Below are 57,671 nucleotides of genomic sequence, written 5' to 3'. Positions count from 1 at the left end.
CAGGGTGATCCACCAGAGGGCAATTCCGAGCATTGCCCCCAGATAGACGCCGAGAAACTGCAGGCCGGAACTGGCGGCAAACCCGACACTGCCGTAAAAGGTCCAGGAGGTATGATACACCGCCAGTGAGAGAGCGTAGACCCAGGGACTGCTAAAACCCTTGCCGCGGGTCTCAATCCGCCGTTCAACTAATTGAGCGATACCGAACAGTAGCGCCATATACAACGTAATCGTGAGAATAACGGTGAGCGTGCTAAACATCCTGATCCTTACTCTAACAGCTTAGTTTATAAATCAGATAGTTAAGCTATAGCTGGCTTAGCCTCGCAGGTCAATTAAAGGTTACCCAAAAGCTCATTCCGGTGGCGCAGTGTGGCTATCCGGGGCAGGCTTATGGTCACTGCAACAGGCCGGAGGCACCGGGTCATAGCCTCCGGGATGGCCGGGATGACATTTGCCGAGGCGTTTAATACCCAGCCAGCAGCCTTTGATCACACCATGGGTTTCGATCGCTTCAACCGTATACGCTGAGCAGGTTGGATAGAACCGGCAGTTCGGCCCCAGAAACGGGCTTATCAGGTATTGATAGGTGCGAATGAGAAAAATAAAACAGCGTCTTAGCATCATGGGGTAAGTGTAGCGCTGTAAGGATGGCTGGGACAAGAAAAAGCCGCGTACTGGCGCGGCTTTGATGGATAATCTTCAGTGCATCAGAGATGCTCTTCTGCGTATTCCGCCAGCCTTGAGCGGAAGATCCCCTCTAAGTGCACGGTTGCTGAGCCTTCAAATCCTTTAAAGCGCTCGACCACATAGGTCAGACCCGAGGTGAGTGCGGTGAGATAATTGGAGTCGATCTGGGCAAGGTTACCCAGGCAGATCATCTTGCTGTCCTTACCGCAACGGGTGAGGATGGTTTTTAATTGCTGAGGCGTCAGGTTTTGCGCTTCATCAATCAGCACCACCGCATTCTGAATACTGCGTCCACGGATAAAGTTAAGTGATTTAAACTGGATATTGGCTTTTTCAATCGCATATTTAACACTGCTCTGCGGACGCTCATCACCTTCATGCATCGCTTCCAGATTATCGAGGATAGAACTAAGCCAGGGGGTCATCTTCTCCTCTTCAGTGCCCGGCAGGAAGCCGATATCTTCAGCCACTGGCGGGGTAGAGCGGGTGACAATAATCTTGTTGAAGCGTCCCTCTTCAATCACCATCTCCAGGGCACAGGCCAGTGCGATCAGGGTTTTACCTGAGCCCGCTGCGCCATTCAGCAGGCAGAGGTCGATATCAGGGTCCTGAATCGACTGCATGGCAAACGCCTGGTAGATGTTGATAGGGTGAATACCCCAGCACTCCTGCTGCATCAGCTTTTCGTAACCAAGATCTTTCAAAATGATCTCTTCATGGTTAACCGATACCACCCGTGCGGCAAAGTCTTTTGAGTCATCATAGATATACTGACAGGGGTAGGTGTCCGGCAGCAGATCAGGGCTGACTTTATGATAGGTGTTAGCACCTTCCTGATAACTTTTGACCTTTTCAACTTTCTCCCAGAAGTTACCCTCAATATGAAAATGTCCGGAGGGTAGCAGTTCCAGGTCGGAGACTAACTGATCCTTACGATAATCCTCTACTTTTTGCAGCCCTGCGCCCATTGCTTTAAGGCGCATGTTGATATCTTTAGTAACGAGAATGATTTCGCGATGGGGATCGCTGCCCTGCAGGTGCAGAGCGCAGTTGATAATATGGTTGTCGTTATTCTTATTGTCAGGGAGAAACCCCTGACGGGTGGTAAGTTCGTGGTCGGGGAATATACTCAGTTTACCCAGTCGGGTGGTATCTTCGGTTCCGGGAACCTTGATCTGTACCCCTTTAAGTATCTGGGAGGGGGTGGCCGCGCTGAGGATATTATCAATCGCGCGAATGACATGCCTGGCTTCCTGAGCGACGCTCTGTTTGCGGTCCTTGATGCTGTCCAGTTCTTCCAGGACGGTCATCGGTATAGCAACATCCTGCTCCTTAAATTCGTAAAGGCAGTTTGGGTCGTGCAGTAAAACGTTGGTGTCGAGGATATAGAGCTTATCAGCACTCATACGGGTTTCCTTCTCGAGCCGACTCATATATTTACACAGTAACCGGTAAAAAAAACTCCAGCCTGTATAGTTAGTTAAGCAGAAGTTGGCGTAGGATTAAACCCATGTGTCAGCATTTTTAAGGAGCAGGGTTGTGCAGTATCAGAATATTGTGATTCTGACCGGTGCGGGAATATCGGCTGAATCTGGAATTAAGACATTTCGTGCTGCGGATGGTTTGTGGGAAAACCATCGGATCGAAGATGTCGCTACCCCGGAAGCATTTGACCGGAACCCAGAGTTGGTGCACCAATTCTATAATCAGCGCCGCGAGCAGTTATTGCTACCGGATATCCGCCCGAATCCTGCGCATCTGGCGCTGGCAAAGCTGGAACAGGCGTGTACCAGTGAACAGCTACTGTTGGTAACCCAGAATATCGATAACCTGCATGAACGGGCTGGCAGTAAAAATCTGATTCATATGCATGGTGAACTGTTGAATTTGCGCTGTACCACGTCCGGTCAGGTGTTTACCAACTACCAGCCGGTAGGGCCCGATGTTCGCTGTGGCTGCTGCGATGACATGGGCACCCTGCGCCCGGATATCGTCTGGTTTGGTGAGATGCCAATGCAGATGGAACTGATCTACGATGCCTTGGAACACTGTGATCTGTTTATTTCAATCGGCACTTCCGGTCATGTCTACCCGGCTGCCGGTTTCGTTGAAGTGGCTAACAGTGTCGGGGCGGAAACGGTTGAAATTAATCTTGAACCTTCCAAAAAACAGTCGGCATTTAATCGCCATATTTATGGCCCGGCCAGCGAGGAAGTGCCCCTGTTTGTTGAAAGTTTAATCAATAGTTAATTCTTTTTTATCAACAGGTTAATGGTTTAGTGTCAGGATTTTAACTATATTGTAACCTGAACTTTATATTTTTTAGACGGGTCAGATCATTAAAAGAATGACTCGCTAAGCCCTGTGTACAGCGGGAAACTGTTTCTGCGCTGGGGTGTCGATCAGAGGGGCAAGACCATGATGACAGAACAATTTGTAAGCGCGAATATTACGCCACTGGATAGTCTGGACACACTTTCACCTTACGAGGTTGCAAAACTTCAGGACCGCAATGAAGCAGGTTTATATCCGCTCTTTCGCCAGTGCGCCCTGGCGGTGCTTAACTGTGGCAGTGAGCTGGACAGTACTAAGCAGGTGCTGGAGAAACATAAGAGTTTCGATATCAGGGTCAGTCAGAAACACCGGGGTGTGCAACTGGAGCTGATCAATGCGCCCTCCAGCGCGTTTGTCGATGGTGAGATTATCCAGGGTATCCGTGAGCATCTGTTTTCTGTGCTACGGGATCTTCTCTATGTCGGTGATGAACTGGACAAGTGTTGTGATGGCCTGCTGGAAGGGGAACAGATTACCAATATGGTGTTTCATATTCTGCGTCACGCCAAAGCGATTGAGCCCCATGTAAAACCGAATCTGGTGGTCTGCTGGGGTGGTCACTCGATCGGTCGGGAGGAGTATATCTACACCAAACAGGTGGGTTATGAACTTGGTTTACGCGGCATGAGTGTCTGTACCGGTTGTGGCCCGGGGGCGATGAAGGGGCCGATGAAAGGCGCCACCATCGCCCATGCGAAACAGCGCATCAGCGACGCCCGTTATGTCGGTATCTCTGAGCCGGGCATTATTGCCGCTGAATCCCCCAACCCGATCGTCAACGAACTGATCATCATGCCGGATATTGAGAAACGGCTGGAAGCGTTTGTCCGGCTGGGTCATGGCATCATTGTCTTTCCCGGAGGCGCGGGCACAGCCGAAGAGATTCTCTACATGCTGGGTATCCTGCTGCATGAGCGCAATATCGCCTGTCCATTCCCCCTTATTTTTACCGGCCCTGCTGGCAGTGAAGCCTATTTTGAGACGGTGGACCGGTTTATCCGTTCCACTTTAGGTGATCGCGCGGCATCTCTCTATGAGATCGTGGTGGGTGACCCCTATGAAGTTGCGGTGAAAATGAAAGCGGGACTTGAGCGGGTGACGGTTTACCGCAAAGCGACCGGCGAATCGTTCCACTTTAACTGGCAGTTGTATGTTCCCGCTGAGTTTCAGCAACCCTTTGAACCCACCCATGAAAACATGGCCAGCCTTGATTTGACCCGTGATCAGCCTGATTACCTGTTGGCTGCCACGCTGCGAAAAGCACTCTCCGGGATTGTTGCCGGTAATGTTAAAGCACCGGGCATTCGTGCGATTGAAGAGTTTGGTCCGTTTGAACTCAGTGGTGAGCCGGAGCTGGTGAATGAGCTGGATGTGCTGCTGTCATCCTTTGTTTTGCAGCGCCGTATGAAGATCGATTATGAGGAGTATTCACCCTGTTATCGACTGGTGCAGGCTGCAATTGCCTGATTCCGCTGTGATTGCTCCGGTTATCTGTCGTTGAAACAGCTGTGGATCGTTTGCTGGCTAAAACTGAGCAGATAGTTGGGGCTGCCGGTCTGTGGACCGCTGGCCGACAAGCCCACAGAGGCACAGTGCTGCCCGCTGTAACAGTTGTCGCTCAGGTTACGTTGAATAGTGATATTGCCAGGCCGCAGTGACTGGCAGATAGCCTTGATGGCTTCATTATCAGATGAGTGAATGCTCAGTGACAGTCCACATTCAGTGCGATTGATTTCATCCACGACCCTTTCTGAATTGTCCTTGTGGTAGTGGATGATATGGAGTATCGGGCCGAAATGCTCCTCACTCAGCTCATCAATGGAGTGCAGGCGAATCAGGGTTGGCGCGACAAAATAGCCTGTATCATGCTGACGGCTCAGAGTGCCTTCAAATATCAATCTGCCATGTGCTCTGCAGTGTTCTATGTGTCCATGGAGAGCTTGTAGGGCATGATTATCGATCACAGGCCCCAGATCGGTGTCTGGCTCGCGGGGGTCATCTATCTTCAGGGTATGGAGCGCTTCAACCAGCATGGTTTCAATCTGCTCTGCGATATCGTCCTGCAGATAGAGCACCCTTAGTGCAGAACAACGTTGCCCGGCGCTATTGAAGGCTGACTCGATAACGTCTCTGACGACCTGTTCCGGCGGTACGCTGTTATCAACAATCATCGCACTCAATCCAGCGGTTGCTGTAATAAAGGGGATCATCGTTGCGTTTTCCCGGTGTGCCAGTTGTCGGGCGATGATGTTGGCCGTGAACAGTGACCCGGTAAAGGCGATGCCGCAGAGGCGAAAATCATTTATCAGTGGCTCATCGATCTCATCACTGCGGCCGGGTAGCAGGGCGAAGGCATCTCTGGCAACGCCAGCCTCTAATAACAACTCGGTTGCACGATAGGCTATTAGCGGTGTGCTGTTAGCGGGTTTGGCGATCACCACATTCCCAGCCAAAAGCGCGGCAACGACCTGACCGGTCCAGATCGTCAGGGGGAAACACCAGGGGCTGATGCAGACAAAGATCCCCCGGCCCTGGGCAACCAGGCTATCTCTTTCACCTGCCAGCGAGACTATCGGTTGAGGTGATAACTGACTGATTGCCTGCTTGGCGTAGAGCTGGCACAGATCAACCGCTTCACGGATCTCATTCAGCGCATCCCGCAGGGTTTTACCCGCTTCGCGAATAGCAAGCGCGACCAGTTCTTCACGATACTGTTCCAGCAGCTCGGCAAAACGGTTGATAATTCGCGCCCGTTCAGCCACCGGTTGCTTGTTCCAACGGATAAATCCGGCCCGGGTAACGGTGTAAGCTTCCCGTACATCTTCAATGGTGCTGCGATACAGCTCCCCGGTTTGCAGACTGAGGTTAAAGGGTGAAACCGTTATCTCAGCCGGGCGGGAGCGGACTGGCTCACCATTGATCAGCGGAGCTGCCAGCCACTGCTTATCGCTGAATGCTGCGATTCTATTCAGAAGTTGCTGGCGCTGCAGCTGCGAATCAAGTATCACGCCTGTGGCGTTTCTGTTTTTGCTGCAGTGTTGCAGGACGGAATGGTTATTCCCGCCCCTGTCAGCAGCGTGCGGTAACCTGAGCGCCAGATATGGAGGCAGTTGCTGTTGTCCGCCTAAAGGGGCATACAGCTGTTGCTGAACCGGGCTGGTGTGAGTCATTAATTCGCTGAAAAGGGAGTCATTTGTGCCATGCAAGCGCTGTAGTTCGACGGTTTTCAGGCTCTTTGCCGCGCAGTGCAGCACCTGAGCTATGGTTGCTCTATTATGGCTGGCAAACCGGGGGGATAATAACGGGCAATGGTTACTCAGCAGATAGCGGGCGCACAGTTGGTATGACTGTTCAGTTGTCTGTGGCTGCAGATAGATGGGGTAGCTCTGTAGCCCCTGCTTTAACGCCTGAGCTATCTCCCATTCCCGGTAATTACCTTTTACCAGTCTGACCGGAATAACGGTTTGTAGATTATCAGCGATATAACTTAACCAGCCCAGAATCGGTAAAGCCCGTTTCGAATAGGCCTGTACCGTGATTCCTAGCCCACCCCAGTCGCGACAAAGATCGCTCTGCAGCAGTTTTTCAAACACCTGTAATGTCAGTTCCTGTCGGCTAGACTCTTCCGCTTCAATCATCACCGGGATGTTTTCTGACCGGGCAATAATCAGCAGATGCAGTATCCGCTGGGTGAGCTCCTCAATGATGCCGGATGACTTGAGCGGTTCCAGACGGGGGTGCAGGGCAGACAGTTTTATCGATAATGAAGGGGGTGGGTGGCCTTTGAGCTGCTGAGATGCGATTGCTTTCAGCGCATCGAGACAGTGATTGAAGTGCTGTCGGGCGGCCTCGGCGGAGACCGCATTTTCGCCCAGAATATTGAAGGCGTAGACAAGGTTGTCAGCCGGGTGGCTGATCATCTGTTGCAAACCCTGACGGATATCGGGGCTGAAGATAAGTTGTTGTCGCAGCGCTGTGACCGCCTGAGTCAGAGCGTCACCGATGACAACAAAGTCGATGCGGTTTACCAGCTCACCGAATATCTCTGCGGGCTTGGTTTTCGGAGATATAGTGCTGCTATAAACTCCCTGTTGCCAGATGGTTGTATGCTGAATATCGAAATGGTGGTGGTCAACATAGGTGCGCCAGCGTTCTGCGGTGATTCGGTTCTTTATCAGGTCGCAGATGCTTTGTTGATCAGGCAGGTGCAGAAGATGTTCTGCCAGTGACAGCAACGCCAGTGCCTCTTCAGCCTTCATTCCTGCGGCAGTTTTCCACTGTTGTACAAGAGTTCCGGTGTTAAAAAGAGGAGGCATTTGCTCTTCTGATGGTTGCTTCTCAGGCGGGTTCAGTTCAGCTATTTGTGCTGACAGAGTTGCCTCGTCTGCGGAATAATACGCGGGAATATTATTCCACAGTTGTGCGGCGCTCCATTTAACCTGTTGATCTGAGAAATATAGCGAAAGAGGAAACATAGAGTGCCTGATGCCCGCAAATAAGTTAACGATAAGACAGAGCATAGCCTAAATCGTAAGGGATCAGGGGTAAGTCATCTCTATATGCTGAATGTATCGTTGATCTGGGCCATAAAAAAGCCCGCATCTATTTCACTGCGGGCTGGGTTAAACGTTTAAACGTTGCTACGGGCTAATTTCAGATACTTTCAAGCAGAGCGGCAATACCCTGTCCGCCACCGATACACATGGTGACTACGGCGTAGCGACCGCCACTGCGTTTTAGTTCATATAGTGCTTTTACGGTAATGATGGCACCTGTTGCGCCGATCGGGTGGCCCAGAGAGATACCACTACCGTTGATATTTACCTTTTCCAGTGGCAATTCAAGATCACGACAAACCGCCAGCGCCTGAGCTGCAAACGCTTCGTTGACCTCCCATACGTCGATATCAGTTGTGGACAGCTCATTATCGGCCAGCAGTTTACGGACGGCCGGAACTGGACCGATGCCCATATATTTAGGTTCAACCCCGGCAAAGCTGTACCCGACCAGCCGGGCCATCGGTTGTAAACCTTTTGCCTGAGCCGTTTCCGCGGCCATCAGGGTGACAGCGGCAGCGGCATCGTTAAGGCCGGAAGCGTTACCGGCGGTGACGCTACCGTCTTTCTTAAACGCCGGTCGCAATTTTGCCATATCATCGATGGTACAGCCATAACGGAGGTGCTCATCGGTCTCGAACAGGGTAACGCCCTTGCGTGACTTCAGCTCAATAGGAACGATCTGCTCTTTAAACCGGCCCTCGGTGATGGCGCGTTCAGCGTTGTTATGGCTCATCACCGCCAGAGCATCCTGATCTTCACGGCTGATTTGCCACTTTTCGGCGATATTTTCCGCGGTAATACCCATATGGGTGTTATCAAACGGACAGGTCAGAGCACCCACCATCGCATCGACGATTGCCGCATCCCCCATCCGCTGGCCAAAGCGTGCAGTTGGCATCCAGTATTGCGACTGGCTCATCACTTCTGCACCACCAGCTACCGCTGCATCGCAGACGCCCAGTTCAATCTGTTGTGTCGCTGAGATGATTGCCTGCAGACCGCTACCGCACAGACGGTTCATCGTTACCGCTGGGGTTTCAACTGGCAGACCGCCGTTGATGGCGGCAACCCGGCCAAGATACATATCGCGGCGCTCAGTGTGGATCACGTTACCAAAGACACTGTGGCCGAAATCTTCAGGTGCAGCACCGGAGCGGGTGACCGCTTCGCTGACACAGGCGCTGGCGAGGTCACAGGGTGTCTGAGACTTGAGGCTGCCACCAAAACCACCAATGGCGGTACGTACGCCGCTTAGTATGACTACTTCTCTTTTGCTCATCGTTGAGTCCTATATATTAACTGTTTGTTCTTGTTATTATTATTTTAAATGTGGTGCAGTCAGGTGAGATAACTTATCACCGGTAGGCGAGAAAGGCTCTAGCCAATTAGTGAAACATTGATAACAAATTCGCTTATTTATTCATTTTCTGAGAAAGAACGATGCAGTTGCTTTTTGATATTGTAATACCTGTATTTATCCTCATGGTGCTGGGCGGTTTATGCCGCCTTAGCGGCTTGATGGAAGAGTCCGGCGCCGCCGCTCTGAACCGGTTTGTCTACTACATTGCAGTGCCTGCGCTGATGTTTACCTCAACTGCTACCGTCGATATTGAGTCAGTGCTGCAATGGAACTTCATCGCCGTTTATTTGGGCGGTTCTGTTGTGGCGATTATCATCGCGTTGTTCGGCTGGCGAAAGATGCAGCTGTCGTCTCCCCTCGACTGGACGGTGATTGCCCTTAACTCCGCCTGGGCCAACACCGTCTATATGGGGATACCGATCTTCTACTTTATTTTTGGTGAGCGAGGGGCGTTGCCGGTGATCATCGCGACGCTGTCTAGTAATCTTCTCTTTATCCTGATGATGGCGCTGATGTCAGAGTTACAGAATAGCGAGGGTCGGGTACTGGCGAAACTGAAAATGTTGCTGTTGCAGGGGGTGCTTAAAAATCCGGTAATGATGGCACCGCTGCTGGGGATGCTGGTATCGGTCAGTGGCGTAACACTTCCGCCAATGATTTTAACGCCGATGCAGATGCTGGCACCGTCTGCTGCTCCGGTTGCGCTGTTTGCACTGGGGATCTCACTGAGTGGGCTGGAGGTTCGGAGCGGGAATTTTGAGTTAATCTGGCTGACCTTAGTCAAGCTGGTGCTGCACCCGCTGGCAACCTTTGGTTTCGCTGTGCTGTTTAACTTGGAACCGTTTTGGGGTGCAAGCGCTGTGGTTTTGGCAGCTTTGCCAACCGGGGCAATGGTGTTTGTTCTGGCGCAACAATATAACACCCGGGTAGCACTGACTTCGGCAACGATTTTGGTGACCACCCTAGTGTCTTTGATTACGCTGGCGCTGTTGCTACCGCTGATGAAACAGTGGGGTGGGTAGCTGTTATGAATGGCTATTATGAAGAACTGTTATGGAGAGTACTATGAAGTGTCACACAGTAGATTATGAAATTATCGGAAACTCGATGCCGATGCTGGAGGTGGAGCTCGATCCGGGTGAGACGGTGATCGCTGAAGCGGGATCCATGAACTACATGGAGCAGGATATCGGTTTTGAAACCAAGATGGGGGATGGTGCCGACCCTGAGCAGGGGATGTTATCAAAACTATTTTCTGCGGGTAAACGGATGATTACCGGTGAATCACTGTTTATGACCCATTTTTCCAATAATGGCGGACAGAAGCGTAAAGTGGCTTTTGCCGCACCCTATCCCGGTATGGTCGTGCCGATCGACATGTCCCAGATCGGAGAACGATTGTATTGCCAGAAAGATGCCTTTCTCTGTGCTGCCCTGGGTACCCGTTTATCGGTTGCGTTTTCCCGTAAGCTTGGCGCGGGATTTTTCGGTGGCGAAGGTTTTATTCTGCAGAAGCTGGAAGGCGACGGAATGGCTTTTATTCAGGCCGGTGGTACCGTCGTGAGAAAAGAGCTGAATAACGAAACATTACGCATCGATACCGGTTGCCTGGTGGGTTTCGGTCAAGGCATTGAGTATGACATTGAGATGGTCAAAGGGCTTAAATCGATGTTCCTTGGTGGCGAAGGTCTGTGGCTGACGACACTCTCGGGAACAGGGACTGTCTGGGTTCAGAGTCTGCCGTTCTCCCGCCTTGCGGACCGCATTATCGCTGCAGCCCCTGCTGTTGGGGGAGATAAAAAGGGAGAGAGCTGAAATCCAGTATCGCAATGACTGTGCAAGGTCATAAAATGGTGTGTTTTTGATGTCGTTTTTATGACTTTTTGCCTCAATGAAGGTATATTCCCCCGATGTTTATTCTCGTGATTTTTTGGTTTACCGGTCATGCTGCGTAAAAAACTGGTTATTACATTAACAACTGCTCAGGGATCACGGCAGTATACGCTAGGCCAGCTGGCCAGATATCTGCTCGCCCTGTTTTTGCTGATGTCGGTTTGTAGTTTCTTTATCTCTAACCTGTTGTTGGTAAAAACATCTGACGAGCTTGATAACCTGGAACAGGGGATCGACTCTCTTGCCAGCCAGTATGAGATGACCCTGGGTACAACTGAGTTGCAGAAGGGGCAGCTTGATCAGCTCTCTACTACACTGCAAGACCTGAAAGTCGAACGCGATCAGTTACAGGAAGAAAACCTCCGCATTGGCGAGTTGAATGAAACCCTGGATGCCAGTCTGTATGGCCTTGAAGATCTGCTGGGCCTGCCTCCGTCTGATGAGATGACGTCTGACCGTGCGGGTGCACTGACGGTGATGACCAATCAGCGGCTGTTTTTTCTCAGTGTTCTGCCCAATGGAGAGCCCACACAGGGCATCCGGATTACTGATGGTTTTGGTATGCGGATGCATCCGATCCATAAGAAACGGGTTATGCACAACGGTATCGACTTTAAAGCAGACATTGGAACACCGGTCTACGCGACCGCTGATGGTGCTGTGGAATATGCCGGCAACCATAAAGCCAGTGGTTTTGGTAAACTGGTCATATTGCAACACGCGCTGGGGTTTAAAACTTACTATGCGCATCTGAGTGATGTAAAAGTGAGCAGCGGAACGTTTGTCAGCAAAGGGCAACTGATCGGTCTGAGCGGGAACTCCGGTATCTCTACCGGTCCGCATCTGCATTATGAAGTTCGCTACCTGTTCAGACCCGTTGATCCGGCGCCCTTTGTGGCGTGGAATATAAGCAATTTCGATTCACTGTTTTCAGAAGTAAAAGATGTAAAATGGGCTTCTTTACAAAAAATGTACCCGCTAAATCAGGCGCTGCAAACGGCTCAGCAATAACCATTATTGCTGAAGGCAATAAGTTCAGTGGTGATATGAGTATCATCGGCCGGATGCATATTGACGGTACATTTGAGGGTAATATCTCTTCGCTGGATAATATCTCGATTGGTAAAAGTGGTCATGTACATGGTGTGGTGAAAGCGAATCAGATTACCGTATGTGGTTTGCTTGAAGGCGAAGTTGTCTGCGACCAGCTTGAGATTGATCGTGGTGGCAAAGTTGTGGCAACTGTTATCAGTAAAATTATGGCAATTCACCCGGAAGGTAATTTCATCGGTGAACGGCGTATGAAAGAGGTGGGGGTGTTGGAGCATGCACCACAGATTGAATCGGGTATTGATGCGATCGACTCTTTGCCAGACAAAGTAACGATTAAAGCGGCAAAGGAATCTGCATAAGCCATGTGTGAGCTGCTTGGCATGAGCGCCAATGTTCCGACCGATATCTGTTTCAGCTTTAGCGGACTGATGCAGCGTGGCGGTGAGACCGGGCCTCATAAAGATGGTTGGGGAATTGCCTTCTATGTGGGCAAGGGTTTGCAGATTTTTCATGATCCTGCCCCTAGTTGCCAATCGGAAATAGCCCGGCTGATAAAAAACCACCCGATTAAAAGTAAAACGGTTATCAGTCATATACGTCAGGCGAACGTTGGTAGTATCTGTCTGGAAAACACCCATCCGTTTACCCGGGAGCTCTGGGGGTATTGCTGGACTTTTGCCCATAATGGCCAGTTGGACCCCCGACTGTTTGATCTGCCGCTAAATTACTATCGCCCAATCGGCACCACTGACAGCGAATATGCCTTCTGTTGGATGCTTGGGCAGGTGAGGGAACGGTTCCCCCAGCGGCCTGATAACTTCTCCGAGGTGATTGAACTGATCCACTGTTGCTGTGATCAGCTACGGGAGTTGGGTGTGTTCAATATGTTAATCACCGAATCAGAATATCTGTTAGCATACTGCTCTACCAAGTTATCTTGGATTACCCGGCGGGCACCGTTTGGTCGGGCCAGACTTACCGATGAAGAGCTGACGGTTGATTTTTGCAAGCAGACTACACCCAACGATATAGTAACGGTGATCACCACTGAGCCGCTGACTAAAAATGAACATTGGCGTAAGCTGCAGACCGGTGAGCTGATTGTGTTTCGTGAAGGTGTGCAACAGCCCCTCAGCCGGTGCTTTGGCCACGCCTGATTTAAACTATCTTTTAAAACTGAAAACTCCACTTTGACTGCCACTATTAAGCAACTCTATGGCCGGCTGGATAACTGTCTGATTGCCGACCGGTTTTCCATACGGAAAAAAATCCAGCTATTGCAACGACGCCTGAAAGAGCGCAAACCCTCAGATCGGTTACAGGATGAGGTAGAGTCGCTTCTGCTGCGTTCTGAAGAGCGGGTAGCCAGACGGCTGTATAGTCAGCCTATAAGCTATCCGGATCTGCCGGTCAGTGCCCGTCGGGAGGAGATTGCCAAAGCGATCTGTGAACATCAGGTGGTGGTGATTGCTGGTGAAACCGGCTCGGGTAAAACCACTCAGATACCGAAGATATGTCTGGAGCTGGGACTGGGACGGGTCGGTCTGATTGGTCATACTCAACCCCGCAGGCTCGCTGCCAGAACGGTTGCTAACCGCATAGCCGAAGAGTTGCAAACCTCGCTGGGCAATACCGTCGGCTACCAGGTGCGATTCACCGAGCAGGTTGCGGATAATACCATGGTCAAACTGATGACTGATGGAATTCTGCTGGCTGAAACCCAGAACGATCTGTATCTGAACCGCTACGAAGTGCTGATTATTGATGAGGCCCACGAGCGCAGCCTGAATATAGACTTCCTGCTGGGCTATCTGCACCGGATTCTGCCAAAGCGTCCGGATCTGAAAGTGATTATCACCTCTGCGACCATCGACCTGGAACGCTTTTCACAACACTTCAATAATGCGCCGGTAATCGAAGTATCCGGACGGACTTTTCCGGTTGAACTGCACTATCGTCCGTTAGAGGAGATGGATGACGACAGCGAAAAGAGCATCCCTGAAGGCATTGTCTGTGCCGCCGAAGAGCTTATTCGGCTGGAGCGCAAGAAAGGGATTACCGGAACTGGTGATATTCTGGTGTTTCTCAGTGGTGAGCGCGAGATTAGAGAGGCCGCAGAGTATCTGCGAAAAGCATCACAGCTGGGACGTCTGAAACATATCGAAGTGATGCCGCTGTATGCCCGTCTCAGTGTTGCTGAGCAAAATAAAATTTTCGCCTCTGTGCGTGGCGCGGGGCGTCGAATAGTTCTATCTACCAACGTGGCGGAAACCTCGCTTACGGTTCCGGGGATACGCTACGTTATCGATCCGGGTCTGGCGCGAATTAGCCGTTACAGCTACCGTTCTAAGGTGCAGCGTCTGCCAGTCGAACCGATATCTCAGGCCAGCGCTAATCAGCGTAAAGGGCGCTGCGGACGGGTGGCTGAGGGTATCTGTATCCGTCTCTATTCCGAAGAGGACTTTAACGCTCGCCCTGAGTTTACCGATGCCGAGATTCGTCGCACGAATCTGGCGGCTGTTATCTTGCAGATGCTTAATTTGCGGCTTGGCGCGATTGACCAGTTTCCGTTTATCGATCCGCCAGACTCCCGTTTCATCAGCGATGGTTTTAATCTGTTGCAGGAGTTGGGAGCAGTTGATGATAAGCGCAACCTGACAAAACTGGGGCGGCAGCTGAGCCGCTTACCCGTTGATCCCAAGATTGGCCGGATGCTGCTGGCTGCGGCAGAAAATAACTGCCTTAAAGAGATGATTATTATTGCCAGCGCTCTGAGTGTTCAGGACCCTCGTGAACGGCCGATGGATAAACAGCAAGCGGCGGATCAGAAACATCGCGAATATGCCGATGAAGAGTCAGACTTTGTTACGCTGGTTAATCTTTGGAATCTCTATGAAGAGCAGCGGCAGGAGCTGACCCAGAATCAGTTACGTAAATACTGTCAGAAACAGTTTCTTTCCTATCTACGCATGCGCGAGTGGCGTGATGTGCATCGCCAGCTGCATCTTATCTGCCGCAATCTGGAGTATAAAGAAAACGTCCAACCGGCAAGTTATGACTCACTGCATAAGTCTCTGCTGGCCGGTTTGCTCGGTAATATGGGCATTAAACAGGAAAATAAAGAATATCTGGGTGCCCGTAATCGTCGCTTTAGTATCTTTCCTGGATCTATGCTGTATAAGAAAGCCCCTAAATGGATCATGGCGGCAGAGCTGGTCGAAACCAGTCGGTTGTATGCGCGCATGATCGCTCGCATCGACCCCCTCTGGGCCGAGTCGATGGCCGGGCATCTGGTAAAACGCAGTTATCTCGAACCTCACTGGGAAAAGAAAAAGGCGCAGGTGGTAGCGCAGGAGCAGGTAACCCTCTACGGCTTGATTATTGTGCCGGGGCGAACGGTGCATTACGGCCGGATTGACCCCAAAGTCAGTCAGCAGATTTTTATTCGCAGCGCCCTTGTGGAAGGGCAGTTTTCCACCCCGGGTAAATTTTTCAGTCACAACCGTAACCTGCTGGATTCCATTGAAGATCTGGAAGCGAAGACCCGGCGGCGCGACCTGCTGGTAGATGAAGATACCCTGGCTGAGTTTTATGCTTCCAGGCTGGAGCAGCATAATGGTGGTGCCGTTGTTAACGGCGCAGGCTTTGAACAGTGGCGTAAAGAGGTCGAGCTGCAGAATCCACAGGCACTGTTTATGCAGGAGGAGGACCTGCTGCAGCGTTCGGCCGATCATGTCACCCGGAGCAGTTATCCCGAGCAGCTAGGGCTCAATGGTGCAAAGCTTAAACTTAGTTATCACTTCGAACCGGGCGCGAAAGATGATGGTGTTACGCTCGAAACTCCGTTGGTGCTACTGAACCAGATACCGGAAGAACGTCTGGAATGGCTTGTTCCGGGGATGCTCCGAGAGAAATGTATCGCCCTGCTAAAAGGGTTACCTAAAGCACTACGCAAAAATTTCGTGCCGATTCCTGATTATGTGGATGCCTTTGTTGAAGCAGCGGTGTTTGCTCAGGGGTCATTGAATGAAGCGCTGGCACTGCACCTGAAACGGATGACTGGTGTGCTCATCAGCCGTGAAGATCTGGATGCGGTTGATATTGATGAGCACTATCGGGTGAATATCCGCCTGATGGCTGAAAAGGGTAAAGTTGTTGCCGAGGGGCGTGAGCTTGCTGCCTTGCAGCAGGGGTTTGGAAAACAGGCTCGGCAGGAATTAACCAAAGGACCATCTGCAAGCTGGGGGCGAAAAGGGATAACCCGTTGGGACTTTGGCGACCTGCCTGAGCAGATTAAGCTGAAACAAGCCGGAGGCCTTGAGCTCGAAGTTTATCCGGGATTGCAGGATTGTGGTGACAGCGTAGAGCTGAAAGTATTTGAAGACCGGGCGATGGCAGCCAGACAGAACCGTCTGGGGCTGGCACGCCTGTTTATGTTGCAACTGAATGAGCAGGTACGCTTTGTGAAAAACCGGCTGCCGGGATTTCAGCAAACGGCTATGCTACTGGCTAAAGTCCAAAATCGTAATCAGCTGCATGAGCAATGCTTGTTCAGTGCAGCGGTGACAACCTTCCTGAGTGAAGATGAAACGATTCGATCAGAAAAAGTATTCACTGATCGGTTAAACCGTTATCGCAGTGAGTACTGTCAGCAGGCAGAGCAGCGGGCGCTGTTGCTGGAGGATATTGCTAAGCAGTATCACGGCATACAGAAACAGCTTTCAGGTTCGGTTAATCTTCAGGCCGTTACCATCCTCAACGATATCCGTCAGCAGTTGGAAGCATTGGTCTATAAAGATTTTATGCTTGAGGTGCCTGGTCTGCAGCTACAGGAGTACCCGAGATATCTTAAAGGCATCGAGTTGCGGCTGGAAAAATATCAGCGAGAGCTGCCTCGTCAGCGACTGCTGAGTGAACAGTTGCAACAGTTAGTGCGACAATACAGGGACCAGCTGGAGCTGGATAATAAGCATAATCGTTACAGTGATGCATTGAATGAATATCGCTGGATGCTGGAAGAGTATCGCATATCGTTGTTTGCTCAGCAGTTGGGAACGCGAACGACGGTTTCCGAGAAGCGCCTGAAACAGCTATGGCAGCAGATAGAACGATAGATTTTCTGAGTGGTTTATGGGGTTGTAGCCCGTAATCTGCATATGGTTTTTGATCTGAGTCAGTTATTGCGAACAGAACCAGGAGAGAAAGGCCTTAACTACTTAAAAAACCAGAACAAATGGTTGCGAACACCGGATAGCTATGCTGTAATGCGTCAAATTTATTTAAAAGCGGCTATGAAACTTCGGTTTTAAACAGTTTATAGCCTATAATGAGCAGGTTGAGTCGGTTAAAACAAATGTTAGTAGCCGGATCGCCGAAAAATAGTTAGGGCTGTTTTGTTAGTCAGTCCTGTATAGATATAATCTTTCAGAAATTATTTCTTTCACAGCATTGAAATATTTCTGAATTATAGTATTTTCTTGTTAGCTGAGCGTAGTTGATGACGCAAGGCAGTAAGAAATAATAAAGTTTAACTACTAGTACGTTAAATATTGAAGGGGAAATGTTAATGAAAAAGTCAATTATCGCTCTGGCTGTTGCTGGTGCTCTGACTGCTCCAATGGTTGCTCAAGCAGATGCTACTCTGTACGGCAAGTTCGAAATGCGTCTTGTTAACCCTGAAAATGGCGACATGGAAATTCAGTCTGATGACTTCCGTGTTGGTGTTAAAGGTGATTCTGATATCGCTGGTGGTTCTAAGGCTCTGTTCAATCTGGAACTGGAAGTAGATCCAGATCTGCGTGGTCAAAATACTGCTGCAAATGACACTGGTAACACCAATGCTGTAGTTCGTAAGGCATACGTTGGTGCAACTGGCGACTGGGGTACTACTCTGGTAGGTCGTATCGCTAACCCAGCTGAGCAGATTATCGGTTTTACTGGCAATAACTCTGAAGCAACTACTGTTTCTGACCAAAACCCTGATCACCTGGGTTCTGCACTGGCTTATGTAACTCCTAACATGGGTGGTTTCACAGGTTATGCAGCTGTTGTAATGGATGGTCAAACACCTGCTTCTCTGGGTACTTCCGGTACTGAAGACGGTGACAACATCGATGGTAAACTGATCGGCGGTAGCTTCTCTGCTGCAGGTCTGACAGTTGCTGCTAGCTACTGGACTTTCGAAGATAAGTACATTCAGGATCTTATCGGTGTTCAGGAAAAACTGTCTGAATACTCTCTGGGTGCTCAGTACTCTATCGACATGACTACTGTTGGCGTAATGTACCTGAAGAAAGAGCTGGACAATTCAGGTCTGGAATACAAAGTATACGGTATCCGTGCTGATCAGAAAATTGGTGATCTGACTCTGGGTGCTAACTACCACAATGGCGACCTGGACGGTGCTGGTGAAGTAGATCAGTGGGGTCTGTTTGCTACATATGCACTGGGCGCTCAAGCTGCTCTGGACTTCGAACTGGTTAATGTTGACTACGACAATGACCTGACTAACACTCTGTCTGTTCCAGCAAATGCTGCAGTGGAAAAAGTGTTCACTGGCCTGCCATCTGACGGTCAGACTGTTTCTCTAGGTTACACTGTTAAGTTCTAATCTTTCTTAAGATTAGATTTCAGAAAAGGGTCCTTCGGGGCCCTTTTTGTTTGTCTGTGTTTTATTTCTGCTCAGATAGTATCCTTTATTCCTGGTTGATTTTATTCTCTGCTTTTTCGCATTATTTCTGATTCGCAATCTGTTTTGTTGTGGTGCACAATACGGTTTATAGATATACAGTTTTCAGGGTCCTGAATATGCACGTTTTTAGACACTTATTTGTTTCCACTTTACTTCTGCTCACTCCAATGTTTGCTTTTGCTGAAGAGCCGGTTAATGTTGATCCGTGGGAGGGGTTTAACCGCGCTATGTTCAGCTTTAATGACACCCTTGATCGATATGCGCTAAAGCCTGCTGCACAGGGTTATAAAGCGATCACTCCTGATATTGTTGAAACCGGGGTGAGCAATTTTTTCGGTAATCTCTCAGATATTGGCAGTATGCTAAATAATCTGCTGCAGTTGAAAGGTAATGCAGCGGGTCAGGATCTTGGACGGGTATTATTTAATTCTACTGTGGGCTTAGGTGGCATTATTGATATTGCAACGCCAATGGGGTTGCCACAGCATAATGAAGATTTTGGTCAGACGCTGGGGTATTGGGGCGTTGATACTGGTCCTTATTTAGTCCTGCCGCTGTTAGGTCCGTCCAATATTCGTGACGGTATCGGTCGTATACCTGATTCAATGGTTGATCCGGTAGGTGAGGTTGATTCGATTCGTACCCGTAATCAGCTTTATGGATTGCGTATTATTGACACCCGGGCCAGTTTGTTGGCCGCAGAAGAGCTTTTGACAGGTGATCGTTATACAGCAATGCGTGATGCCTATCTGCAGCGTCGGGAGTTTCTGGTGAATGATGGTAAGGCTGCCGCCTTCGATCAGGATCAGTTCTGATAAATATTTTTCGTTAATAGCGAAAAGTATCGTGGCAAACACCTAGAGGGCATGCTAATGCCGCTCCTACACTTGTCAGGTGCGCGTAGGTAATCAATGTATTAAAGGAGCCATCAGGCTCCTTTTGCTTTTTCTAACAACTAGCAAGTCGCGAAGCGACGTTCTAGCAACAGCTTCTCTCCGCAAAGCGACGTTCTAGCAACTGCCTCTCTCCGCGAAGCGACGTTCTAGCGGCCCATCATCCCGATAGCTTTCCTGGCGATGGGGCTGAGCTCGTCTCCTCCCTGGTTTAAATACTCAGAAATCTGCTCCTTCATAGAACGCGCCCAGAATTTAGTCAGATGATTTGCGACCATCTCTGCTTCTGCTGTTTCATCGCCGATATGGGTGTTGTTGGCGGCGATCTGGTTGGCCATTCTGATCAGGCTGGTGAGCTGGTGGTTTCCCATTGGTTAATCCTCGTTATCCTTGGTTGGGGATAGTCCTGATTGATTGTATATAACATGTCTGCCTGGTCGGGCAAAGCCGATAAGGTTGAGCCCTGCCTGTTTTGCCAGATTCAGCGCAAGGTGGGTGGGGGCTGATACAGCGACCAGTGTGCTGATGCCGCTACTGGCCGCTTTATGCACCATTTCGTAGCTGGCACGGCTGGAGACCAGAACGAATCCTCCGGCCAGGTTAATCTGTAAGCGTTGCAAGGCACCCAGTAGTTTATCCAGTGCGTTATGACGTCCTACATCTTCTTTTAATAGCAGAATATTACCGCTGCGGTCACACCAGGCGGCGCCGTGACAAGCCCCGGTGATTGACTGCAGCGGTTGGTTTTCAGTTAGCTGACGAATCGCATTCTCAATGGCCTCAGGCGGGGCGGAAGGCCTGGGTGCAACGGCCCGAACAGGACGGATAGCCTGTTGCAGGGACTCAGCGCCACAGAGACCACAACCGGTTCGCCCCGTTAGGTTGCGGCGGCGTTGTTTCAATTGCATGGAACGCTGGGTGGTGATCGATATCTGTATTTCGATACCCGCTGCAAGACTCTCCGTATCCGCCATCATCAGGTCTATGCCGTAGATCTCTTGCGGTTTCTGGATAATCCCCTCGCTCAGGCTGAATCCCAGGGCGAAGTCTTCCAGATCACAAGGACTGGCCATCATCACCGCATGGGATATACCGTTATAGACCATGGCGACCGGTATCTCTTCGGCGATGCTGTCCAGCGCATCCAGGGTCTGTCCCTTATGCCAGCGGCTGACCACTGACTGGTGATAGCAGTTATCTGCGCTCATTGCATCCTCAGCACAGGACTCTATCTTTATCGGTTTTTTGCAGGCCATTCTACTCACCGGTGACCTTGGGTTTACCGCTGCCCGCTTCCTGGCGGGCTGTATTCAGATGTATCATCTGTTGCTGATGGAACTCATGATAGCGTTGCTGCCAGTCCGATGGCTCTGTTACTTTAACGGCCTGCACGGCGGTCACCTTATACTCAGGGCAGTTGGTAGCCCAGTCAGAGTTGTCGGTGGTTACCACGTTGGCCCCGCTGTGGGGATGGTGGAAGGTGGTGTAGACCACTCCCGGTTGCATCCGGTCAGAAATCTTCGCCAGCATCACCGTTTCACCGGCACGGCTGGTGATACCTACCCAGTCTCCATCCTTAATGCCCCGGTCTTCGGCATCCTGTGGATGCAGTTCAAGCAGATCATCATCATGCCACACCTGATTGTCTGTACGGCGGGTCTGAGCGCCGACATTGTATTGTGACAGGGTGCGGCCAGTGGTTAACAGCAATGGATATTTGCGGGTAGAGCGTTCTTCCGTAGCAACATACTCGGTGATGGCGAAGTGGCCTTTACCGATAGGGAAACTTTGCAGGTGCATGATTGGTGTACCCTCGGGTGCTGCTTCGTTACAGGGCCACTGGATACTGCCGAGTTGTTCTAGGCGCTGGTAGCTGACGTTAGTAAACGTTGGTGTCAGTTGCGCGATCTCATCCATGATCTCCGATGGATGGTTATAGTTCATCGGATATCCCAGCGCGTTGGACAGTGCCTGGGTTACTTCCCAGTCCTGTTTTCCGGCCAGCGGTGGCATCACCTTGCGTACCCGGTTGATGCGGCGTTCGGCATTGGTGAAGGTGCCATCTTTTTCGAGGAAGGATGAACCCGGCAGGAAAACGTGGGCAAACTTAGCGGTCTCATTGAGGAAGATGTCCTGTACTACCAGACATTCCAGAGAGCGCATAGCTGCGTGGACATGGTTGGTGTTGGGGTCTGACTGGGCGATATCTTCACCCTGGCAATACATCCCTTTATAGGTGCCATCAAGAGCAGCATCGAACATATTGGGAATACGCAGACCTGGTTCATTATCCAGTTTGACGCCCCAGGCAGACTCAAAACGTGCTCGAACAATGTCGTCAGACACATGCTGATAACCGGGCAGCTCATGGGGGAAGGAACCCATATCGCAAGAACCCTGAACGTTATTCTGCCCCCTCAGCGGGTTAACTCCGACACCCTCGCGGCCGATATTGCCGGTGGCGAGTGCCAGGTTGGCGATACCCATGACCATGCTGGAGCCCTGGCTATGTTCGGTCACGCCAAGTCCATAGTAGATCGCTGCATTTTTTGCAGTAGCATAGATACGCGCAGCGCTGCGCAGTTCTGCAGCAGGAATTCCGGTAATTGATTCGGTGTTTTCGGGTGAATGGCGTTCCTCGCTGATAAAACTGCGCCATGCCAGGAATGCTTCGGTTTCACAACGTTCTGCAATGAAGGCTTTATCTTCCAGGCCTTCACTGATAATGACGTGAGCCATTGCATTAACAAAGGCTACGTTGCTGCCCGGTCGCAGGCTCAGGTGATGATGGGTTTCGACATGGGGTGTTTTCACCAGGTCGATACGGCGCGGGTCGGCGACAATCAGTTTGGCGCCCTGGCGCAGACGCTTTTTCAACAGCGAGCCAAATACCGGGTGAGCATCGGTCGGATTAGCGCCGATCACCATAATGGCATCTGCGTGCATCACTGAATCAAAAGTCTGGGTGCCAGCGGACTCGCCGAGTGTGGTTTTCAGGCCATAACCGGTGGGGGAGTGACATACCCGGGCACAGGTATCGGTATTATTGTTACCAAAGGCGGCGCGGATCAGCTTCTGTACCAGATAAGTTTCTTCGTTGGTACAGCGGGATGAGGTGATACCACCGATACTATCGCGGCCATATTTTTCCTGAATGCCGCGAAGTTTAGTGGCGGCGAAGTTTAGCGCTTCATCCCAGCTGACCTCCTGCCAGGGCTGGTCGATCGAGTCACGAATCATCGGTTTGGTAATACGGTCTTCATGGGTCGCGTAACCGAAGGCGAAACGGCCTTTGACGCAGGAGTGTCCATGATTGGCCTGACCGCCTTTATAGGGCATCATCCGAATCACTTCAGAACCTTTCATCTCTGCTTTGAACTGGCAGCCAACGCCGCAATAGGCGCAGGTGGTGACGATGCTGTGTTCCGGCTGGCCAGCTTGAATAACTGATTTTTCCATCAGTGTTGAGGTGGGGCAGGCCTGAACACAGGCGCCACAAGAGACGCACTCGGAATCGAGAAATGTCTCACTCTGCCCGGGGGAGACCTTTGAGTCAAAACCGCGGCCATCGATGGTCAGGGCAAAGGTTCCCTGAACTTCACTGCAGGCGCGCACGCAGCGGGAACAGACGATACATTTACTCGGATCAAAACTGAAATAGGGGTTGGAGTGGTCTTTCTCAGCCTGTAAGTGATTATCGCCCGAGAAACCGTAACGCACTTCACGCAGGCCCACTTCACCGGCAACATCCTGTAGTTCACAGTTGCCGTTGGCTGGGCAGGTAAGGCAGTCCAGCGGGTGGTCGGAGATATACAGCTCCATAATATTGCGGCGCAGTTTACCCAGGCGCTTATTCTGGGTAGTGACCTTCATGCCTGTTTCGGCAGGAGTGGTACAGGAAGCCGGAGTTCCACGACGACCTTCGATCTCCACTGCACAGATGCGGCAAGAACCAAAGGCTTCGAGGTTATCAGAGGCACAGAGTTTCGGAATATTGATATCCGCCAGTGCTGCAGCCCGCATCACTGAGGTACCTTCGGGCACGGTGATGGAGACTCCATCGATCTCCAGCGTAACCAGATTTTCAGAAACGGAGGCCGGAGTGCCAAAATCTTTGTCATATTCTTGCTGTTTAGGATCGAAGTACTGGAGCATGATCAGGCACCTCCTTTGGCGTTTAAAGCGGGTTGATTGAAGTCTTCAGGAAAGTGTTTTACGGCACTTTGAACGGGGAACGGCGTCATGCCGCCCATGGCACAGAGTGAACCATCCATCATGGTTTCACACAGGTCGTTTAACAGTTCCATATTGGCAGCCCGGTTCTCGTTGTTACGGATGCGGTCGATCACCTCAACCCCGCGGGTGGAGCCGATGCGGCAGGGGGTGCATTTGCCGCATGATTCAGCCACACAGAACTCCATGGAGAAGCGTGCCTGCTCTGACATGTCCACACTGTCATCAAATACCACAATACCGCCATGTCCCAGACCGGCACCGATCGCCTGAAAGGATTCATAATCCATTGGCGTATCCCACTGGCTTTCCGGCAGATAAGCACACAGCGGGCCTCCGACCTGAACCGCCCGCATTGGACGTCCACTGAAGGTGCCGCCGCCATACTCTTCCAGCAGCTCCCGCAGGGTGACACCAAAGGCCAGCTCGATCAGCCCGCCACGTTTTATGTTGCCTGCCAACTGGAATGGCAGGGTGCCTAGCGAGCGCCCCATACCGTAATCAGCATAGGCCTGACCGCCGTTGGCGAGAATGTAGGGGATGGCTGCCAGCGATAGCACGTTATTGACAATCGTTGGCTGACCGAACAGGCCGACAATCGCAGGCAAAGGTGGCTTTGCCCGTACCATGCCGCGTTTGCCTTCGAGGCTTTCCAGCAGCGCGGTTTCTTCACCGCAGATATAGGCTTTTGCGCCGAGGCGGACTTCAAGGTTGAAGCACTTACCGCTGCCGAGAATGTTCTTGCCGAGGAAGCCCGACGCTTCAGCTTTTGATATCGCTTCATTAAGAATCTGGTGGGCCACCGGATATTCAGAACGCAGATAGATATAGCCCTGATCAGCGCCCACGGCTAGGCCTGCGATGGTCATGCCCTCGATCAGCATATAGGGGTCGGCTTCCATCACCATCCGGTCGGCAAAGGTACCTGAATCACCCTCGTCGGCGTTACAGACGATATATTTCTGATCCAATTTTCCGTTACGAGCTTGGCCAGGATTCGCATCGAGCACCGTCTGCCATTTGATGCCGGTGGGAAAAGCTGCACCGCCACGACCCCGCAGGCCGGAGGCTTTTACCTCATCGACAATCGACTGGCCGTCCATCAGCAGCGCTTTTTTCAGGCCATTAAAACCATCCAGTTGTTGATAATCCTCCAGTGACACCGGGTCGGTAATACCGGCGCGGGCAAAGGTCAGACGTTGCTGCTTTTTAAGGTAGGGGATCTCTTCGGTTAGCCCCAGGCACAGTGGGTGCGATCTTTCTCCGCGGAGAAACTGCTGATCAAACAGACTATCGACATGTTTCGTTTCAACCGGGCCGAAGGCGATGCGGCCCGCTGTTGTTTCCACCTCAATAAGTGGTTCCAACCAAAACAGCCCACGGGAGCCGTTACGGATAATCTCAATCGCTTCGCCACGATGTGCTGCTTCTGCTGCGATTTCTGATGCCAGCCGGTCAGCGCCCATCGCCAGTGCGGTGGTATCGCGGGGGATAAAGATTTTTGTCACTGCTACAGTCATCAGTGAACCTCCAGTGTTTGCGAACGCAGCTCATCGATCAGTTGATCGAATTTCTCCGGTGTAACCCGACCAACAATCTCATCATTGATCCTGATCGAGGGGGAACAGGCGCAGTTGCCCAGACAGTAAACCTCCTCAAGGGTGATGTTCTGATCGCGGGTGGTACTGTGATAGTCCACTCCCAGCGTCGCTTTAGCGTGGGCTTCCAGCTGACGCGCCCCCATCGCCTGACAGGCCTCGGCGCGGCACACTTCAACTCTGTGCTTGCCTGGTGCAGTGGTGCGGAACTGATGATAAAAACTGATAACACCATGAATATCGGCGCGGGATTGATTCAGCGATTCAGCGATCAGTGGTACTGATTCCGGGGGGATGTAGCCCAGACGGTTCTGAATCTCATGAAGAATTGGTAGCAAAGCGCCGGGTTTATGTTTCAGACCGGCAATGACGTCGGTCACTACCGGTAACAACTGCTGGTTAACTGCGGTCATTTTCTTATTCTCTTAAACATATGCAGCTTAGTACATATGTTGCTGAATTTGTGACGGTATAAGCTGATTTATGTGCTTTATTGTAATGATTAAAGTAGCATTAGTTGATCATCTACAAAATATGAAATCTTGTGCATATGAAGCGTATTCAGGTTGTTCCAAACTGGTCTTTCCGTGATTCAGGCGGTAACCAATTGAATCCGCAGCTGTTTTCACTGTTGGCTGCGATACATGAGACCGGCAAGCTCACCGCTGCCACGTCGCAAATAGGCATATCTTATCGTCATGGTTGGAATTTGCTGAATACCTGGGCGGCATTCTTTGGTTTGCCGTTGGTGGATATGCAGAAGGGTAAAGGGGCAACGTTGTCGGCACTGGGAGAGAAGTTACTCTGGGCTGAACAGCGGGTTCTGGCTCGTCTGGAGCCCCAGCTAGAGAGTCTGGCATCGGAACTGAATCTGGAGATTCATCGTGCTCTCGAAGGGGTTAGCCCACTACTGCGATTGCATGCTAGTTATGGGTATGCGGTGGCTTTGCTACCAGAGTTTTCTGACGCTATTCAACTCGATCTGCAGTATAAGAGTGCTGAAGAGGCACTGGCCTCTCTGAACCGCGGTGTGTGTGATGTGGCAGGTTTTCATGTGCCGGTTAATGGGCGGGAAGGGGGGATGAGTGATGTGCTTTATCAAACTTACAGCCGTCACCTCAAACCCCGGGTGCACAAGATTATTAAATTTATTACCCGACAGCAGGGGCTGATGGTTAAGCCTGGAAATCCGCAACAGATAGCCGGTCTTCAGGATCTGCTGCGCAAAGAGGTGAAATTTATCAATCGTCAGAAAGATTCCGGCACCCGCGCACTTCTGGATGAACTCCTTCGCCGGGAAGGTATCAACAGCAAACGGATAAACGGTTTTGCTGATGAGGAGTTTACTCACTCAGCTGTTGCTGCCTTTGTTGCCGCGGGTATGGCTGATGTTGGCATGGGCGTTAAAGCGGCAGCCAGTCAGTTTGGACTCGATTTTATACCGTTATCTTCAGAGAATTACCTGTTGGTCTGTCATAGCAAAACTCTTAAACAGGAAGCGATGCTGCGGTTGTTGGCTAGTATTCGCGCTGAGGGGTTTCAGCAGGCGGTGATGAAGCTACCCGGGTATTCACCGGATGAGTGTGGGGTGGTGGTGCCGGTGGACTCTATTTTTACTGGATAGATAGTAGCTTGGACTGGATGGGCGGTGGTCTGGTAAACGTTGCCAGATCGCTGCTGCGCCGCTAGCCAGATCGTGGCTCGCCACTTGTTATCATCTGCGTTGCGGTTTTTTGCAGGAGTCCTTTCCGGGGGTAATTTTTCTCTCCTGAACAGATTCACGCGCTGTTCTTAGCGTTGCGATAAGAGACAATCCGGCGACCATTAATTCAGCAATCATAGCGCTGACCAATGTCTGAGCAGGAACACTTCTGAATGGTGCGTTTTGTGGGTGCCATGCCTGTGGCGATTATCCTTGTTTTCCTCGGTGTTCTCTGTGGTAAATACCATTAGCAGCTTTCTTTCCTAATAAAAGATGCGTGATGTTTTAAGTGTAGCGATTAGACAGCGTTCCGATACCCAGAACGATCAGGCTGGTGACGGGTGGCATAGCCACCCATAACCAATACTTCTGGACTGTTAAGAGGCGCTGGCCCCTATCTTCCTTACCTGCTTCAACCAGCGCTCTACTGCAGCGGGTTTCGCATGGCTGGCCCCACTGAACTGCATGATCCGGGTTGGTTTGAACCCGATAAAGCCAAATATCTGTTTACGCAACTGATGGTGCAAGGCGTTTTTATAAATTATCCGCATGAACAGGTTGGGTGTATCTGATGTGATGATTACCCGTGCGGTGCGGCCTGCCAGCATTGGGCTGGGTATGCCGAACTTTGTTACTTGCGTATCAAACACACGTCCCGGCAGAAAAGCACGGTCAAACAAGCCCTTTAGTTTTGCCGGTAAGCCACCCCACCACAGGGGCGTCGACATCACCAGATGTTCACACCACTCCAGATCGTTCAGCACTTTTTCTAACACGGGTTCAAGTGGCTTATAGGTTGTGTAGCCCGCGAAACCATAGTTACTGTCAAATTCCATATCGTGCAGGTGCGCCATGCGAACTTCATGGCCGGCTTCACGGGCTGCATCTGCGTAGGATTCGAGCAGGGCTTTTGAGAGAGATTTTTGAGCCGGATGGCCATTGAGTATGTAGATGCGTTTGTTATTCATGGGTAAGTTCCTTAAATTGACCATGGTCATTATTAATGTAAAAGTGACCACGGTCAATATATTTATTGCCAACAATTGCTTTTACGGGCATCATGCGCTCATGACAAAAACCGTACAGAAACGCACACTTGCCACTCGCGCACGGCTTCTTGAGGCGGCCAGTGCCGTTATTACCGAAAGCGGCTATGAAGCGCTGCGTGTCGAAGAAGTGGTAAAGAGGGCGGGTGTTGCTAAAGGCACTTTTTTTGCCCACTTTGCTGATAAAGATGCTCTGATGGATCGCCTGATTGGCGAAGGGATCAACCGTTGTTTAGATGATCTGGAACAGTGTAAAGCGCCCGAAGATGTCGAAGAACTGGTGGCGTCACTCATGCCTTTGCTGGAGTTCATGACCTGTGAAAGATATGTCTTTGATGTGATTCTGCGTTACTCGGGGGCTGCCGCCATCGAACAGATCGGGGATATTGCCATGACCTTTGAGCGTCATGGCCGGGTGGTATCAGCATGGCTTACAGATGGTCCCTTTCGCCGGGATGTCAGCACGCAACTATTAGCAGAAGGGATACAGGCTTTTGCGGTTCAGGCGATGGCGCTTAAGTTTTGCGCACTACATGCCAGCGAAAGCATGGAAGGCCGTTTGCTCAGCTATCTCAGGGCATGGCTTATTGTTTAAAGCAGTAGCCAGGCGTGGTTTATTCTCTTTCTGGAAAAACATCGGTATGTACTTTTTTGGTAAACAGGCTTCCGTGGCGATTTCTCTGTGTCCTTTATGGTAAAAAACAACGCATAGCCATTATCCTGTCTTAAGTGGGTGTTTGCTCTGTTTTGATGTTGCGATCATGGCTGCAGTCTCATTAATATCAGACGTACTGGGACAATAACACCGGCTATCAACTCCCCTTATTGGGTTGTTGCGTATTTGCGGAGGCGTTGTAGAATTTTCTGGGTTGTTGCGTATTAGCAGAGGAATTGTAAAATAGGTGAATTCCCTTATTTTTGTCAGTAGGAATTCAGTTCACTCAATTTTTATAATAGATAAAGCAAGGCGGTAGACAGATGAAAGTGCTGGTAACTGTCAAACGTGTTATTGACTACAACGTAAAAGTACGGGTGAAGTCAGATAACAGTGACGTTGATCTGAGTAATGTAAAAATGGCGATGAATCCGTTCTGTGAAATCGCTGTTGAAGAAGCTGTTCGCCTTAAAGAGGCTGGAATAGCGACAGAGGTTGTGGTGGTGTCGTTGGGGCCTCAGTCCGCCCAGGAACAGATTCGTACCGCTTTAGCGCTAGGCGCTGACCGGGGGATTCTGGTGCAGTCTGATGAAAATCTTGAATCACTGACCGTCGCTAAACTGCTGGCTAAAGTGGTTGAGGAGGAACAGCCCGGGTTGGTGATTATGGGTAAACAGGCCATTGATACGGATAACAACCAGACCGGTCAGATGTTAGCTGCCCTGACCAATATGCCTCAGGGGACGTTTGCCTCCGAAGTTAAGGTGTCCGGTGATAAAGTTCAGGTGACCCGTGAAGTCGATGGTGGTCTGCAAACGGTTGAGCTGAATATGCCTGCCATTGTGACCACCGATCTGCGTCTCAATGAGCCGCGTTACGCCTCTCTGCCGAACATCATGAAAGCCAAGCGCAAACCTCTGGAGACTAAAACCCCTGAAGATCTGGGAGTTGCAGTGAAAGCACATACTCAGCTGTTGAAGGTTGAACCACCGGCGCAGCGCCAGGCGGGTATTAAAGTGGCCTCCGTTGAGGAACTGGTGGATAAACTGAAAAATGAAGCGAAGGTGATCTGATGGCTACTCTGATTATTGCTGAACATGATAACCACAGCCTAAAAGGTGCGACGCTCAACGCCGTGACCGCCGCAGCTCAGATCGGCGGCGACATCGATATTCTGGTTGCCGGTGCTGGATGTCAGGCGGTTGCAGATGCTGCGTCAGCTGTTGCTGGTGTGAGTAAAGTGTTATTGGCCGATAATGCGGCTTATGCACATCAGTTGGCAGAAAATGTCAGCCTTTTGGTGGCCGAGCTGGGGCGTGAATACAGTCATGTTATTGCGCCAGCAACAACGGCTGGGAAAAACCTGATGCCACGGGTAGCGGCGCTGCTGGATGTGGCTCAGCTGTCTGATGTTATCCGTGTCGAGAGTGAAGACACCTTTGCCCGTCCAATCTATGCTGGTAATGCGATTGCTACCGTTAAGTCTCTGGATGCCATCAAAGTGATTACGGTTCGCAGTACCGGTTTTGATGCGGCAGCGGCTGAAGGTGGCAGTGCTGCTATTGAGCTGGTAGGTGCGGTTCATAATGCGGGTATCTCCAGCTTTATCGGTGAAGCGATGGCGAAGAGTGACCGTCCTGAGCTGACGGCGGCCAGTGTGATTGTGTCGGGTGGGCGAGGCATGGGCAATGGTGAAAACTTTGCTCTGCTGGAGTCTTTGGCGGATAAACTGGGAGCGGCAGTTGGCGCATCCAGGGCCGCGGTTGACGCCGGCTTTGTTCCCAATGATATGCAGGTCGGGCAGACCGGTAAAATTGTTGCCCCAGATCTGTATATTGCTGTCGGCATCTCTGGGGCTATTCAACATCTGGCCGGTATGAAAGACTCTAAAGTGATTGTTGCTATCAACAAAGATGAGGAAGCGCCGATCTTTTCTGTCGCGGATTACGGTCTGGTGGCTGATCTGTTTACCGCAGTGCCTGAGCTGGACGCTAAGCTTTAAGTCGTTTTATGTGAGCGGTCTTTTCATTTTAAATTGGGACCGCTGTTTAAACCGTAAAAAAGCCCGCTTTTTTCAGTTAAAGCGGGCTTTTTTTATAGTTGTTCAGCCCGCTTTGTCTGTATTAGGACGCTAAAATCGGGTATCTTTACCGGCTGTTTCACACATCGATTTTAAGAACGATTTCATCAATCTCTGCAATGGGTGGGAAAACGCCCGGCTGAGAGAATGACAAGTAAAGTGGATCCATAATGATTATCAAACCGAAGATTCGTGGCTTTATCTGTACGACAACACATCCGACTGGCTGTGAACGTAATATTCAGGAACAGATCGATTATACTAAAGCGCAGGGACCGATTGAAAATGGCCCTAAGCGTGTGCTGGTGATTGGTTCGTCCAGCGGTTACGGTATGTCGTCACGTATCTCCGCTGCATTTGGTTGTGGCGCTGCTACTATCGGTGTTTTTTTTGAAAAACCCGCGAGTGATAAAAAAACCGGTACAGCCGGTTGGTATAACGCTGCCTTCTTCGACCAGAAAGCCCATGAAGCAGGCCTCTATGCAAAAAGTCTGAATGGCGATGCGTTTTCCAATGAAGCTAAAGAGAAAACCATCGAACTGATTAAAGCCGATCTGGGCCAGATCGATCTGGTGGTGTATTCGCTAGCCTCGCCGGTACGTAAATTGCCTGATACCGGTGAAGTAATCCGTTCCTGCCTTAAACCTATTGGCCAGCCTTATCGTTCAACCGCCATTGATACCAATAAGGATGTCATTATCGAAGCGGAAGTTGAACCGGCAACCGAGCAGGAAGTCGCTGATACCGTGACGGTTATGGGTGGTCAGGACTGGGAGCTGTGGATCAACATGCTTGATGCTGCCGGTGTTCTGGCGGACGGCTGCAAGAGTGTTGCTTACAGCTATATCGGTACCGATATCACCTGGCCAATCTACTGGGATGGTGCGCTGGGTAAAGCGAAGAAAGACGTTGATCGTGCCGCTGCTAAACTGAATAACAAACTGGCAGAAAAAGGCGGCAGTGCTAATGTGGCAGTACTGAAATCGGTTGTTACTCAGGCAAGTTCTGCGATTCCGGTTATGCCATTGTATCTCTCAATGGTGTTTAAGATTATGCGCGCAGAGGGTGTCCATGAAGGTTGTATGGAGCAGGTCTATCGTCTGTTCAGCACCGGTATTGCAGGCCATACCGGTAAGATGGACGATGACAACCGGATGCGTATGGATGACTGGGAACTGCGTGACGACATTCAACAGAAGTGTCGAGAGCTGTGGCCGACGATTACAACCGAAAATCTGTTTGAAAAAACTGACTACCAGCTTTATAAAGATGAGTTCTTGAAACTGTTCGGTTTCGGTCTTGAGGGAATAGACTACGATGCTGATGTCAGCCCTCTGGTTGAATTTGATGTGATTGATATCTGAAATTGAAGCGTTATTCCGTTCTATTTAAAAAGCGACCCCGTGTCGCTTTTTTTGTGTCTGCAACATGCTGAGTAGCGTTAGTTTTGAGACAAATCAAAGGAGCGACTCGAAATGGGCAGTTCTGTCTTTGTAAAACTAAGGTTTTGAGTATGTAATACGTTAAACCCATTGATAAAGAGAGTTGGCCCGATGGCTGTATCGATTAGCAAGCGCCTTACGATTATGGGAGCTGCCCCCGTCGTCCTTTTAGCAGTTATCTTGTTGATATTAACTGTGTTTGAAAACAGGGAGTTAGGACGTGAGCAGCTTGAAATCACAGAGAGCAAGCTGCTTGAGATGAAACGTGCAGAGCTGGAATCCCTGAACAAGGTGGCTTTTAACTCGATTAAACATATTTATGAAACAGGGGGGAAGCTGGAAGACGCACTGCCAGTACTGCGGGCGTTAAAGTATGGTAAAAATGGCTATTTCTTCGGTTACACCGATAAAGGCGTGCGGGTCTTCATGGGTGATCTGGATAGCTCCATTGGTAAAAATTTTTGGGACCTGCAGGATTCCAACGGTGTATATATTACCCGTGAACTGATAAAAGCGGGTAAGCAAGGCGGTGGTTTTGTAACCTATCACTTTCCCAAACCGGGACAACAGGTCGCGCAAGAGAAGCTTTCTTATGCGCTCTATCTCGACCGTTGGAATCTGATGATGGGGGCTGGATTTTATCTCGATGACGTCGATACTATTCTGGCGGATGTCAAAGCGGCAAGTTCGGACAGCCTGGATACCTTGCTGCTCTATTTTTCCCTGGTAAGTTTTGTTCTGGTAGTTTTGGCGGTTGTTTTCAGCGCCATCGTCAAAGGGTCGGTCATGCGGCCTCTGTACAGTATTAATCAATCGATGAAAGCGCTGTCGACGGGAGAGGGAGATCTGACTTCCCGTATCAAAGTGGACGGTGATCACGAACTGGCAGACCTTGCCCATAGCTTCAATCGCTTTGTCGAAACCTTACAGAAGATGATTAGCGATGTTGTTTCGCTCTCTGTAGGGGTGACTCAACGTTCGGCAAATATCAGTAAACAGATGACTGTTGTATCTGATCTGTTACATCAGCAGCAAGTCAAGATCGAACATTCGGCTTCCGCCATGTCACAGATGTCTGCCACTGCGCAGGATATCGCACACAATACGGCGGAAACGGCTAACTCTACTAATGAGTCGCGTAGTAATCTCAATCAGGCTGAGGGCAGTGTGGTTGAACTGACAGGCGCAGTGAAAAATCTCGCGGATGATGTCGCCGGGTCTAACCGGGCGATCTCGACGCTGGAAATTAACGTGCAGGATATTATCTCGGTGGTCGGTGTAATTCAGGAAATTGCTGAACAGACAAACCTGTTAGCTTTAAATGCGGCGATTGAAGCGGCTCGTGCGGGGGAGCAGGGCCGTGGTTTTGCCGTTGTCGCCGATGAGGTGCGTACGCTTGCGACCCGTACTCAGGCGAGTACGCTGCAGGTACACGAAAGTATTGAAAAACTTAAACTGGCGTCCGGTGATGCGGTTAAAACAATGCAACATAGTTTTAAACAGTCTGATCTGGCTGTGACCCAGTCAGAGAAGGGGATGTCTGAGTTGTCTAAGGTATCGGGGCATATGGATCTGATTCAGGAGATGTCAGTGGTGATTGCAACTGCTGCAGAAGAGCAGAGTCAGGTGTGTGAGAATCTCAATCAGACGGTGACAGAGATTGCCGGTCACTCAGAAATGTCTTCGCAGATCGCTCGCGAAAATAACCAGGCAGTACAGGATCTGGCCCAGGAAGCTGAGAAGCTGCAGCAGCTGGTTGGACGTTTTAAAGTGGAATAATTCGCGCCAGTTTAGACGCATTTTAGCAAGGGCCCGGAAGGCCCTTTTTTATTGTTATCAATATGTTAGGGTGTATTAAATAGTTGAAAAATATTTCTGTCGCAATTTTTTTAGCGTGATCAGTTAGCAATAAAAAACTAAACAGCTGAAAAGTTAATAAATATTACTTTTTTAAGAGGAATTTTCTGTTTAAATTATCTGCGTAGAAAATCTCCCAGATTTGTACCACTTTAGGATGACAATAAGCCTAAGGGATTATGACAATTTACCGCAACGCACAAGATTTTTTCACAGGATTGAGTATAATCAGCGACACAGCAAAAACCAGAGATAGACGTTGACTGTTGTTAAGACACATATAACGCATAAACTCTGGTTGTCCGAGATTGTTTCAGATATATCAAGCAGTTATATCATTACTTTTCTTGTTGGTATTCTCTTGTACGGCCACAAGCCAGTCTCTGAAATCTCTCAGCCTCCATTATCTAAAGTTGAATGGCGAAGTAAGTATGACCTCAAAATCTGTTGATGTGCTTCTGGTTGGTGCAGGTGCGATGAGTACCACTCTGGGGGTTTTGCTCAAGCAGCTGGACCCTTCCCTCAATATTGTGATGGTCGAACGTCTCGACCATGTGGCGATAGAAAGTACCGATGCGATGAATAATGCGGGTACTGGTCATGCAGCCTATTGTGAATTGAATTATACCTCGCAGAACGAAGACGGTAGCATTAATACCGACAAAGCATTTGCTATTAACGCCGCCTTTGAGACCAGCTTGCAGTTCTGGTCCTACCTGGTGGAGCAGGGCTTTCTGCCGGAGCCACATTATTTTATTAATAATGTTCCCCATCAGAGCTTTGTGATGGGTGAAGAAAATGTCCGTTTTTTGCGTAAGCGGTATGAAACGCTGAGCGCTACACCCCAGTTTGCTGAAATGGAGTATTCGGAAGATACCAATGTGCTGAGTCAGTGGATGCCGCTGATTATGCACAACCGCTCACTGAAGGAACCTGTTGCCGCCACCCGGGTACGTTATGGATCAGACGTCAATTTCGGTGCGCTAGCAAGAAGCATGGTGAGCTATCTTGAGCAACAGAGTGGTTTTGAGTTGTTACTGAGCCACTCAGTTGAAGAGATGTCACAATATAGCGATGGTGACTGGCGGGTCGGGTTAAAGAACGGACGCACCGGTAAAACTGAGTATATCCGCACTAAATTCCTGTTTTTTGGTGCGGGTGGCGGGGCGTTGCCATTGCTGCAAATGTCTGGCATCCCTGAAGGTGATGGCTACGGTGGCTTCCCTGTGAGCGGCCAGTGGCTGGTGTGTAAAAAGCCTGAAATTGTTGAGCAGCATATGGCTAAGGTGTATGGTCAGGCACCGATTGGTGCGCCGCCGATGTCTGTCCCCCATCTTGACAGCCGTATCATTGATGGCAAACGTGCATTGTTGTTTGGTCCCTTCGCTGGTTTTACTACCAAGTTCCTCAAGCAGGGCTCGGTCATGGACATGCCGTTGAGTATGCGCCTCAACAACCTTAAGCCGATCATGCAGGTGGGGGCTAAAAATATGGATCTTACCCGCTATCTGATCAGTGAGGTAATGCAGTCGCATTCAGACCGGGTTGATGCTTTGCGTCGCTATTTCCCCGATGCTAAGGATGAGGACTGGGAGCTGTCCTATGCCGGACAGCGGGTGCAGATCATCAAGAAAAACGAGAAAGGGCAGGGTAAGCTGGAGTTCGGTACCGAGGTTATCTCCTCTGCTGATAGACGTCTGGCCGCTTTGCTGGGTGCATCTCCCGGTGCTTCTACCGCAACACCTACGATGATCAACGTGATTGAACGCTGTTTCCCTGAACGTTTAGCAACCCCTGAATGGCAGGCAAAAATCAAGGAGATGGTGCCCTCTTATGGCCAGTCCCTGACGAAAGATGGTGCGTTGCTGCGGTCTATCCGCAAACGCACGTTGTCAACACTGAAGCTGGATAACGACTACCAGATCTGAATCAGATAGCCTAAGTTGTAAATGCGTATAAACCACTCTCCGGAGTGGTTTTTTTTGACCTTATATAATTTAAGGCTTTTATTTATTAGGTATATCTAATATATTCTTGCGCATCAATGGGGATAATCTAATGGAGATAGTTTATGAAAGCCACATTACTGGCAGCAGGGCTGTTGAGCTGCATCATTGCGCTGACATCAGGGACAACAGTTGCCGCTGATAAGCCTGCAAAATCTGCTGCTCAAACAACTCTGGATCTATATGCAACGCCTGCTGAAACCTGGGATATGTTGCAGCAAGATAGCTCTGCGATATTAGTGGATGTGCGTGACCCGATTGAGGTGATGTTCACCGGCTTTGCTGCCCCAACCCGTATTCACGTGCCTTTGATGATTGCCGACCCGAAAAGCTGGAGTGACCGGAGTAGTAGCTGGGCAATGATGAAAAACCCAGAATTTGAGGCACAGCTGACAGATAAACTCAGTCGTCTCGGTGCAAACAAAGATACTCCGATTTTTATGATGTGCCGTTCAGGTTCACGCAGCGCGTCTGCAGTGAATCTGCTTGCATCACAGGGGTATAACAATGTCTGGACAGTGGTCGATGGCTTTGAAGGAAGTGCTTTAAAAGAGGGTAACTCCAAAGGTGTTCGGGCGGTTAACGGCTGGCGTAACTCGGGTCTTCCCTGGAGCTATAAGGTAGATCCTGCCGTTGCCTGGCACCCTGCTGATTAATTAAACGGACCTGAGGATTTAACCGAGATGAAGAAAATTGTGATCTCAGCGGTACTGGCTGCAACACTGGTTGCTCCGGTCATGGCTGTCGCATCTGAGACCGTGGATAAGGTCCTCATCACCCTGACCAGCGCTGAACAGCAAACGCGGGGCATGGCGATGGTACTGGGGAATATGATGCAGGCGAAGGGTGCTAAAGTTAGCGTGCTGTTGTGTGACAGTGCTGCTGATATGGCGCTGAAAGGGCATGAGTCTGCACCGCTCAAACCCAAAAATGTTACCCCTGAACAACTGTTGCAAAAATTGATGTCCGGAGGTGCTAAAGTCGATGTGTGTGCCCTGTATCTGCCCAACAAAGGTGTCGGCATGGAGGCTTTGCTGGACGGGGTTGGAGCGGCCAAGCCGCCGGTGATGGCCGCGGCTTTGATCGACCCAGATACCCGGGTGTTTAATTTCTGAAACACTTTCTTGGAAGGGCTAAAGCGCACTATCTGTTGTAGCAGGTGTGCGCTTTTTTTATCGATTAAAGCATCGTCGATAAGAGTATAAGCTTCTATACTGAGCAGATGAAAACGCTTCCTCTGTTTCCTCTTCCTGTGGTGCTGTTCCCTGGGATGATCCTGCCACTGCAAATTTTTGAACTACGCTATCGACGTATGGTGAAAGAGTGTCTTGCCAGCCAGCAGCCGCTGGTTATGCTCCAGGCCAGAAATTCCTCAACCCCTGATATCGATTTTTATACCCTGGGTACGGCGGGTGTCATTCAGGATTGGCAGCCGTTACCAAATCAGATGATCGGTATTCAGCTACAGGGTGAACAACGGGTCAGGGTTTCTGAGATTCAGAAACAGAGCGATGGCTTATTAGTCGGTGAAGTGGAATATCTTAACCCTGGAGTCCAGATCAGTGCTGAACCGCAATTATCCCAATTGGCCCGGATTATCGCTGATCTTGCCGGACATCCTCTGTTATCATTCAGCCCTGCTCAGATTACGACTGAAACCGCTGAAGCGTTCAGTTATCAACTGGCAGCCCTGTTGCCATTTTCCGGCGCTGACAAACAGCGGTTGCTGGAGCTTGATGAGACAGTGGCGAGACTGGAATTGATTTACACTCTTCTCAAGGAATACTGATGCTCGACCTGATTCAAGCAGCGCTGATTCGTCGTCGTTCGTTACTGGAAAATCTGCAAGCTGAAAGCAGTGACTGTTATCGACTGTTCCATGGCATCAATGAGGGGGTTCCTGGTCTTACGGTAGACCGCTATGGTCCGCAGTTACTGATTCAAACCTTTCACGAGCCGGTCAGCAGTGGTGACTGTGAGTTAATTCATGCTGCGGTTGAAGCGTTTCTTAACTGCGCGCTGGAAATGCTATACAGCGATCGCAGTTCGGCAAACTCGCGGCGCAGTGATGATTATCGGGTCGATAGCTGGGAAGGGATTGCCCATGAACTGGGGGTTAGTTATCGGGTAAAGGGCAAGCATAAGGGACAGGACCCTTTGCTGTTTCTTGATATGCGTGCCGGGCGTCGCTGGATACAGCAAAACGCTTCAGGCAAGTCTGTGTTGAATCTGTTTTCATACACCTGCGGTGTGGGGGTCGTGGCTGCTGTCGCCGGGGCTACCCGGGTATTGAATGTGGACTTTTCTACTCGTTCGCTGGATATTGGTCGGGAAAATGCCCGGCTTAACCATCTGAATGATCAGCAGATAGATTTCTTTCAGAGTGACTTTTTTACTGCAGCCAAGCAGCTGGCGAATATACCGGTTAAGCAGCGACTGGGGCGGGGACGTAAACCGAAACCGTTTCCCCATATTGCTAAAGAGCAGTTTGATCTGGTGTTTCTTGACCCGCCTCGCTGGGCAAAAAGTGCTTTTGGCACCGTCGATCTGATCCGGGATTATCCCAGCGTACTGAAACTCGCACTGCTGGCAACTAAGCTTGGCGGGCAGTTACTGTGCGCAAATAATGTCGCCAGTGTTACCTATGAAGAGTGGCTGGCTATTGTTCTGCGTTGTGCTGATAAAGCCGGATGTCCGGTCAAAAGGGTAACCCGGCTTGAACCGGAAAGCGATTTTCCCTCTCCGGATGGACAGTTCCCGCTGAAACTGGTGGTATTACAGCTCTGACTGCACCAGTTTGCTGTAGCCAGACAAAGCTGGGTTATCATTCATCTCATTGATGGTGGCTGCACCTTGCGGCTCAGAAAAATCGCGGATATCGATATAGGCGCTGCGGTTGCGTCCGCTGTGCTTCGCCAGATAAAGTGCATCATCAGCATTTTTAATCGAAGTTTTTAGCTGATAATCATTGGTTAGCTGGGTAATGCCAAAGGAGGCGCTTAGCTTTAGGGTATGCTGATCTAGCTGTAACGGCGTGTCAGCCAGGCGACGCCGGACTCGTTCAATAATCACAATAGCGTCATCCAGCTCAATATCCGGCAATACAAACAGAAACTCCTCTCCGCCGTAACGAGCCAGGGTGTCGCTCTCACGTGTAAACGAACTCATTATCGAAGCCACCTGGGCCAAAGCCAGGTCGCCAACATCATGGCCATACAGATCGTTAACTTTCTTAAAATGATCAATATCAACCAGGGCGATACAGCAGCGGCTGGTTTTATTTCGTGCCATTCTGTATTTCTCGTAGGCGAGAACTGAATTGACGCTGCGGCGGTTCATCAGCCCGGTAACGGTATCAAACTGATTTAATGTCATAACGCTGAACTCAAACAGCGTCAGTAACTGAGCGGTAAACGTTTCCTGCCCCTTAATCAACTGTTGGTATGAGGCCTGATCCATCGGTTGTTGTGCATTAAGGTCAGTTATCAGTCGGTTGGCTATTTTATGAAACGCTTGATGCTGACTATCCAGATCAATAAAGAAAGGGTGGTGGAACTTCGGGTTATCTAATATTTTCTTTATCCACTTGCCAAATTGACAGAGGGTATGGGAACAACAGCAGTAGTCTTCCTCTGAAAGCACCGGTTCCTGTGTCACCAGCGCAAGATTTAGCGAGTTATACCAGAGCAGGTGCTGATGGAAAACGGTGCGGATATCCGCAGATAATCGGACAAACTCTTTCTGGTCTATTTTTTCTAGAAGGTCTTCTAATACTGGCATAACGAAGAGTTCATCGGCTCGCTTATTAACTGTTGGCTGCTGGATCAGCAAAACGAGCCAGTCTATCGGATTAACGCAATCTATTGAAGCGTTTAGTTCGAAAAGTGTTGTTTAGGTGGCGCCTAAATGCGATGAGCGTCCAGCGTAATAGCGGTCATTGTGGCGCCCAGCAGCACGACTCTGCCCCGGGCACGGTCTTCACCAGTGGCGGTAAACTCGAACAGGTAGGAACGCCAGATTCTGATCTTACCGTGGTCATCCCGTTTCAGCCATATTCCCCGCAGATAGACACTCTGATCCAGTAATTGAAGGTCCAGTTCACGACAGTGGTTGGTGGCCGCTTTGAGGGCGATCTCCTTCACTTTCAGTGACTGCCACCAGTGCAGCAGAAGCAGCACGATCAGCGTGAGCCAGAACAGGTCGGCGATTTCCAGGTACATCAGTTTTTCTCCCGTCCTAACCATACTGACCCGATACCACCTGCGATCACCAGTGCTGCGCCAACCACTGCGATCATATCAGGAACCTGTTGCCAGAAAAGCCAGCCCAGCAGACCAGCAAACAGCACGCCAAAATAACTGATCGGTGCAATGACTGTGGCTTTGGCATAGCTATAAGCTTTGGTGTAGAGCCACATGGTACACCAGATCGATAAACTGATCCCGATCATCAGCGGCACACTGGCCAGTGGAACCGGTCGCCACTGGCTCAGGGCCAGCGGCAGAGAAAACAGTGCCGAGAGCGCGAAATAGTAAAACAGAATGCGGTTGATAGGCTCTGTCAGCGTCAGCATTCGGGTGGTGACAATCGAAACGGATAGTAAAATCGCAGAGGCTACTGCGGCCAGATGCCACGGATTGAAATGGCTGCCATCGGGCTTCAAAACCAGGCCGATACCGATAAAACCGATGACTACCGGCAGCCAGTGAAACAGCGGCATACGGTATTTTAACCAGATCAGCACCAGCAAAGGGACGATCAGTGGCGCTGAGTTACGCAGCAGTGAAGCTTCGCCAAGAGGGATCTCATTCAGCGCCAGGTAGTAGGTATAGAAACACAGCCAGCCTGAAAGCCCACGGGCCAGGTGTAACCCGGGTTTTTCGGTTTTAAGAGCACTGATGCCTTTACGCCCAAGCCATGGCAGCATTATCAGCGTACAGATGAGATATTGGACTAATACGATCTGCTCGATAGATACCAGGCTGGCGGTGTATTTTGTCGCAGCAGCAGCCAGGCTCATCACCAGGGTGGTGGCCAGCGCCAGAGCGGCGCCGAGCAAAAGATTAGAATATTGGTAGGGCAAGGTTGTCTATCCTGTTGCTTTAATTACAATAGCTTATACATTTTATTTTCAGGAATGCGCATGGAACACCTGACAGGCTTTCTACAAACAAACTGGCTTAACCTGCTGGCGCTGTGCTGGTTTCTGCTCTGTTTCAAAGGATATAACTCCTACACCCGTAAGCGTGCCCGTGACACTCACTGTCTGGCCAGCGTAATGCATAACTACCGCCTGGAATGGATGACGCGGATGTTGCACCGGGAGGTTCGTATAGCGGATACGGCGGCGATTGCTAATCTGGAGCGTAGCGTATCATTTTTTGCATCATCCACCATGCTTATTTTAGCGGGTCTGATGACGGTGCTGGGGTCGACCGATAAAGCGATCGATGTGATCGGTGATATCCCCTTTGCCAGCCATGCAACCAAAGCCGAGTGGGAGCTTAAACTGCTGGTGCTGATCAGTATGTTTGTCTATGCGTTTTTGAAGTTTACCTGGAGTTTGCGTCAGTATGGCTTTACCTCGGTGATGATAGGTGGTGCTCCCCAGCCAAATGATGCGTCGGAGCCGGAGCTTAAGTCCCACGCGACTCGCCTGGCGATTATGAGCTCTATGGCAGCCAATAATTTCAACCTGGGTTTGCGGACTTACTATTTCAGTCTTTCTGTTCTGGCATGGTTTATTAACCCCTGGTTATTCATGTTGATGGCCAGCGGTGTGGTTATTATTCTCTACCGGCGGGAGTTTAATTCCAGTACGTTGCGGCAGTTGGTTATCAGCCGCATGGATTAATGAGTGTCGCTTTTTTCCCTGATAGCCCCTTGAAAAGGAAGGGGCTGGCCCCATCTTTACTGTCAACGATTTTCGTTTAAACAGTAAATCTTTGTAACAGTAAGATTGGGAATTGATAGATGAGCACAGAAACTCAGCAGGAAACTCTTGGCTTTCAAACCGAAGTGAAGCAGCTGCTTCACCTGATGATTCATTCTCTGTATTCAAATAAAGAGATCTTTCTTCGGGAACTGATCTCGAACGCTTCCGATGCAGCGGATAAACTGCGGTTTGAAGCACTGTCCAACGACGACCTTTATGAAGGTGATGGCGATCTGCGTATTCGCATCGAATTTGATGAGAAAGCAAAAACCATTACCATCGATGACAACGGTATCGGTATGACCCGTCAGGATGTGATTGAGCATCTGGGGACGATTGCGAAATCCGGTACTTCACAGTTTCTCTCTCAACTGAGCGGTGATCAGAAGAAAGACTCTCAGCTGATCGGTCAGTTTGGTGTCGGCTTCTACTCTGCATTTATTGTCGCCCACGAGGTGGAAGTCATTACCCGTCGTGCCGGCCAGTCTGCTTCTGAAGGTGTGCACTGGGTGTCTAAGGGTGAAGGTGAGTTTACCGTTGCCAATATCGAAAAGGCGCAACGGGGTACCACCATTATTCTGCATCTGAAAGAGGATGAGCTGGAATTTGCTAACAGCTACCGTCTGCGCAGTCTGGTGCGTAAGTATTCTGATCATATCTCTCTGCCGGTGATTATGCAGAAAGAAGCGGCGCCGGTGGAAGAGGGTGAAGAACCTGCAGCGCCTGAAGATGAAACCGTAAACTCTGCGACCGCGCTCTGGACCCGTTCTAAAAGCGATATCAGCGACGATGAGTTTAAGGAGTTTTACAAGCATATCTCCCATGATTTTCAGGACCCGATGAAGTGGAGCCATAACCGGGTAGAGGGTAAGCTGGATTACACCAGTCTGCTCTATGTACCGGCTCATGCCCCTTATGATCTGTGGAACCGTGATACTCCCCGTGGACTGAAGCTTTACGTACAGCGCGTCTTTATTATGGATCAGGCAGACCAGTTCCTGCCGATGTATCTGCGCTTCATTAAAGGTGTAGTAGATACCAGCGATCTGTCCCTTAACGTTTCCCGTGAAATTCTGCAGAAAGACCCGGTGGTGGATAAGCTGAAAACCCAGCTGACTAAGCGTTCACTGGATATGCTGACTAAACTGGCTAAGAACGACCCTGAGCAATACGCTAAATTCTGGACAGAGTTTGGTGAAGTGCTGAAAGAGGGGCCAGCAGAGGATCATGCCAACAAAGACACCATTCTTAAACTGCTGCGTTTCGCGTCGACCCATAACAACTCCTCTGAACAGAGTGTATCGCTGGAGGATTATATCTCCCGGATGCAGGAAGGTCAGGAGAAGATCTATTACGCCGTTGCTGAAAACTACAATACGGCTAAAAACAGCCCGCACCTCGAAATCTTCCGTAAGAAGGGTATCGAAGTACTGCTGATGTCTGATCGTGTTGATGAGTGGCTGATGAGCCAGCTGTTCGACTTCGACGGTAAATCATTCCAGGATGTCAGCAAAGGTGAGCTGGATCTGGGTGAAACCGAGAACGAAGAGGAGAAAAAGGCTCACGAGGAGACCGCCAAAGAACTGGAAGGTCTGGTTGAGCGTCTGAAGAATAGCCTTGATGCTCAGGTGAGCGAAGTGCGTATTACTCATCGTCTGACGGACTCACCTGCCTGTGTGGTGCTGGGTGCCTATGATATGGGTATGCAGATGCGTAAGATCATGGAGGCAGCCGGTCAGGCTGTGCCAGAGAGCAAGCCGATCTTTGAGATCAACCCTGAGCACCCACTGATCAGCAAGCTGGATCATGAAGCCGATGAAGATCGTTTTGGTGAGTTGGCGCTGGTGGTGTTTGAGCAGGCGCAACTGGCCGCAGGCGGTCAGCTGGATGATCCGGCGGCCTATGTTAACCGTCTGAATAAGCTGCTGCTTAATCTGATCAATTAAACGGTTATTGTTTCTGTTACTAAAGGCGGCCACTGGTCGCCTTTTTTATGTCTGTTACACTGATATAATCGTTTGATTGCACATCGAAAATGATGTGACGGAACAATAATAACACTGATGGCGATATCGCCTGGGCCGGAATCTGAAATGAGTGATGACATCGCCAATCTGCGTAAATTTGTTGCCCCCGAAATTGTCTTTGGGGCTGGCGCCAGAAAAACCGTAGCCAATTTTGCCCGCTCTTTTGGTGCGCGTAAAATTCTGTTGGTGTCCGATCCCGGCGTTCAGGCTGCCGGCTGGGTTACCGAGGTGGCCCAGGACCTGCAGATGGCCGGTTTTGAGTATGAGCTGTTTACCGACGTATCCCCCAATCCCCGTTCCGAAGAGGTGATGAAAGGCGCGCAGATCTACACCCAGCAGGGCTGTAACCTGATCGTCGCGGTGGGTGGTGGCAGCCCGATGGATTGCGCTAAAGGGATCGGCATCGTAGCGACTCACAATCGCCATATTCTGGAGTTTGAAGGGGTGGATACCATTGAGATGGCCATCCCGCCGCTGATCTTTATCCCTACTACTGCCGGGACTTCGGCTGATGTCTCGCAGTTTGCCATTATCAATGATCAGCAGGAAAGGATGAAAATCTCTATCGTCAGTAAAGCGGTGGTGCCGGATGTGTCCCTGATCGATCCGGAAACAACCGTCACCTTGGATCCTTTTCTCACCGCTTGTACCGGGGTGGATGCGCTGGTGCATGCGATTGAAGCGTTTGTCTCTACCGGTTCCGGTCCACTTACCGATATGCACGCCCTGGATGCGATTCGCCTGGTGAATGACAATCTGGTGGCGCTGGTGAAAGCCCCGACCGACCTGAAACTGCGGGAGCAGGTGATGCTCGGCAGTATGAAGGCGGGGCTGGCATTTTCTAATGCGATTCTCGGAGCCGTTCATGCGATGTCCCACAGTCTGGGTGGTTTTCTCGATCTGCCCCATGGGATGTGTAACGCGATGCTGCTGGAGCATGTGATCGGTTTTAATTTCAAGTCGGCCGAAGATAAGTTTCGGGTGGTCGCTGAAACCATGGGCATTGATACCCGGGGAATGAACAACCAGATGGTGCACAAACGGTTGCAGGAGCGGGTGATTAAACTCAAGCATGATGTGGGGCTGGTTGACGGACTCGCCTCACGGGGGGTTAACCTTAGCGATATCCCAACCTTGTCCGCTAAAGCGATCAAGGACCCCTGTATCCTGACCAATCCACGCAGATCGAGTAAGCGGGATGTTGAGGTCGTGTATGAAGAAGCGCTCTGAGACTGAGTACTCCCCCAGCGACAGGCTCACCATCGAGAGTCTGATGGGGCTGGGCGGACAGTCCGCCCGCAAGAGTCACTACCCTGAACTGGTCGCCAAGATTGAAGAGCTTGAAAATGAGCGTAACCGTTATAAGTCGATCTTTGAAAACGCTCAGCATGGCATTTTTCAGGCCCGGCTTGAGAGTGGTTTGATTGCCGCAAACCCGGCTCTGGCGAGAATCTGTGGTTACACCGACCCACAACAACTGTGCAGCCGGGTTGACTCATTTGCTTCTGGATTACTATTCGATCGTGATGAATACCCGCTGTTGCTCGAAAAACTGAAGCTGTACGGCAAACTGTTTAGCTATGAAACCCGGCTGTTACGTCAGGATGGCAGTGCCGTCGATGTGTCGCTTAATGTGTTGATAAAAGAGGACAATCAGGGTGGGCTTATGGAAGCATTTGTTGCCGATATCACCGAGCGCAAAAAAGCCCAGAATAAGTTAAAGAAGCTCAATGAAGAGTTGGAACTGCGGGTAGAGGAGCGCACCCAGGAACTGGTCTCGTTGAATCAGAAACTGGTCAGCGAGATTAATGAACGGCGGGCGATAGAACAAGCGCTCAAAGTGGCCCGGGATGCCGCCGAACAGGCGAATAAGAGTAAAGATAAATACCTGGCAGCTGCCAGCCATGATCTGCTACAGCCGCTGAATGCTGCCCGCTTGCTGGTCTCGACGCTGCAGGAGCGGGAGCTGGCAACGGAAAACAATCACCTGGTTGAGCGGATCCATATGGCGCTGGAGGGGGCGGAAGAGCTGTTGAGTGATCTTCTGGATATCTCCCGGCTGGATCAGAATGCGGTGCAGCCTGATCTGACCAGTATCCCTCTGAACTATCTGTTCCGCATGTTACAGGTGGAGTTTCAGCCGGTGGCAGAGCAGCGCTCTGTGTCGCTGCGGGTGCAGGGCAGTGGCCTGAATATCCGCAGTGATACCCGGTTATTGATGCGCGTACTGCGTAACTTTCTCAGCAACGCCTTTCGCTATACCCATACGGGCAGGGTGTTGTTAGGGGTTCGTCGTCGGGGGGAATATCTTGAGTTGCAGGTATGGGATACCGGCCCAGGCATTCCAGAGGATAAGCTCGGGGATATCTTCAAAGAGTTTCAACAGATCGATCATCAGTATCAGACCGGCCGCAAAGGGGTAGGGCTGGGGCTGGCGATTGTTGAGCGGATCGCCGGAATGCTGGACCACCCGATCAGAGTCAGTTCCCGGCCAGGCAAAGGGACTATGTTCAGTGTTTCCGTTCCTGTCAGTAGTGATGCTGTACAGGCAATCCTGCAGCCGCAGCAGATGGCCCATCAGGATCTGAGTGGTCGGCCGATTCTGGTGATTGATAATGAGCCGGATATTCTGGTGAGTATGCAGGCGCTGTTGGAACAGTGGAGTTGTGACGTCTATGCTGCTATCGATCCGGCAGAGGCGATTGAAAAATATCTGCGTAAAGGGGTAGAGCCACAGCTGATTCTTGCGGATTTTCATCTCAACGATAATGCTACCGGTGTTGAAGCGGTTGATCAGGTGCGAGCGTTTGCGGGCTATGACATTCCCGCCGCCATCATTACCGCAGACCGTTCGCCAGAGGGGCGAAAGCTGTTTCGCGAACGGCAGCTGCCGGTGCTGAATAAACCGGTTAAACCGGGCAAATTGCGGGCGCTGATCACCCACCTGCTACAGCCGCCGCAGCAATCTGAGAGCTGAGGGGTAGCTATGATGAATAGTGATCAACCGGAACCCTGTCATGAAGCTCTGGAGAAATGTAAACAGGAGCTGAGTGAAGAGATCCTTAGTCTGCAACAGAGCGCCGGGCCTGACAGCCGTTTATACTTTCACTGTCAGTCAGCGACAGAACTGGAAAGGTGATGGTTTTGCACTTGCCTTCCCGGCAGAGTAATCTCAGTTGATGCGCTTTTACATGATATTAATGAGCTCTTCCAATGAGCCTTTTAAATAAGCCCTGACACAGCCGATGGCCGATAAAAAATCATACGACACGACCGACAATCCCGCACTGGGCGATGAAGCCTGGGTGAGTGTCATCCAGAAAATGGATGAAACCTATGCGGATCTGGTGCACTACCAGATAGAGATTGAACAGAAAAACCTCGAACTGGAACAGACTCAGGGGTTTCTCGACAGTGTTCAGAGTTCCATGAGTGATGTGCTGATCGTCTGTGATAAGCAGGGGGTGATTCAGCAGGTGAATAGTGCCCTTGAACAACTCACCGGGGTGCAGGCGGAATCACTGATTGGACGGGCGTTTGTTGAGTTAGTGACGCTACCCTACCAGAATAAAATCACCACTATTCAGCATCAGTTGCGGCTTCAGCCCGTGCGGGACTGTGAGGTCGAACTGCTTGGGCATCAAGGTGTGGTTCCGTTAGCTATGAACTGCACCCCCCGCAAAGATAAACGCGGCCGGATGGCTGGGATGGTGATGGTCGGCAGGCCCCTGGGGGAGTTGCAGAAAGCCTATAAAGAACTGAACAAAACCCATGCAGAGCTGAAGTTGGCGCAGGAACGGCTGATCCAGTCAGAAAAAATGGCATCTCTGGGTCGCCTGGTCGCCGGGGTTGCCCATGAGCTGAACAACCCGATCAGTTTTGTCTATGGCAACATGCACGCCCTGCAACGCTATACCGAAAAACTGGTGACCTATTTTAACGCTGTCAGCGAGAATCGCAGCCGGGCAGAACTGAGGGAGCTACGGGAGAGTCTGCGTCTCGATAAAGCGATTAAAGACCTCAACTCCCTGGTAGAGGGTACCATGGAGGGAGCCGACCGGGTGCGGGATATTGTCCGTGACCTGCGGCAGTTCTCCTCCTGCCAGGAGGCGGAGAAAACCCGTTTTGATTTTAATCATGTGATCAAAACCGCACTCCACTGGATTATCAAAGAGAGCAATCGTCCCGTTGATGTCGAGCTTAATCTGCCCGATCAGTTAATGGCACTGGGTCACTCCGGTCAGATACATCAGGTCATCGTCAACCTGATTCAAAATGCGGTGGATGCGATGCAGCAACAGCCGCAGGCCCGACTGGAGCTGAGTGCAGGTGAGACGGCTAAGCTGGTCTGGTTTACCATTCTGGATAGTGGTCCCGGCTTGCCAGAAGAACATCTTTCCCGGGTATTTGACCCGTTCTTTACTACCAAGCCGGTCGGTGAGGGGACGGGGCTGGGGTTATCAATAAGTTACGGTATTATTTCTGAGCACGGCGGTAAACTATCGATTCATAATCACCCCTCAGGAGGGGTGATGGTGCGGCTGGAGTTGCCAAAGCTCTTAGACCCGCCAGAACAGAATGCCAAGCTGGAGCCTGATAATGATTAATCTGCTCTGGTTACAGTCCGGTGGTTGCGGTGGTTGCAGCATGTCGCTGCTGAATGCGGAGTCACCAGATCTGATAACCAATCTCGAAGCCGCGGGTATCCGATTGCTCTGGCACCCCTCGCTGAGCGAAGAGAGTGGCTCTGAGGTCATCGGATTGTTGCAACAGATCATCAATGGAGAGATCCCTCTGGATATTCTCTGTATCGAGGGGTCGATGCTGATGGGGCCAATGGGCACTGGCCGGTTTCATCTGATGGGGGGGACCGGAGTGCCGATGATCGAGTGGGTGCGTCAACTGGCTCTGCAGGCACAATATACTGTTGCGGTCGGCAGCTGTGCTGCGTATGGCGGCATCACGGCTGCCGGAGACAATATTACCGAAGCCACCGGGTTGCAATATGATGGTGACCTGAGTGGTGGGCTGCTGGGAGCCGGCTATCGTGCAGGCAGTGGTCAGTCTGTTATCAATATTGCCGGATGCCCAACTCACCCCAACTGGGTGACTGAAACCCTGTTACAGATCAGCCTGGATGAGTTCAATGCGGATCAGGTCGATAATCTGGGTCGTCCACGCAGTTATGCCGATCATCTTGTCCACCATGGCTGCGCCCGTAATGAATTTTATGAGTATAAAGCCAGCGCCGAACACCCTGGAGAACAGGGTTGTATGATGGAAAATATGGGCTGCCTGGGAACGCAAGCCCATGCGGATTGTAATATCCGTCCCTGGAACGGTGAAGGTTCCTGCACCCGGGGGGGCTATGCCTGCATCAATTGTACCGCGCCGGAGTTTGAAGAACCCGCCTATGCGTTTACCAAAACCCGTAAAATTGCAGGTATTCCGGTGGGCCTGCCCACCGATATGCCGAAAGCCTGGTTTGTGGCGCTGGCGTCACTCTCGAAAGCGGCGACACCGGAGCGCTTGAAAAGCAATGCAACCTCTGAGCGGATTATCTATCCACCCAGTAAACAGAAACATGATAAGTCATAACAGTAGTAAGCAGAGCTGATGAGTAGAATTCTGGTAGGCCCGTTCAACCGGGTGGAAGGGGATCTTGAGATCACCCTGGATATCCGTGATAACCGGGTTGAGAGCGCGAAGGTTAACTCAACGCTTTATCGCGGTTTTGAGCAGATTCTGCAGGGTAAAAACCCGCTGGATGCGCTGGTTTATACTCCCCGTATCTGCGGCATCTGTTCCGTTAGTCAGTCGGTTGCCTGTGCTTATGCGCTGGCCGATGTGATGCAGCTGGCCATGCCGCGTAATGGCGAGTTGTGCAGCAACCTGATGCTGGCAAATGAGAATATGGCGGATCTGCTGACCCATTTTTATCTGTTCTTCATGCCGGATTTTGCCCGCTCGGCCTATGCTTCTCAACCCTGGTATCCGGAGGTTGAAGCACGTTTTCGTGCGCTGAGTGGCGATGCCGCTCGTGAGATGCTGCCTGCCCGGGCGGAATTTCTGCACCTGATGGGGTTGCTGGCAGGCAAATGGCCCCACAGTCTCAGTATTCAACCGGGCGGCACCGCCAAGCCTGTAGATGCCCATGACCGGTTGAAAATGCTGGCAGTACTGGCTGGTTTTCGCCGTTTTCTCGAACGACGGTTGTTTGGTGACACTCTGGAAACCATCAGCCAGTTGACCTCAGCCGCTGAGTTGTCTCAGTGGGCTGCAGAGAAACCCTGGCAAAGTTCTGATCTGCGAACCTTTCTGCACCTCTCGGAACAGCTGCAACTGGAACAGCTGGGCCGGGCGACTGATCAGTTTATGAGTTACGGTAACTATCTGCTCGATGGTGAACGCTTGTTTCGACCGGGGGTTATCGATGCCCAGGGAAGACGCCGTCCGCTGGACAGCAATCTGATTACCGAGGATATTTCCCATGCCTGGTTGTCCGGGCAACGTACACCGCAACATCCGGGGCTGGGGGTTACGCAGCCCTCTCTGGATAATGAGCAGGGCTACAGTTGGTGTAAAGCGCCACGACTGGAGGGTCAGGTGATGGAGACTGGTGCTCTGGCCCGTCAGCTTAACAATGGTCATCCGCTGATAGTGGATCTGGCTGCCCGCAGTGGCGGTAATGTTCAGAGCCGGATGCTGGCGAGATTACTGGAGTTGGCTATTGTGGTGCCGCAGATGGAGCGCTGGGTCAGAGAGATCGATCCGTCAGAGCGTTTTTGTCTGCACAGCACTATGCCTGATACCGCTGTCGGTGTGGGTATGGTCGAAGCCGCCCGGGGCAGTCTGGGCCACTGGATCAGTGTCGAGAAGGGGCGCATCAGCAATTACCAGATTATCGCGCCAACCACCTGGAACTTCTCCCCCCGGGATCATCAGGGCGTTCCCGGTGCCCTCGAACAGGCGTTACAGGGCGCAGTAGTGCAGGAGGGCGAAAAAGATCCGGTGTCTGTGCAGCACATAGTCCGCTCGTTCGATCCCTGCATGGTGTGTACGGTGCATTAACCGATTTTTACATTGCCATCGCTTCTGCCCTGATCTGAGTCTGCTGGCGGACACCGGTGACAACCCGGCCAACATAGATCAATGCAGGGGCTTCAACCTGGTTAACGGTGATTGCTGTGGTCATCTGGCTAAGGGTTGTTTCGATAGCACGTTGCTCTTTGTGGGTGCCGTTCTCAACGATCAGCGCCGGGTAGTCGGCAGGCAAACCCGCTTTTATAAGTTCTGAGCTGATCAGTGCTGCTTTCGATACCCCCATATAAAACACCAGGGTCTCATCGGTTTTTGCCAGGTTGTTCCAGTCGATCTCACGGGTTTCGCTGAACTGGGCGGTAATCAGTCTCAGCCGGGTTGATTTCCCCCGTTCAGTTAGTGGGAAGCCCAGGCTGGCTGCGCAACCGGAGGCGGCGGTGATACCCGGAACAATACTGTAGGGGATGTTTTCGCATCGAAGTGCATCCAGTTCCTCACCCAGACGGCCAAACACCAGAGGATCGCCACCCTTAAGACGCACCACATGCTTACCTCGCTGTGCAAGGCGCACCAGAATTGAGCATATTTCGGTCTGGGTTGCACTATGATCGCCCATGCGTTTACCGACATAGATGAGTTCAGGGTTGCCTGTTATACCTTCCAGTAACTCGCGGCTGACCAGCGCATCATAGACGATGGTGTCGGCCTCATTGATCAGCCGCCAGGCTTTGAGGGTTAGCAATTCAGGATCACCGGGACCTGCACCCACCAGATCGACCCGCCCCAGAGGTAAGTGTTTGCGCGGGCTGCGCAGCCTGGACGCCTTGTTTCCCATACCTTCTTTGTTGTCGATCCATTCGCGTAGGTAGCGCATAAAATCAATACTTAACATGGTCATTCCCCGCTTTAAAGACAAAAAAAAGCCCAAAGCTCAGAGGAGCTTTGGGCTTCATTACCCGACGAAAGCAGTTTCGTCTTCAGATTTTTTTAAAATATTCACCGATATTAAATAGGACTAAGCAATGAATATGCCTGATTTGCCCTGGAAGCTAAATCATATTGTTCAGTGGCACTGTAATTGCTGTAGCTATAGCTCATATCTCAGGTGATACGCTCATACCAATGAAAGATAATACGATCTCTCCCGAATCCTTTTTTCTGGCCGCAAAGCAGTCAGAGATTAATACGATCACTGAACTGAAGTCGATGCTCAGATGGGTGAACCTGATCTGCGAATTTATCCATCAGTTACAGCGTGAACGGGGTCTTTCAAACAGGCTGTTAGTTGGGGGCGGAGAGAAAACAAAGCAGCAGCGAGCCGAACAGTTATTGTTGACTGATGAGGCCTTTGCGTCGATGCAACAAGGGCTTGCTGTTGTCCATCAATCTGCACTTGAGGGTACCGTGAGTGCGAAGCTGCTTAACCTGATCGCCTCTGCATTGCTGGCATTGGAGGGCTTAAATCGCCTGCGAACCGATATTGAAAATGACAAATACCAGCCGGTCGATGCGACCACCTCATATAACCGTTTAATTGAAAACCTGTTGCTGATAGTTTTCGAGGTGGCCGATCATGCCACTGACCCGGAGGTGACACAGGGGCTGAGTACGCTGTTTCATCTGATTCAGGGGAAGGAACTGGTGGGACAGGAACGGGCCTGGACGGTGGTTGGGTTTGCCCGGGGGAGTTTTGCGCCTCGCTTATGTGAACGACTGGAACGGGTTAATCACCAGCAGATTGAGATATTCAGTGGTTTTCAGCAAACCGCGCGACCTGAGTTGAACGCTGCGTTGTCTCAGCTGGAGAGTAGTGAACTGATTGCTGATTTTAAGCAGATGAGAGCTCTGCGGGATAAGCTTCGCGAGGGTCAGCAGGTGAATCCAGAGCTGGCCGATACCTGGTATGAGAAAGCCACACTCTATATCGATGCCTTGCATACTCTGGAAATACAGGCGATGAATCAGATATTGACGCTGTGTGATAACCGGGTCGACCTGGCTAAACGCAATCGTTCTGCGGCTCAGGAGCAGATAGCGCTTCTCACCAGTCTTAAGGACGATGCCAGCGAAGCCGTTGGCAGCGGTTTACTTAATCCAGCGAACCCATCACATCCGGTTCAGACGCTGATTTTAGAACAGCGTAAACAGATCCAGGCTCTGACAAATGATCTGCAACAAGCCAAAGAAGCACTGGAAGCCAGAAAGCTGGTGGAACGTGCAAAGGCGATTCTCAAGGAGAACCTGAATCTTGATGATGACGCGGCGTATCGAACCTTACAGAAAAGCGCGATGGATCAGAAGCTGCCTATTCAGCAGGTTGCCTTAGCGATTATTGAAGCCTATAAACGATCAACCTATCGCTGATCAGACTCTCCAGAGTGGGAAAGGGAGTTAACGAACTCCCATCGCCTGCATCAGATAGATAACGCCACAGCCAACCGCCAGCATGACCAGGTTGTAGGGTAACTGGTTGCGGATGATCTCTCCATCGGTGGCATTAAAGCGGGACTTCATGATGAAGTTGAGGCCACTGAAGGTGCTGCCCGACATCGCCAGTGATGTACCCAGGATATAGGCGATCGCCATCAGATTGGGCGTTACGGTTATATCCGCCAGCAGACCGGCAAAGATCGCTACCAGTGCCAGCTGGTGAATACCTAAATACGCCAGACTGACAATCATCATCAATACCAAAGAGGCAACACCGGCATCGGTTTCGGTAAAGGGCAGGCTGATAAGACCAACCCCGATACAGGCCTTTACCCCTGCTGCTAATACCCCGGCGCTCATAAACAGGCTTATTTCCGCGCGGCTTTCGGATAGTTTTTCTGTGATATGCAGCGACACTTTCTGACTGGATGAATGGAGGTTAGTCCTCAGCGTGAGCAAGCAGACCGGCACAACGATTGAAAGCAGTGATACCAGAAACACGGTCGGCAGTTCTGGCTGCTGCCAGCTAAGCAGCAGAATCATACCGATCAGTACCACCGGCATGGCCAGTGTTTCAGTTTTAAGTGGGTAACCGGCGTAGCTCTTTAAGGCCGTGGTTACCCGAAAGCGCGCTTCAATGATACTCAGCATCAGGCCGATAACGGCAATAGAGATAGAGAACGGGTAAACCTGAGACAGTTCGACACCGGGAACCTGTTCCAGCACCAGAGGCAGCAGGCTGAGAAAGGGTGACCAGAGCACCGCCATACCGAAGCCCCGGCTGAGCACCAGTTGTGACAGCTGATCGATCCCCTCATGTTTTTTAATCTGGTCACCGACAACGATCACTGAAGAGAAGTTGGCGACCGAGGAGAAGAAGTGCATGCCGAGCAGTGTTGTGATAAAGCTGCGCAGACCAGGTTTGCTGACTTCACAGCCGACATTACTCGCCATGCCGATGAAGCTGATCGCCGTGAGTAACATGGCCAGCTTCAGATGGGCACCAAACAGGGTTTGCAACGACATATCCGACCCCAGGCTCCAGGCCAGCAGCGCTGCCGCTATGCCCGCAACAAACAGCATCGCAATCTGTTTGCGCTGCTTGGGTTTAAGCCGTGGTGCTTCGATGACTATATAGATCCAGCACAGCAGGGTTGCCACGCCGGCTAAGCCCAGAGGCAGCACTATATTTGTCAGTGTCAGCAGGCACATCAGTAAAACAGTGATGCCGGCTATGCGCGCCCCCGGCCAGTGGCTGATCAGATTTTTGGCAATACTCTTGGTGGTCATCCTATAACCTGCAAATAAAAGCTGGAATTTACTTAATATATTAAGTATATTATCGTTAATATGTTAGCCTTTCCAGTGTGGAAGATAAAATGGACAGGGTAATCGGCAAACAATTTTCAGGCTGCAGTCATTGATTGCAGCGGTCAGCATTATGATGGAAGGTCAGATATGTTAACAGAACAGCAGATAAAAATAGCCGCAGAGAAGCTCTATCAGGCAGAGAAGGATCGTGTTCAGATCCCAGCCCTGACGCTCGATTATCCTGATATGACTATGGCTGATGCCTATGCTGTGCAGAAAACCTGGGTCGATCAGAAGATCGCCAACGGTGCTAAGGTTAAAGGGTATAAGATCGGTCTGACCTCCCGGGCGATGCAGATGGCGGTGAATATCGATCAGCCTGATTACGGTGTGCTGCTGGATGATATGTTCTTCGCCGATGGGGCTGAGATCAAAGCGTCTGATTTCCTCGATCCCCGTATCGAAGTGGAACTGGCATTCGTGCTGAAAGATCGACTGGAGGGTGACGATGTCACCATCTTTGATGTGCTTAATGCCACCGATTATGTGATTCCCTCTCTGGAGCTGATCGCCGCCCGGTGTCACCGTACCGACCCTGAAACGGGCTATACCCGCAAAGTGTATGACACGATCGCGGATAACGCGGCGAATGGCGGCATTATTCTTGGCGGTCGCCCGATCAAACCGATGGATATGGATCTGCGCTGGGCCGGAGCTTTGCTCTATCTGAATGGTCAGATTGAAGAGACCGGTATTGCCGCGGGTGTTCTTGGGCATCCGGCCAATGGTATCTGCTGGGTATGTAAACGCTTTGCCCCTCATGGCGTAGCGCTGGAGCCGGGTCAGGTGATTCTGGCCGGTTCATTTACCCGTCCGGTGCCGGTTAAAGCCGGTGATACTGTGCATGCAGATTACGGCCCACTGGGCGGTATCTCAGTGAAGTTTGTTTAAGAGGTGGCTATGGATCTTCCTGTTAATAAATTTAAGCAGGGCCTGAAAGGCGACAAGCCTTTGTGGGGGTTGTGGCTGGGGCTGCCCGACGCAACCTGCGCCGAGATTGTTGCCGGGGCCGGGTTTGACTGGCTGCTGATCGACAGCGAGCACGCCCCCTTTGAACTGGACTCCACGATGCGTCATCTGCAGGCGATTGCACCCTATGGTGTACCTGCAATTGTGCGTCCGGAGGAGGGCCGTACTGCATTGCTGAAACGGATTCTGGATATCGGTGCGCAAACGGTGCTGGTGCCCATGTGTGACACCGCAGAGCAGGCACGGGAGCTGGTTAAAGCGGTTAAATATCCACCCATGGGTGTGCGGGGGCTGGGGAGTTCACTGGCCCGGGCGGCCAACTGGAATCGTATCCCCGGTTATCTGCAAAAAGCCAACGATGAGATCTGTCTGATCGTTCAGGCGGAGACGGTTACCGCCATGGCTAACCTTGAAGAGATCGCTGCGGTTGAAGGGGTGGATGCGGTGTTTATCGGCCCCTCTGATCTGTCAGCCTCGATGGGCCATATCGGTAATCCGGATCACCCTGAGGTAGTCGCGGCGATTGAAAACGGCTTTAAGGTGATCAATGCGGCGGGCAAAGCGGCGGGGCTGTTGTGTATCAATCCTGCTAAAGCGCATCACTATGTTGAGAAAGGTGCGAAGTTTGTCGGTGTGGGAGTCGATACGTTGTTACTGGGCAATGCGGCCAAACAACTGGCAGAAAGCTTCCAGTCCGGGGACAACAAATCTGATGCCACTGGCTCCAGCGGATATTAAATTCAGGCACAAGTTTAGGTACAAATTCAATGAGTAAAAATCCAATCGTGAAAGGTAAGTTAGTCTGTGTAGCGCTGAACGACGCTGAACAGTTCAACGCCATGCAAGCCGAGTTTGCTGAAGCACCGTATAAAGGTGCACCACAACAGCCGGTTCTCTATTTTAAACCCCACAACACCTGGAGTACCGATGGTGCCGTGGTTGAGTGGGCACAGGTTGATGGTTCACCCGCAGAACAGATGGTGGTGGGTGCTTCACTGGCGGTGGTGTTTGGCAAAGAGTGCTGCCGTGTCAGCGAGGCAGAGGCGCTGGACTATGTTGAGGGTTACACCCTGGTACATGACTTCTCACTGGTAGAGCAGAACTACTACCGCCCTGATATCAAAGGCAAGTGTCTGGATACCTCTGCACCTATCGGTACTGATGTGGTTGCTGTTGCCGACCCGCAGGCTCTGACGGTTGTTACGTCGGTGAATGGCACGGTCGTTAATGAGACACCGGTTTCGCAGCTGGTACGCGGTGTTGCTGAACTGATCAGCACAATCTCCTACATCATGACACTGCAGCCGGGCGATGTGATCGCAGTGGGTTTCCCGGGTCAGCGGGCACCGGTTGCACCGGGCGACAAGGTCCACTCCATGATTGACGGTGTTACCGAACTCAACAACACACTTGGCCAGTAAGGAGATCATTCAGAATGAAACACGCACGCGTACTTTTTAATGGCTCCGAACTGGATGTCACCGTTGAGGCAGATGGTCAGCTGAAATCTAAAACTGATGGTCAACTGATCAATGAAGCGGATGTTACCTGGCTGTGTCCGGTGAAAGAGCCGGGCACTATCTTCGCCCTGGGTCTGAACTATGCGGATCACGCCGCTGAGCTGGCGTTTGAACCACCGAAAGAGCCGCTGGTGTTCCTTAAAGGTGCCAATACCCTGACCGGTCATAAACAGAATGCTTACCGCCCGGATAACATCGAGTTCCAACACTATGAGTGTGAACTGGTGGCGGTGATCGGTAAAGAGGGTAAGAACATCTCCCGTGAAGATGCGATGGACTACATCGC

At 50.9% G+C, this 57,671-nt stretch carries 50 protein-coding genes (1 of these 50 running past the window's edge); 34 read left to right on the top strand and 16 right to left on the bottom strand.

The genetic code is table 11. The features are described from left to right. From ACQY8X_RS07115 to ACQY8X_RS07105, 3 genes are all read right to left on the bottom strand, one after another. Nucleotides 1-261, bottom strand: partial view of a hypothetical protein gene (locus ACQY8X_RS07115; protein ID WP_428034453.1) — the 5' portion only. Its footprint begins 1,980 nt before the window's first position; 261 of the gene's 2,241 nt are visible here — the first part of the coding sequence; it begins with the start codon at nt 259-261; its stop codon lies off the left edge, out of view. 93 nt (nt 262-354) lie between these two features. Further along, on the bottom strand, nt 355-663 hold the full coding sequence (yidD, locus tag ACQY8X_RS07110; protein ID WP_428034452.1) for a membrane protein insertion efficiency factor YidD: 309 nt from the start codon (nt 661-663) through the stop codon (nt 355-357). 47 nt (nt 664-710) lie between these two features. Then, the gene (locus tag ACQY8X_RS07105; RefSeq protein ID WP_428034451.1) at nt 711-2,096 is read right to left on the bottom strand and encodes a PhoH family protein; all 1,386 of its coding nucleotides are present in this window, start codon (nt 2,094-2,096) and stop codon (nt 711-713) included. A gap of 133 nt (nt 2,097-2,229) precedes the next feature. Between ACQY8X_RS07105 and cobB the strand changes: the two genes are divergently transcribed. Together cobB and ppnN are read left to right on the top strand one after the other, a co-directional pair. Beyond that, the gene (gene cobB / locus ACQY8X_RS07100) at nt 2,230-2,940 is read left to right on the top strand and encodes a Sir2 family NAD+-dependent deacetylase (RefSeq protein WP_428034450.1); all 711 of its coding nucleotides are present in this window, start codon (nt 2,230-2,232) and stop codon (nt 2,938-2,940) included. A 168-nt stretch (nt 2,941-3,108) separates the two neighbouring features. Continuing rightward, nucleotides 3,109-4,491 carry a nucleotide 5'-monophosphate nucleosidase PpnN gene (gene ppnN / locus ACQY8X_RS07095; RefSeq protein WP_428034449.1) on the top strand — a complete coding sequence of 461 codons (1,383 nt, stop codon included), beginning with the start codon at nt 3,109-3,111 and terminating at the stop codon, nt 4,489-4,491. A 20-nt stretch (nt 4,492-4,511) separates the two neighbouring features. Here ppnN and ACQY8X_RS07090 read toward each other — a convergent pair whose 3' ends face one another. Both ACQY8X_RS07090 and bktB read right to left on the bottom strand, forming a co-directional pair. Beyond that, nucleotides 4,512-7,340: an L-glutamate gamma-semialdehyde dehydrogenase gene (locus tag ACQY8X_RS07090; RefSeq protein ID WP_428034448.1), complete on the bottom strand. Its 2,829-nt coding sequence runs from the start codon at nt 7,338-7,340 to the stop codon at nt 4,512-4,514. A 337-nt stretch (nt 7,341-7,677) separates the two neighbouring features. Next, nucleotides 7,678-8,862 carry a beta-ketothiolase BktB gene (gene bktB / locus ACQY8X_RS07085; RefSeq protein ID WP_428034447.1) on the bottom strand — a complete coding sequence of 395 codons (1,185 nt, stop codon included), beginning with the start codon at nt 8,860-8,862 and terminating at the stop codon, nt 7,678-7,680. A 161-nt stretch (nt 8,863-9,023) separates the two neighbouring features. Here bktB and ACQY8X_RS07080 point away from each other — a divergent pair, with 161 nt between their 5' ends. The 8 genes from ACQY8X_RS07080 (at nt 9,024) to ACQY8X_RS07045 (ending at nt 19,395) form a co-directional block, all read left to right on the top strand. Next, the gene (locus ACQY8X_RS07080) at nt 9,024-9,965 is read left to right on the top strand and encodes an AEC family transporter (RefSeq protein WP_428034446.1); all 942 of its coding nucleotides are present in this window, start codon (nt 9,024-9,026) and stop codon (nt 9,963-9,965) included. A gap of 43 nt (nt 9,966-10,008) precedes the next feature. Beyond that, the gene (locus ACQY8X_RS07075; RefSeq protein ID WP_428034445.1) at nt 10,009-10,758 is read left to right on the top strand and encodes a TIGR00266 family protein; all 750 of its coding nucleotides are present in this window, start codon (nt 10,009-10,011) and stop codon (nt 10,756-10,758) included. A 129-nt stretch (nt 10,759-10,887) separates the two neighbouring features. Beyond that, nucleotides 10,888-11,847, top strand: a complete 960-nt coding sequence (locus ACQY8X_RS07070) for a M23 family metallopeptidase (RefSeq protein ID WP_428034444.1) — start codon at nt 10,888-10,890, stop codon at nt 11,845-11,847. Then, complete coding sequence (locus ACQY8X_RS07065) at nt 11,787-12,248, top strand: bactofilin family protein (protein WP_428034443.1); 462 nt, start codon at nt 11,787-11,789, stop codon at nt 12,246-12,248. The genes ACQY8X_RS07070 and ACQY8X_RS07065 overlap by 61 nt, the downstream gene beginning before the upstream one ends. A gap of 3 nt (nt 12,249-12,251) precedes the next feature. Further along, a complete protein-coding gene (locus tag ACQY8X_RS07060) occupies nt 12,252-13,046 on the top strand; it encodes a class II glutamine amidotransferase (protein WP_428034442.1) in 795 nt (264 codons plus the stop codon). Nucleotides 13,047-13,079: 33 nt separating this feature from the next. Further along, on the top strand, nt 13,080-17,003 hold the full coding sequence (gene hrpA / locus ACQY8X_RS07055; protein WP_428034441.1) for an ATP-dependent RNA helicase HrpA: 3,924 nt from the start codon (nt 13,080-13,082) through the stop codon (nt 17,001-17,003). 452 nt (nt 17,004-17,455) lie between these two features. Further along, complete coding sequence (locus ACQY8X_RS07050; RefSeq protein WP_428034440.1) at nt 17,456-18,499, top strand: porin; 1,044 nt, start codon at nt 17,456-17,458, stop codon at nt 18,497-18,499. A gap of 197 nt (nt 18,500-18,696) precedes the next feature. Further along, a complete protein-coding gene (locus ACQY8X_RS07045) occupies nt 18,697-19,395 on the top strand; it encodes an MlaA family lipoprotein (protein ID WP_428034439.1) in 699 nt (232 codons plus the stop codon). 227 nt (nt 19,396-19,622) lie between these two features. Here the strand turns inward: ACQY8X_RS07045 and ACQY8X_RS07040 are convergent, their stop codons facing one another. Genes ACQY8X_RS07040 through ACQY8X_RS07020 form a run of 5 tightly spaced genes read right to left on the bottom strand, consistent with a single transcriptional unit; the run spans nt 19,623 to nt 25,717 of the window. Beyond that, nucleotides 19,623-19,844 carry a formate dehydrogenase subunit delta gene (locus tag ACQY8X_RS07040; RefSeq protein ID WP_428034438.1) on the bottom strand — a complete coding sequence of 74 codons (222 nt, stop codon included), beginning with the start codon at nt 19,842-19,844 and terminating at the stop codon, nt 19,623-19,625. Between the two features lie 3 nt (nt 19,845-19,847). Beyond that, a complete protein-coding gene (gene fdhD, locus ACQY8X_RS07035) occupies nt 19,848-20,681 on the bottom strand; it encodes a formate dehydrogenase accessory sulfurtransferase FdhD (RefSeq protein ID WP_428034437.1) in 834 nt (277 codons plus the stop codon). Between the two features lie 49 nt (nt 20,682-20,730). Continuing rightward, complete coding sequence (gene fdhF / locus ACQY8X_RS07030) at nt 20,731-23,628, bottom strand: formate dehydrogenase subunit alpha (RefSeq protein ID WP_428034436.1); 2,898 nt, start codon at nt 23,626-23,628, stop codon at nt 20,731-20,733. A gap of 2 nt (nt 23,629-23,630) precedes the next feature. Beyond that, nucleotides 23,631-25,226, bottom strand: a complete 1,596-nt coding sequence (locus ACQY8X_RS07025; protein WP_428034435.1) for a formate dehydrogenase beta subunit — start codon at nt 25,224-25,226, stop codon at nt 23,631-23,633. Then, on the bottom strand, nt 25,226-25,717 hold the full coding sequence (locus tag ACQY8X_RS07020; RefSeq protein ID WP_428034434.1) for a formate dehydrogenase subunit gamma: 492 nt from the start codon (nt 25,715-25,717) through the stop codon (nt 25,226-25,228). Before ACQY8X_RS07020 ends, ACQY8X_RS07025 begins: the two co-directional genes overlap by 1 nt. A gap of 137 nt (nt 25,718-25,854) precedes the next feature. Here ACQY8X_RS07020 and ACQY8X_RS07015 point away from each other — a divergent pair, with 137 nt between their 5' ends. Then, complete coding sequence (locus ACQY8X_RS07015; RefSeq protein ID WP_428034433.1) at nt 25,855-26,928, top strand: substrate-binding domain-containing protein; 1,074 nt, start codon at nt 25,855-25,857, stop codon at nt 26,926-26,928. Nucleotides 26,929-27,383: 455 nt separating this feature from the next. On the opposite strand, the gene ACQY8X_RS07010 is transcribed toward ACQY8X_RS07015, so the two are convergent. Next, nucleotides 27,384-27,974, bottom strand: coding sequence for an NAD(P)H-dependent oxidoreductase (locus ACQY8X_RS07010; protein ID WP_428034432.1), 591 nt, complete (start codon nt 27,972-27,974; stop codon nt 27,384-27,386). 100 nt (nt 27,975-28,074) lie between these two features. Between ACQY8X_RS07010 and ACQY8X_RS07005 the strand changes: the two genes are divergently transcribed. The 10 genes from ACQY8X_RS07005 (at nt 28,075) to ACQY8X_RS06960 (ending at nt 38,879) form a co-directional block, all read left to right on the top strand. Next, nucleotides 28,075-28,647, top strand: a complete 573-nt coding sequence (locus ACQY8X_RS07005) for a TetR/AcrR family transcriptional regulator (protein WP_428034431.1) — start codon at nt 28,075-28,077, stop codon at nt 28,645-28,647. 383 nt (nt 28,648-29,030) lie between these two features. Beyond that, nucleotides 29,031-29,780: an electron transfer flavoprotein subunit beta/FixA family protein gene (locus ACQY8X_RS07000; RefSeq protein ID WP_428034430.1), complete on the top strand. Its 750-nt coding sequence runs from the start codon at nt 29,031-29,033 to the stop codon at nt 29,778-29,780. Further along, nucleotides 29,780-30,709, top strand: a complete 930-nt coding sequence (locus ACQY8X_RS06995; protein WP_428034429.1) for an electron transfer flavoprotein subunit alpha/FixB family protein — start codon at nt 29,780-29,782, stop codon at nt 30,707-30,709. Before ACQY8X_RS07000 ends, ACQY8X_RS06995 begins: the two co-directional genes overlap by 1 nt. A gap of 248 nt (nt 30,710-30,957) precedes the next feature. Next, nucleotides 30,958-32,151 carry an enoyl-ACP reductase FabV gene (gene fabV / locus ACQY8X_RS06990; RefSeq protein WP_428034428.1) on the top strand — a complete coding sequence of 398 codons (1,194 nt, stop codon included), beginning with the start codon at nt 30,958-30,960 and terminating at the stop codon, nt 32,149-32,151. A 258-nt stretch (nt 32,152-32,409) separates the two neighbouring features. After that, entirely contained in the window at nt 32,410-34,008 is a 1,599-nt protein-coding gene (locus ACQY8X_RS06985) for a methyl-accepting chemotaxis protein (protein WP_428034427.1), read from the top strand. A 509-nt stretch (nt 34,009-34,517) separates the two neighbouring features. After that, the gene (mqo, locus tag ACQY8X_RS06980; RefSeq protein ID WP_428034426.1) at nt 34,518-36,014 is read left to right on the top strand and encodes a malate dehydrogenase (quinone); all 1,497 of its coding nucleotides are present in this window, start codon (nt 34,518-34,520) and stop codon (nt 36,012-36,014) included. Nucleotides 36,015-36,157: 143 nt separating this feature from the next. After that, entirely contained in the window at nt 36,158-36,748 is a 591-nt protein-coding gene (locus ACQY8X_RS06975; protein ID WP_428034425.1) for a rhodanese-like domain-containing protein, read from the top strand. Nucleotides 36,749-36,775: 27 nt separating this feature from the next. Then, complete coding sequence (locus ACQY8X_RS06970; RefSeq protein ID WP_428034424.1) at nt 36,776-37,207, top strand: hypothetical protein; 432 nt, start codon at nt 36,776-36,778, stop codon at nt 37,205-37,207. A gap of 107 nt (nt 37,208-37,314) precedes the next feature. Then, complete coding sequence (locus ACQY8X_RS06965; RefSeq protein ID WP_428034423.1) at nt 37,315-37,881, top strand: LON peptidase substrate-binding domain-containing protein; 567 nt, start codon at nt 37,315-37,317, stop codon at nt 37,879-37,881. Beyond that, nucleotides 37,881-38,879 carry a class I SAM-dependent methyltransferase gene (locus ACQY8X_RS06960; protein WP_428034422.1) on the top strand — a complete coding sequence of 333 codons (999 nt, stop codon included), beginning with the start codon at nt 37,881-37,883 and terminating at the stop codon, nt 38,877-38,879. Before ACQY8X_RS06965 ends, ACQY8X_RS06960 begins: the two co-directional genes overlap by 1 nt. Here the strand turns inward: ACQY8X_RS06960 and ACQY8X_RS06955 are convergent. The 3 genes from ACQY8X_RS06955 to ACQY8X_RS06945 all read right to left on the bottom strand — a co-directional run bounded on the left by ACQY8X_RS06955 (nt 38,868) and on the right by ACQY8X_RS06945 (nt 41,175). Then, nucleotides 38,868-39,872 carry a diguanylate cyclase gene (locus tag ACQY8X_RS06955; protein WP_428034421.1) on the bottom strand — a complete coding sequence of 335 codons (1,005 nt, stop codon included), beginning with the start codon at nt 39,870-39,872 and terminating at the stop codon, nt 38,868-38,870. The two genes, ACQY8X_RS06960 and ACQY8X_RS06955, sit on opposite strands and share 12 nt — an antisense overlap. A gap of 122 nt (nt 39,873-39,994) precedes the next feature. Further along, on the bottom strand, nt 39,995-40,312 hold the full coding sequence (locus ACQY8X_RS06950; protein ID WP_428034420.1) for a DUF3301 domain-containing protein: 318 nt from the start codon (nt 40,310-40,312) through the stop codon (nt 39,995-39,997). Further along, nucleotides 40,312-41,175, bottom strand: a complete 864-nt coding sequence (locus ACQY8X_RS06945; RefSeq protein WP_428034419.1) for a DMT family transporter — start codon at nt 41,173-41,175, stop codon at nt 40,312-40,314. Before ACQY8X_RS06945 ends, ACQY8X_RS06950 begins: the two co-directional genes overlap by 1 nt. Before the next feature lie 60 nt (nt 41,176-41,235). Here ACQY8X_RS06945 and ACQY8X_RS06940 point away from each other — a divergent pair, with 60 nt between their 5' ends. The 8 genes from ACQY8X_RS06940 (at nt 41,236) to ACQY8X_RS06905 (ending at nt 51,125) form a co-directional block, all read left to right on the top strand. Continuing rightward, nucleotides 41,236-41,946 (top strand): DUF599 domain-containing protein, encoded by a 711-nt coding sequence (locus ACQY8X_RS06940; protein WP_428034418.1) that lies wholly within the window; start codon nt 41,236-41,238, stop codon nt 41,944-41,946. A 119-nt stretch (nt 41,947-42,065) separates the two neighbouring features. Next, entirely contained in the window at nt 42,066-43,973 is a 1,908-nt protein-coding gene (htpG, locus tag ACQY8X_RS06935) for a molecular chaperone HtpG (protein WP_428034417.1), read from the top strand. A 147-nt stretch (nt 43,974-44,120) separates the two neighbouring features. Further along, entirely contained in the window at nt 44,121-45,284 is a 1,164-nt protein-coding gene (gene ercA, locus ACQY8X_RS06930) for an alcohol dehydrogenase-like regulatory protein ErcA (RefSeq protein WP_428034416.1), read from the top strand. Continuing rightward, nucleotides 45,268-47,031: a PAS domain-containing hybrid sensor histidine kinase/response regulator gene (locus ACQY8X_RS06925; protein WP_428034415.1), complete on the top strand. Its 1,764-nt coding sequence runs from the start codon at nt 45,268-45,270 to the stop codon at nt 47,029-47,031. Before ercA ends, ACQY8X_RS06925 begins: the two co-directional genes overlap by 17 nt. A 9-nt stretch (nt 47,032-47,040) precedes the next feature. Then, nucleotides 47,041-47,193 carry a hypothetical protein gene (locus tag ACQY8X_RS06920; RefSeq protein ID WP_428034414.1) on the top strand — a complete coding sequence of 51 codons (153 nt, stop codon included), beginning with the start codon at nt 47,041-47,043 and terminating at the stop codon, nt 47,191-47,193. A gap of 106 nt (nt 47,194-47,299) precedes the next feature. Further along, nucleotides 47,300-48,661: an ATP-binding protein gene (locus ACQY8X_RS06915; RefSeq protein WP_428034413.1), complete on the top strand. Its 1,362-nt coding sequence runs from the start codon at nt 47,300-47,302 to the stop codon at nt 48,659-48,661. Continuing rightward, nucleotides 48,654-49,652, top strand: coding sequence for a HupU protein (locus ACQY8X_RS06910; RefSeq protein WP_428034412.1), 999 nt, complete (start codon nt 48,654-48,656; stop codon nt 49,650-49,652). The genes ACQY8X_RS06915 and ACQY8X_RS06910 overlap by 8 nt, the downstream gene beginning before the upstream one ends. A gap of 18 nt (nt 49,653-49,670) precedes the next feature. Beyond that, the gene (locus tag ACQY8X_RS06905) at nt 49,671-51,125 is read left to right on the top strand and encodes a nickel-dependent hydrogenase large subunit (RefSeq protein ID WP_428034411.1); all 1,455 of its coding nucleotides are present in this window, start codon (nt 49,671-49,673) and stop codon (nt 51,123-51,125) included. Between the two features lie 7 nt (nt 51,126-51,132). On the opposite strand, the gene cobA is transcribed toward ACQY8X_RS06905, so the two are convergent. Beyond that, nucleotides 51,133-51,987 (bottom strand): uroporphyrinogen-III C-methyltransferase, encoded by an 855-nt coding sequence (gene cobA, locus ACQY8X_RS06900; RefSeq protein WP_428034410.1) that lies wholly within the window; start codon nt 51,985-51,987, stop codon nt 51,133-51,135. Nucleotides 51,988-52,217: 230 nt separating this feature from the next. Between cobA and ACQY8X_RS06895 the strand changes: the two genes are divergently transcribed. Beyond that, on the top strand, nt 52,218-53,459 hold the full coding sequence (locus ACQY8X_RS06895; RefSeq protein WP_428034409.1) for a nitrate- and nitrite sensing domain-containing protein: 1,242 nt from the start codon (nt 52,218-52,220) through the stop codon (nt 53,457-53,459). 27 nt (nt 53,460-53,486) lie between these two features. Here the strand turns inward: ACQY8X_RS06895 and ACQY8X_RS06890 are convergent, their stop codons facing one another. Further along, entirely contained in the window at nt 53,487-54,815 is a 1,329-nt protein-coding gene (locus tag ACQY8X_RS06890; RefSeq protein ID WP_428034408.1) for a hypothetical protein, read from the bottom strand. A 168-nt stretch (nt 54,816-54,983) separates the two neighbouring features. On the opposite strand from ACQY8X_RS06890, the gene hpaH reads away from it, so the two are divergent. The 4 genes from hpaH to ACQY8X_RS06870 all read left to right on the top strand — a co-directional run. Further along, a complete protein-coding gene (gene hpaH, locus ACQY8X_RS06885; protein ID WP_428034407.1) occupies nt 54,984-55,787 on the top strand; it encodes a 2-oxo-hept-4-ene-1,7-dioate hydratase in 804 nt (267 codons plus the stop codon). A gap of 9 nt (nt 55,788-55,796) precedes the next feature. Further along, complete coding sequence (gene hpaI / locus ACQY8X_RS06880) at nt 55,797-56,603, top strand: 4-hydroxy-2-oxoheptanedioate aldolase (protein ID WP_299199721.1); 807 nt, start codon at nt 55,797-55,799, stop codon at nt 56,601-56,603. Nucleotides 56,604-56,632: 29 nt separating this feature from the next. After that, nucleotides 56,633-57,286 (top strand): fumarylacetoacetate hydrolase family protein, encoded by a 654-nt coding sequence (locus tag ACQY8X_RS06875; RefSeq protein WP_428034406.1) that lies wholly within the window; start codon nt 56,633-56,635, stop codon nt 57,284-57,286. 14 nt (nt 57,287-57,300) lie between these two features. Then, nucleotides 57,301-57,671 (top strand): fumarylacetoacetate hydrolase family protein (locus ACQY8X_RS06870; RefSeq protein WP_428034405.1); only part of this gene is annotated, 371 nt, incomplete at its 3' end.

This window comes from Amphritea sp., assembly GCF_050300915.1.
Lineage (GTDB): Bacteria > Pseudomonadota > Gammaproteobacteria > Pseudomonadales > Balneatricaceae > Amphritea.
This window is presented reverse-complemented; position numbering and strand designations above follow the sequence as displayed.

Coding starts and splice junctions, on each gene's coding strand:
- ACQY8X_RS07105 (WP_428034451.1), bottom strand. CDS start 2,096: ATGAGTGCTGATAAGCTCTATATCCTCGACACCAACGTTTTACTGCAC.
- ppnN (WP_428034449.1), top strand. CDS start 3,109: ATGATGACAGAACAATTTGTAAGCGCGAATATTACGCCACTGGATAGT.
- ACQY8X_RS07090 (WP_428034448.1), bottom strand. CDS start 7,340: ATGCCTCCTCTTTTTAACACCGGAACTCTTGTACAACAGTGGAAAACT.
- bktB (WP_428034447.1), bottom strand. CDS start 8,862: ATGAGCAAAAGAGAAGTAGTCATACTAAGCGGCGTACGTACCGCCATT.
- ACQY8X_RS07080 (WP_428034446.1), top strand. CDS start 9,024: ATGCAGTTGCTTTTTGATATTGTAATACCTGTATTTATCCTCATGGTG.
- ACQY8X_RS07075 (WP_428034445.1), top strand. CDS start 10,009: ATGAAGTGTCACACAGTAGATTATGAAATTATCGGAAACTCGATGCCG.
- ACQY8X_RS07070 (WP_428034444.1), top strand. CDS start 10,888: ATGCTGCGTAAAAAACTGGTTATTACATTAACAACTGCTCAGGGATCA.
- ACQY8X_RS07065 (WP_428034443.1), top strand. CDS start 11,787: ATGGGCTTCTTTACAAAAAATGTACCCGCTAAATCAGGCGCTGCAAAC.
- ACQY8X_RS07060 (WP_428034442.1), top strand. CDS start 12,252: ATGTGTGAGCTGCTTGGCATGAGCGCCAATGTTCCGACCGATATCTGT.
- ACQY8X_RS07050 (WP_428034440.1), top strand. CDS start 17,456: ATGAAAAAGTCAATTATCGCTCTGGCTGTTGCTGGTGCTCTGACTGCT.
- ACQY8X_RS07045 (WP_428034439.1), top strand. CDS start 18,697: ATGCACGTTTTTAGACACTTATTTGTTTCCACTTTACTTCTGCTCACT.
- ACQY8X_RS07040 (WP_428034438.1), bottom strand. CDS start 19,844: ATGGGAAACCACCAGCTCACCAGCCTGATCAGAATGGCCAACCAGATC.
- fdhD (WP_428034437.1), bottom strand. CDS start 20,681: ATGAGCGCAGATAACTGCTATCACCAGTCAGTGGTCAGCCGCTGGCAT.
- fdhF (WP_428034436.1), bottom strand. CDS start 23,628: ATGCTCCAGTACTTCGATCCTAAACAGCAAGAATATGACAAAGATTTT.
- ACQY8X_RS07025 (WP_428034435.1), bottom strand. CDS start 25,226: ATGACTGTAGCAGTGACAAAAATCTTTATCCCCCGCGATACCACCGCA.
- ACQY8X_RS07020 (WP_428034434.1), bottom strand. CDS start 25,717: ATGACCGCAGTTAACCAGCAGTTGTTACCGGTAGTGACCGACGTCATT.
- ACQY8X_RS07015 (WP_428034433.1), top strand. CDS start 25,855: ATGAAGCGTATTCAGGTTGTTCCAAACTGGTCTTTCCGTGATTCAGGC.
- ACQY8X_RS07010 (WP_428034432.1), bottom strand. CDS start 27,974: ATGAATAACAAACGCATCTACATACTCAATGGCCATCCGGCTCAAAAA.
- ACQY8X_RS07005 (WP_428034431.1), top strand. CDS start 28,075: ATGACAAAAACCGTACAGAAACGCACACTTGCCACTCGCGCACGGCTT.
- ACQY8X_RS07000 (WP_428034430.1), top strand. CDS start 29,031: ATGAAAGTGCTGGTAACTGTCAAACGTGTTATTGACTACAACGTAAAA.
- ACQY8X_RS06995 (WP_428034429.1), top strand. CDS start 29,780: ATGGCTACTCTGATTATTGCTGAACATGATAACCACAGCCTAAAAGGT.
- fabV (WP_428034428.1), top strand. CDS start 30,958: ATGATTATCAAACCGAAGATTCGTGGCTTTATCTGTACGACAACACAT.
- mqo (WP_428034426.1), top strand. CDS start 34,518: ATGACCTCAAAATCTGTTGATGTGCTTCTGGTTGGTGCAGGTGCGATG.
- ACQY8X_RS06975 (WP_428034425.1), top strand. CDS start 36,158: ATGAAAGCCACATTACTGGCAGCAGGGCTGTTGAGCTGCATCATTGCG.
- ACQY8X_RS06970 (WP_428034424.1), top strand. CDS start 36,776: ATGAAGAAAATTGTGATCTCAGCGGTACTGGCTGCAACACTGGTTGCT.
- ACQY8X_RS06965 (WP_428034423.1), top strand. CDS start 37,315: ATGAAAACGCTTCCTCTGTTTCCTCTTCCTGTGGTGCTGTTCCCTGGG.
- ACQY8X_RS06960 (WP_428034422.1), top strand. CDS start 37,881: ATGCTCGACCTGATTCAAGCAGCGCTGATTCGTCGTCGTTCGTTACTG.
- ACQY8X_RS06955 (WP_428034421.1), bottom strand. CDS start 39,872: ATGCCAGTATTAGAAGACCTTCTAGAAAAAATAGACCAGAAAGAGTTT.
- ACQY8X_RS06950 (WP_428034420.1), bottom strand. CDS start 40,312: ATGTACCTGGAAATCGCCGACCTGTTCTGGCTCACGCTGATCGTGCTG.
- ACQY8X_RS06940 (WP_428034418.1), top strand. CDS start 41,236: ATGGAACACCTGACAGGCTTTCTACAAACAAACTGGCTTAACCTGCTG.
- htpG (WP_428034417.1), top strand. CDS start 42,066: ATGAGCACAGAAACTCAGCAGGAAACTCTTGGCTTTCAAACCGAAGTG.
- ercA (WP_428034416.1), top strand. CDS start 44,121: ATGAGTGATGACATCGCCAATCTGCGTAAATTTGTTGCCCCCGAAATT.
- ACQY8X_RS06925 (WP_428034415.1), top strand. CDS start 45,268: ATGAAGAAGCGCTCTGAGACTGAGTACTCCCCCAGCGACAGGCTCACC.
- ACQY8X_RS06920 (WP_428034414.1), top strand. CDS start 47,041: ATGATGAATAGTGATCAACCGGAACCCTGTCATGAAGCTCTGGAGAAA.
- ACQY8X_RS06915 (WP_428034413.1), top strand. CDS start 47,300: ATGGCCGATAAAAAATCATACGACACGACCGACAATCCCGCACTGGGC.
- ACQY8X_RS06910 (WP_428034412.1), top strand. CDS start 48,654: ATGATTAATCTGCTCTGGTTACAGTCCGGTGGTTGCGGTGGTTGCAGC.
- ACQY8X_RS06905 (WP_428034411.1), top strand. CDS start 49,671: ATGAGTAGAATTCTGGTAGGCCCGTTCAACCGGGTGGAAGGGGATCTT.
- cobA (WP_428034410.1), bottom strand. CDS start 51,987: ATGTTAAGTATTGATTTTATGCGCTACCTACGCGAATGGATCGACAAC.
- ACQY8X_RS06895 (WP_428034409.1), top strand. CDS start 52,218: ATGAAAGATAATACGATCTCTCCCGAATCCTTTTTTCTGGCCGCAAAG.
- ACQY8X_RS06890 (WP_428034408.1), bottom strand. CDS start 54,815: ATGACCACCAAGAGTATTGCCAAAAATCTGATCAGCCACTGGCCGGGG.
- hpaH (WP_428034407.1), top strand. CDS start 54,984: ATGTTAACAGAACAGCAGATAAAAATAGCCGCAGAGAAGCTCTATCAG.
- hpaI (WP_299199721.1), top strand. CDS start 55,797: ATGGATCTTCCTGTTAATAAATTTAAGCAGGGCCTGAAAGGCGACAAG.
- ACQY8X_RS06875 (WP_428034406.1), top strand. CDS start 56,633: ATGAGTAAAAATCCAATCGTGAAAGGTAAGTTAGTCTGTGTAGCGCTG.